This is a genomic window from Sulfurimonas lacustris, from assembly GCF_059705355.1.
In genome coordinates, this window is sequence record NZ_AP046125.1 from 230,687 (window position 1) to 284,429 (window position 53,743).

Genomic DNA, 53,743 nt, shown 5'->3' on the forward strand with positions numbered 1-53,743 from the left:
CAACAAAGTAAAAGAGCAAAAAAAGGCGATGCATGCCATAGAAGTAGGGCAAGCTGGACTTACCATCAGAGGAATCGCTCCGGTGCTCAAAGATGGTGTGTATGTCGGTTCGCTAGAGTTTATGCAAGCTTTTGAGTCAGTTGTCAAGCAGTTTCATGGCGAAAAAGAGAATCTTTTAGTCCTTATGGATCAAAAACTTGTGCATCTTGCAAAGTTGGCAGATACAAGCAAAAGCGTCGGTGGATATATTTTGAGCCAAAAAACAGTCGATGATAAGTTTTTTGCAGGTGCGAAAAATATAGCAGTGGATAAACTTTTGGCACAGGGGTATCTGCTTGATGAGAACTATTTTTACTCGTTTGCGGAGATAAAAGATTTTGAGGGCAAGGCTATCGGTCTTTACCTCTTAGGTGCAAACAGAAGCGAAGTGGACGCTACTATCAACCAAGCAAGCAGTATGATAAACAGCGCACTCGCTCTTATCGTTATGTTGATTGTTGTTCTGACTGCTTCTATCCTTTTGGCCATGAAAAAAGTGCTTCTTACCCCTTTAGAAACATTTGAAAAAGGGCTTTTAGAGTTCTTCAGATACCTGAACAAAGAGACATCACAAGCAAAACTTATCGACATCAAAGGGGATGACGAGATAGCGCTTATGTCCAAAATAGTAGATGAAAATATCATCAAAACGCGTCAAAATATAGAGAGCGACAAGATGATGATTGAGGGTGTCAAGCGCGTTGTTATCGCTATAGACAAAGGACATCTCAACCAACATGTTGAGTGCAATACAAATAATGAAGCACTTGAAGAACTTAAGATAAATATAAACAGAATGCTTCTCTCTCTACAGCAAAACATCTGCCGTGACTTAAACGAACTTGTAGCAACGATGAGCACTTTTGAAAAGTCAGATTTTACTATAAGAATCTCCAACGATAACGGCAAGGTAGCGCAAGCGCTCAACAGCGTTGGCGATACTATCGCGCATATGCTACGTGAGTCAAGCGGCAATGCAAACCAACTCTCCGAAAAGTCTCTCCTTCTTAAAGAGAAGATGCAGTTTTTAAACAGCGAGTCTGCAAAACAGGCACGAAGACTTCAAGAGCTTACTCGTGTTATGGAAGATACAAACAACGCTATTGTTGAAGTTTCCCAAAAAACAAAGCAAGTTGCCGCACAATCCTCCGATATCAAACATGTTGTCAGTGTCATCTCTGACATCGCTGACCAAACCAATCTCTTAGCACTCAACGCTGCCATCGAAGCAGCACGCGCAGGAGAGCATGGGCGTGGTTTTGCCGTTGTTGCCGATGAGGTGCGCAAACTTGCAGAAAACACGCAAAGAAGTCTTCATGAGATTAATGTCAGCATAGAGACACTCTCACAAGCAGTTCTTGAGATAGGCGAGGATATGCAAGCAAGAGTGAGCGATATCAACAACGCAACAGACGCTATCGTCGAAATCGACAAAACAACATCAAGCAATGCACGCTATGTCAACGAGATAGAGGTTATCGCAGTAGAACTAGATACAATGTCACAACAAACACTCCAAGAGGTCAACTCGAAGAAGTTTTAGTCAAAGAGCCCTTTTTCAAGGGCTTTGACTTTATAGCTTTTTCTATGCACTTCGCAGTAGCCGTGCTTCTTTATCATCTGCACATGAAGCGCGGTTCCATACCCCTTATGTTTTTCAAACCCATACTCTGGGTATCTTTTGGCAAGTTCCATGATATCTCTATCATGCGTTACCTTAGCAAGAATGGAAGCAGCACTTACCTCTGGCACTTTTCCATCAGCCTTTATCATCGTCGTAAGCCCACGTACACCAAAGTTGGAATTCCCATCAAAAAGATACTCCACAGAGGGAAGATTTTTCATAATCTCTTCAAGCCCTCTTTTAAGACAAAGCGATATCCCATCCTCATCTATCTCTTTGGCAGAAAACTTCACTATATGGTAGGTCGCATTTTGAACTATTTGCCCATAGAGAAGCTCTCTTTTTTTAGGCGTGAGCTTTTTGGAGTCATCAAGCCCCTCTACATGTTTGTGCAAAACACACCCAGCCATCACCAAATCCCCTGCAAGCGGTCCACGCCCAGCTTCATCTATGCCGCAAAATTTATACATCGGATAAAATTTTTAACTCCTTTGGAAGAGAGACTTCAAAAAGTGCGCCGCCGTCTTTGTTGTACGCTCGGATTTCTCCTCTATGCTCTTCAACTATTTTATGAGCCACATTGAGACCTATTCCTATGCCACCCTCTGATTTGGAACTTTGAAAAGGCTCGAAAATGTAAGGGAGTAGTGTTTCTTGTATGCCGCCGCCGTTATCGTGAAAGCTTATCACAATATGATTGGTAGTTTCATGAAGTGTGATGTTTAGGAGTTTTTGTTCTATATTATCTTTTGTCTTGAGTGCATCAATGGCATTGTTTATTATAATGATAAAAACCTGTTCGATTCGCTGTTTTTGGATATCTGCTAAAAAAGAGTATTTTTGCTTCTCCATTCCAATGGTAAAAGGCTCGTTTTGGAGCGAGATACTTGCAGTTTTGTTTGCGCTAAGAGTAAGTGCCGTGATAAGAGAAGCATAAATGTTGCTTTTGATGGGCAACTCTTTAGCGTGTGAAGCCATCTCCCGCATAGATTCGATAATGCTTGCTATCCTGTTAATCCCATCCAAAATGGTCTTGCTATCTTTTTGGAGGTAATTTTTGAGGCTTATGGTATCATCCAAAGAGTTGATATCATCTTGCATTAGTTCCATGTTTACTTTGATGTAGGTAAGAGGAGTGTTGATTTCATGAGTGATGCCTGCCGCCATTTTACCGATGATAAGAAACTTCTCTTTAAGGAGCTTCTCTTTTTCTTTCTCTTTACGCAACTTTTTATTTTTTTCCAGCTCCTCTTCAATTCGTTTTTGAAGCAGTTTCTCTTGTGCTTTTCTTTTTCTCTCAACCTCTCTTTGAAGTAAAATGCGCTCTTTATAACGGATAAGGATTTTTGCAACTCTATCAAGCGAGAGCGGTTTAAAAAGATAACCGTCGATTCCTATATCAACAGCCGCTTCCGTAATCTCTTTTTCAAAATGAGAAGTGATAAGTAAAATTGGGATTTTTTCATCGATTTGCTTGATTTTTTTGGACATCTCTAAACCATCCATAAGCGGCATCGTCAAGTCCGTTATAATGATATCCGGTTTGTATTTTTGATATTTGAGAAAACCTTTATAGCCGTTTTTTGCTATATAAGTGTTTTTAAAGATACCCGAATGTAAAAAATCGCCAATTTCATGTCGCACCTCTTTATCGTCTTCGACAAAAAGTATGGAGATATCTTGTTTACTTTTCAAGCAAAGCTTTTATCTTGCTTCCAAGTATGTCAAGCGAAGGAAACGGTTTCATAATATAGTCGGTTGCACCATGTTTATGGGCATTGAGTACTTTATCGAGCGTGGAGTAGGCTGTCATCATAAGCACTTTGCTTTTTGGATTTTTTTCCAAAAGTTTTGGCAAAAGATCTAAACCGCTCATTTGAGGCATCATGATATCAAGTAAAATCAAGTTTGTATCTTTTGGAAGAGAGTCAAAAGCAGTAATAGGGTTACTAAAAATGCTCACTTTATAGTTATTGCGTGAAAGATATCGTTCTAACGCAGAGAGTATCTCGGTTTCATCATCAATAATAACGATGTGCTTTGGCTTTGTCTCTTTTATCATTTTTTGCTCCCTTGTGTAAATAGCTCTTTTGCGGCAACATGCATCACTTGTTCTGCTTTTTCGTTAACGAGATTTTCAAGATACTTAAAAACTTCATGGCTTGCATTTTCTATATTATGGATACGCTTTTGGATAATATCTTTTGAACAGAGGGCTTTTTCGGTACCGCACTCTTTCGCAAGGAGATTGGCTTGTTCGTGGATGATGGCATGAGGAGCATCAAGTTTTGCATAAGATGGCATCTGTGCAAAGTTCTCTTTGCCTATCCCGCTACTATACCATTTGCCTAAACGGCACTCCGTATGCGTTGTGTTTTTAAACTCATTCTTCTCTCCAAAGATAAGCGCATAGACGTTGTGTTTGTAGATAACATGGTCTATTTTTGCTAAAGCGGCAAATATTTTGTCGCTGATATGCTCTACTTCAAATTGGCTTCTGGACGCATTGGCCTCAAACTGCTTTATTTTAAAATGCAGTGCTTCTATTTTTTTCTTTGTCTCTATGGCGATTTTATCGACAGCATGAGTGTTTTCTTGCGCATCACTTGTCTCTTGGAGCATGCTTTTAACGACAATAGAGATATCTTTTGTAGCAGCTTGCGTTTTTTCGGCAAGTTTTCTTACCTCGTCCGCAACAACAGCAAATCCACGCCCATGCTCACCTGCACGAGCAGCCTCAATGGCAGCATTGAGTGCAAGCAGATTTGTCTGGTCGGCAATATCTTCAATGAGTGTGATAACACTTGAAATCTCATTGCTGCGCCCATGAAGCAAATCCATTCCTGTAATATTGTCTTGTGTATTTTGGCTTAGTATATCCATGGCATGTGTAGATTCTTGGACCAAAAGAAGTCCCTCTTTTGACTCTTGTGCAGTTTGAATGGACTCTTTTTTCATATTTTGGAGCTCTTCAAGCATCTGGGAAAATGTTTTTTGTGTGTCCACTAAAGCTTCAGAAATCGAGTTTTGATGCATAGAGAGAACATCGCTTTCTCGTGTATCACGCATATCTGTTTTTGTGATTCTATAAAGAGTAGCAGGAAAAATTTTAGATTTTTGGTAAGAGACTTTGGCACTACAACTGTTGAGTGTGATGGAGTGAGTGTTTTTTTGCAGTTCTGTATAGAGTTCATGCGGAGATTTTACTTGTGATATGGCACGTTCATTTTGAAAAAGAGGAGAGCCTTTTGTATCTAGTACGATAAGCATCTCATCTTGCGAAAAAGATGCTATCTCCTTGTAAAATGCAACTTCATCTCGAAGTGTAGCAATTTGGCTCTCAAGTTCTTTAATTTTGTCTGTATCTGCTTTTTTTGAGAAAAACATATTTTTACACTCCTTGATGATTCTTTGATACAATTATCCGACACTATAATTACACAACAGTTACATCAATCCCCCAGCGCCCAAATATCAAAAGGAACCATCTCTACATGCGAGAGCGGATGGCTCATGCTTCCCTCTGTACTCATTGTAACAACAGTCACTTTTTTTATCTGGTAGGTAAACAAAAACGCTTCGATGTTTTCCATCTTTTTAAAGAGTGTTCTCTCATCCGCAAAGGGCATTCCCAAGATAATCTCGTCATGAGAAGGCAGATAAAAATCAATCCCATCATCATAAAACGCCTCTTTGCCTGATTTTAAAAGCTCCAGATAGATCATATTTTCAAAGAGTTTGCTAAATTGCTTCTCTATAGTAAGTGCAGATTTTAAAGAGATGTCACAAAGATAGACCTTTCTTACAGCCTTTGGGTGGTTCACTTTAAGAAGCTGATGGATATACCCTTTTGCGCTGAGTGCATCAAAAGCAGCGTAGAGTTTATCTTTGGAGATTTTTTGTGTCTGTTTGAGCCGCTCATAGATAGAGTAGGGCGATATTTTTTGCGCCATCATTTTTGTGCAGAAGATGAGAATGTCAAGTTCGATGCCACTTAGCGCATTTTTGAGCATTTTTTGCAGGTAGAGCGCACGCTCATCGGCACTGATTTTATGCATAGAGGGAAACCCTCCAAGCTTGAAAAAGTGGTTGAGTGCAGTGGAGTCGTATTTGTGCTCATATGACAAAAACTCCTCATAATCCAGCGGATAGAGCTTGAGTGTTGTCAAAAAGTCCAGTTCATAATGCGTTTCACAACAGAGGATAAGTTGCGCGACATGGATGCTCTTTATCTCTGGGGTGTAATTATCAAGAACAACTGTCTGGATGGCATTTTTTGTGCAAAAATGGGTAAGTGCTTCACTTAGCCCCTCTTTGTTTATGCGCAAATCATTACAGTCCACATAGAGGTAACTGCTTTTTTTGAGACCCAAAAGGTAGTTTTTAACAACTTTTGTCTTTCCGCTTTGCGTGATACCATTGATTTGATAGCTTTTCTCATCTAAAAAGAGTTTTCTAAAGTGGAACTTCTCCAAACTGATATCGGTTTTATATAACTCTTCAAGTAAAATTTCCATGTGGTAATTTTATCATTTCCTTATTAAAAGGAAATAAATTTAGATAAATTTCAAATTTAATCCCCTAAATCCTTGAATAATGAAGTGAGTTTGGATACAATTCCGCTCCCTTAATATAGTTAGGCTTGACCTGACGAGTTCTTTAGAAGGAAAAACATGGAAAAAATTCGTTTAAAATTGAAAGCTTACGATCATCGCGTTCTTGATAGATCTGTAGCGTCAATCGTAGAGGCTGTTAAGCGTACAGGTGCTGCAATTCGTGGTCCGATACCTTTACCAACAAAGATTCGTAAATATACAGTTATCAAATCTCCACACGTTAACAAAAGTTCTCGTGAGCAGTTTGAGATCCGTATGCATGCTAGAGTTATCGACATCGTATCGGCTACGCCTGAGACTGTTGACTCTTTAATGAAGCTCGATCTTGCACCAGAAGTGGACGTTGAAGTTCGCTCTATGGATAAGTAGGAGGTCATCGTGGAATATATTGTTGAAAAAATCGGTATGAGCCGTACTATCACAGTACCAAGTAAACCAGTTACTCTTTTAAGAGTTCTTGATGCGAAAGTATGTGAAGTGAACGAAGGTGTCGCAATTGTAGCTTACAATAGCGGTAAGAAAATGAATAAATCAATTGAAGGTCAGCAAAAGAAATATAGTATTTCTTCTGAATTCAACAAATTTGTTACATTAGAAGTAGCAAACACTGAAGCTGGCGATTTGGATTTCACTCCACTTGCAGAAGCTAAAGTTGTTAAAGCTACGTTCAATACAAAAGGTCGCGGTTTTACTGGTGCAATGAAGCGCTGGAATTTCGGTGGCGGTCCTGCAGAACACGGTCACAGATTTGGTCGTAGAACAGGTTCAATTGGTCAAAAAGAGTGGCCAGGTCGTGTTATGAAGGGCAAGAAAATGCCTGGACAATATGGAAATACACAAAATAGCGTGAAGAATGAGATTTTATCTTTTGATGCTGAAAACAAAATCGTTGCGGTTGTTGGTTCGGTATCTGGAGCAAATGGTTCTTTGGGTCGTATAAAGGTAGCTAAATAATGAGCGCAATAGTTCTAAATGAAAAAATGGAAAAAGCTTCTGAGTTAGCTTTACCAGAGAGTTTTTCTGGTATTAATCCTCATAACCTATATCTCTATGTAAAGTCTGCGCAAGCAGCTATGAGAGCAAACACTGCAACTGCAAAAACGCGTGCAGAGGTAAGAGGAGGCGGTAGAAAGCCTTGGGCTCAAAAAGGTGGCGGTCGTGGTCGTGCTGGTTCAAGACGTGATCCGTCATTCGTTGGTGGTGGTAAAGCGTGGGGTCCAAAAAACAACCGTAACTATGACCTGAAAGTAAATAAGAAGCAAAAGAAACTTGCTCTTAACTTTGCTTTAAATGAGCATGCACAAAATGGTAGTCTATTCATCGTTGATAGCATTGAAATCGCATCTGGTAAAACAAAAGATGCTGCAGCAATGTTTAAAGCACTTAACCAAAGAGATACTCTTTTTGTTAAGACTGTTTTAGATGAACAAACTTATTTAGCATTTCAAAACATCGCAAGCACTTACGTGATTGAAGAGAATGAATTGAATGCTTACCTAGCTGCAAACTATCGTTCACTTGTGATCGAAAAAGCGGTATGGGAAAATCTTGTAGGGGAGGCTAAGTAAATGGCAGATATTACAGATATCAAATCTATACTCTATACAGAGAAAACTTTAGGTATGCAAGAGGATGGAATCATCGTTGTGCAAACTTCTCCTCGTATGAGTAAAACTGGTCTCAAAGAGGTTTTTCGTGAGTATTTTGGAATTATTCCAACAAGAATTAACTCACTAAATCAAGACGGAAAAATTAAAAAATTCCGTGGTGTTGCTGGTAAGCAAAATGACTTCAAAAAGTTTTATGTGAAGCTACCAGAAGGCGCACAAATAGAAAGTTTGGCGGTATAATATGGCAATAAAATCTTATAAACCTACAAGCCCATCTCGTCGTTTTTATACAAACGTAGAAAACAATGACATTACTGCAAAGCCAAGTGTTCGTTCACTTCTTGTAAAACTTCCCGCAGCAGCAGGAAGAAACAACAACGGACGTATCACATCTCGTCATAAAGAGGCAGGAGCGAAAAAGCTCTACCGTATTATTGACTTTAAAAGAGATAAGTTTGGTGTTGCAGGAAAAGTAAGCACAGTTGAGTATGATCCATACCGTAACTGCCGTATCGCACTTGTAACTTATGTTGATGGTGACAAGAGATACATCCTTTTACCAAAAGGGTTAAATGTTGGAGATACTGTAATCGCTGATGCGACTGGTGTTGACATTAAACCAGGTAATGCAATGAAACTTATGAATATCCCTGTGGGTACATCTGTTCATAACGTTGAGCTTAAAATTGGCAAAGGCGGACAACTCGTTCGTTCAGCTGGCACAAGCGCTCAAATTATGGGTCGTGATGGCAAGTATGTTTCACTTCGTATGCCTTCATCTGAGATGCGTTTAGTACTAGGTGAGTGTATGGCTACTGTAGGAACTGTTGGAAACGAAGAGTATATCAATATCGTTCTTGGTAAAGCAGGTCGTACTCGTCATATGGGTATCCGTCCTCAAACTCGTGGTTCTGCGATGAACCCAATCGATCACCCGCACGGTGGTGGTGAAGGTAAAACGAACTCAGGTCGTCATCCAGTTACTCCATGGGGTAAACCAACGAAGGGTTCTAAAACTCGTCGTAAAAAAGCAAGTGATAAACTTATTATTACTCGCCGTAAATCTAATCCGAAGAGGTAGTTAAATGGCAAGAAGTGTAAAAAAAGGTCCATTTGTTGATGATCATTTAATGAAAAAAGTAGTTGCGGCTAAGGCTGAGGGTTCTAAAAAACCTATCAAAACTTGGTCACGCAGAAGTATGGTTTTACCAGATATGGTTGGACTTACTCTTAATGTTCATGATGGTCGCAAATTTGTTCCAGTATTTGTAACAGAGAACCATATTGGTTATAAATTAGGTGAATTCGCACCAACTCGTACATTCAAGGGCCATAAGGGCTCTGTACAGAAGAAAGGTTAATCATGGCTAGAGCATTATTGAAATTTACCCGTGTTTCACCAACAAAATCTCGTCTTATCGCAAGAGAGATTCAAGGTATGAACGCTGAGCAAGCATTAGCAGCTCTTGAGTTTACACCAAACAAAGCAGCAAGAATCATCGCAAAAGTAGTTGCATCAGCAGTTGCAAACAGCGGTAGTGAGGCTAGCGAGTGTGTTGTAACATCATGCCGTGTTGACAACGGTCCGGTACTTAAGAGATTCCGTCCACGTGCTCGTGGTATGGCTTCAGGTATTAGAAAACCGACAGCGCATATTTTAGTAGAAGTAGAGGGTAAATAGTATGGGACAAAAAGTTAATCCTATTGGTTTACGTCTTGGTATCAACCGCAATTGGGAGAGCCGTTGGTTCCCTAATTTTAAGACTGCTGCAGTCTCATTAGGCGAAGATTACAAGATTCGTACATATTTGAAAAAAGAGCTTTACTATGCTGGTGTTTCTAACATCGTTATAGAAAGAACTGCAAAAAGACTTCGTGTAACTATCATTGCTGCACGCCCTGGTATTATTATTGGTAAAAAAGGTTCAGATATCGAGAAGCTTAAAGATACACTTCAAGCGCTTGTTGGAAAACCATTATCAGTAAATATCAAAGAAGAGAAAAAAGCTCAAATTTCTGCACAACTTGTTGCTGAAAACGTTGCTACACAGCTAGAGCGCCGTGTTGCATTTAGACGTGCGATGAAAAAAGTGATGCAAAATGCACAAAGAGGCGGAGCTAAAGGTATCAAGATATCTGTAAGCGGTCGTCTTGGTGGAGCAGAAATGGCTCGTACTGAATGGTATTTAGAGGGACGTGTTCCACTTCATACACTTCGTGCAAAGATAGATTACGGTTTTGCTGAAGCACATACTACTTATGGTTGTATTGGTGTCAAAGTTTGGATATTCAAAGGTGAAGTTCTCACAAAAGGTATTCCAGCAGAAGCAAAAGAGGAAAAACAAGAGACACGTCGTCCAAAACGTGCTCCAAAACGCGAAAATAGCGGAAAGGCTGAATAATCATGTTGATGCCTAAGAGAACTAAATATCGTAAAATGATGAAGGGTCGTAACCGTGGTTACGCTCGTTCGGGTTATACACTTGCATTTGGTGATATTGCTTTAAAAGCAGTTGAAGCAGGTCGTATCAACTCTCGCCAAATCGAGTCGGCTCGTATTTCAGCTACTCGTCATATTAAAAGAAATGGTAAAATCTGGATTCGTGTATTCCCTGCTAAGCCATTAACTGCTAAGCCTTTAGAAACTCGTATGGGTAAAGGTAAAGGTTCAGTTGATCAGTGGGTTATGAACATTAAACCAGGTCGTATCATATTTGAAATGGCTGGTGTTCCAGAAGAGCTTGCTCGTGAAGCATTAACTCTTGCACTACACAAGCTTCCTTTCAAAACGAAAATTATAACTGCGGAGATGAGCAATGAAATATTCTGATTTAGCAGATAAAACTGTAGCAGAGCTTCAGGCAATGCTAAAAGAGAAAAAGACACAGCTCTTTACTCTCAAAATTAAAAGACAGATGATGCAACTACAAAATACGAGCGAGCTTCGTATCGCTAAAAAAGATGTTGCTAGAATCAACACTGCACTTAGTGCAGCGAAATAGGGGCTGGCAATGACACATAAACGTGAAATTCAAGGTAGTGTGGTAAAAATTTCAGGTGACAAAACAGCGAGTATCGTTGTTGAGCGCCGTGTAATGCACCCTCGTTACCATAAAGTTGTAAAGCGCTTCAAAAAGTACCTAGTACATGATGAGCGTAATGAGTTAAAAGTAGGTGATGAGATTGTTGCAATCGAGTGTCGCCCACTTTCTAAGACTAAATCATATAGACTTAAAACAGTAATACTAGGAGCTAAATAATGATCCAAGCGTTTACTCGTCTCAATGTAGCTGATAATACAGGTGCAAAAGAAGTTATGTGTATTAAGGTACTTGGCGGTTCAAAGCGTCGTTATGCACAGGTCGGTGATGTTATCATCGCTTCTGTAAAAAAAGCGACACCAACTGCTAAAGTTAAAAAAGGTAAAGTTGTAAAAGCTGTTGTTGTTAGAACAAGTAAAGAGATTCACCGTGAAAACGGCTCTTTAATCCGTTTTGATGACAATGCAGCTGTTATACTTGATGACAAGAGAGAGCCAGTTGGCACTCGTATTTTCGGACCAATCGCTCGTGAAGTACGTTACGGTGGTTTCATGAAAATCGTATCTCTTGCGCCGGAGGTTGTGTGATGGCAAAATTTAATTTCAAAAAAGGCGATACTGTAGAAATTATCGCTGGTGATGATCGCGGAACAAAAGCTACTGTACTTGCAGTGTTACCAAAGAAAAACAAGGTAATCGTTGAAGGGTGCAAAATAGCAAAGAAAGCTATCAAACCAACAGAAGAGAACACTAAAGGTGGACACCTCAATAAAGAGATGCCAATCGATGTTTCAAATGTTCGTAAAGTGGAGGCATAGTAGATGGCTCGTTTAAAAGAAAAATATTTAAGCTTAAAGCCTGAGCTTCAAGCAGAATTAGGTATCAAAAATCCTATGCAAATTCCTGGATTAGATAAAGTTATTATCTCTGTAGGTGCAGGTTTTGCAATGAAAGATAACAAGCTTATCCAAAATATTGAAGATACTATTACTACTATTGCTGGTCAAAAAGCAAGTACTGTAATAGCAAAAAAATCAGTAGCTGGATTTAAAGTTCGTGAGGGTATGCCAGTTGGTATTCGCGTAACTTTACGTGGTGAAAAGATGTATAACTTCTTTGACCGTCTTGTTTCTATCGCACTTCCACGTGTAAAAGACTTCCGTGGTGTTCCTAGAAATGGCTTTGATGGTCGTGGAAACTATAACTTTGGACTTCAAGAACAGTTGATTTTCCCAGAGGTAAGTTATGATTCAATTATGCAGATTCACGGTATGAACATTACAGTTGTAACAACTGCTGATTCAGACAAGGCAGCATTTCTTCTTTTAGAGAAATTAGGTATGCCTTTTAGTAAAGGGAGCAACTAATGGCTAAGAAATCGATGATTGCTAAAGCAGCAAGAGAGCCTAAATTCAAAGTTCGTGGTTATACAAGATGTCAAGTTTGTGGTCGTCCACACTCTGTCATCCGTGACTTTGGAATCTGTCGTGTATGTTTTAGAAAAATGGCAAATGAGGGATTAATCCCAGGCGTTAGAAAGTCAAGCTGGTAAGCATTACGCTTTCCTCTTGAAACTTCTAGTGATTAGCAAAGGAAAAAAATGATTAATGATTTAGTATCGGATGCGCTAACACGTATTCGTAATGCTGGTATGAGAAGACTGGATACTACTACGCTTGTACACTCTAAGAGTATTGAAGCTATGGCAAATATCCTGGTTGAAAAAGGTTATATTGAGAGCTGTAACGTTGTTGAAGACGGCGTTAAAAAAACTATCAATGTTGTATTAAAGTATAGTGACAATGGTAAAAGCGTTATTAATGAAATGAAGAGAATCTCTAAGCCGGGACGTCGTGTCTATAAAGGTAAAGAAGAGATTAAGCGTTTCAAAAATGGTTACGGAACTATTATTGTAAGTACATCACATGGCATTCTACCAAACGACAAAGCTTATGCTCTTGGTGTTGGTGGCGAAGTTATGTGTACGATTTGGTAGGGAGATAACATGTCAAGAATTGGTAAATTACCTGTACAATTTGCATCTGATATAACTGTTAGTGCAAACGGAAATGTTATAACTTTTGCTAAAGGCAAAAATAGTGTTGATTTAGATACAAAAGGCAATGTTGCTTTCGATATTGATGGAAATGTTGTAACTTTTGCTACTCTTTCAGATGCTCGTACGCATAGAGCGTTTTGGGGAACATACCGTGCATTAGCGGCTAACATTGTAACTGGTTTAACAACTGGATATACAAAAGCTTTAGAAATCAATGGTGTTGGTTACCGTGCTGCAGTAAATGGTAGAGTGCTTAACCTCCAACTAGGTTATTCTCACGATATCAACTACGAATTGCCAGAAGGTATCGAAGCGACTGTTGAGAAAAATGTTATTACTCTTAAGAGCCATGATAAGCAATCGCTTGGTCAAGTTGCTGCCGAGATTAGAGCATTCCGCCCACCAGAGCCTTATAAAGGTAAAGGTGTAAAATATGCTGAAGAGACTATCGCGCGTAAAGCCGGTAAAACTTCTAAAAAATAGGAAAGGGGTATAGATGAAAGCAAAAGTATTAAAAAGCAAAATCGCTAATCGCCTAAAGCGTAAGCGCCGTATTCGTGCAAAAATATCTGGTTGTGCTTCACTTCCTCGTGTTTCTGTGTTTCGTTCAAATCGCTATTTGAGTGTTCAAGCTATCGATGATGCAGCTTCTGTAACATTAGCTTCTTTAAACTCAAAAGCTATCGGTCAGAGTGCAAACAAAGATGGAGCTACTGCTTTAGGTGCTGCATTTGCTGCAAAACTTAAAGAAGCTGGTATTTCTGAGATTGTATTTGATCGTAATGGTTACCAATACCACGGTGTTATTGCTGCATTTGGTGACTCACTTCGTGCAAACGAAATTAAGTTCTAGGGGCTGTTATGTTAGAAATCAATAGAGAAGATTTTGAAGAATCAATCGTTAATATAGGCCGTGTTACAAAAGTTGTAAAAGGTGGACGCCGTTTCCGCTTTACAGCACTTGTAGTAGTTGGTGATAAAAAAGGTACTATAGGTTTTGGCGCTGGAAAAGCAAAAGAGGTTCCAGATGCTATCAAAAAAGCTGTAGATAATGCGTTTAAAAACTTAAGCAAAGTAAGTATCAAAGGTACTACAATTGCACATGATATTGAACACAAATATAATGCAAGCCACGTTATTTTGAAGCCAGCATCAGAGGGTACAGGGGTAATCGCGGGTGGTGCTACTCGTCCTGTTCTTGAGCTTGCAGGTATCAAAGACGTACTTACAAAGTCAATCGGTTCAAACAATCCAGGTACACTAGTGCGCGCAACAGTTGAAGCACTAGGTCGCTTAAAAGGATAGAAAATGGGTATTGAAAATTTAACACCTGCTGAGGGTTCTACTTCAGGACGTAAAAGAGTTGGACGTGGATGTGGTTCAGGTATGGGTAAGACTTCTACACGTGGTGGAAAAGGTCAGACTGCAAGAAGTGGTAGCTCAAGAAAGAGAAACTTCGAAGGTGGACAAACACCACTTGCAAGAAGATTACCTAAAATCGGATTTACATCTCGCGTTATCAAACCGTATGTTATCAATGTAGATAAAATCAAAGCAGTTGCAGAGCTAGCAGAGATAACTATGGAGAGCATCCGTGGTGTTCATAAAATGGTTGCATCTGTAACGAAAGTAAAATTAGTTGGTGCATCTGCAATAGAATTAGCATCAAAAATTAAAGACGACAACGTTACTACAACAGGTAAATAGTCGTGAATAAAAATCTAGTAAATAAGATATTTATTACTATCGGGTTTTTATTTATTTATCGCTTGCTGGCATACGTGCCAGTACCAGGCGTTGACACTGCTGTTATAGCTTCATTCTTCGATTCACACCAATCAGACGCACTCGGTTTATTCAATATGTTTAGCGGTAACGCCGTAGAGAGAATGTCTATCATTGCTCTTGGTATTATGCCTTACATCACTGCATCTATCATCATGGAGCTTCTTGCTGCAACATTTCCAAACCTTGGACAGATGAAAAAAGAACGCGATGGTATGGTGAAGTATATGCAGATTATCCGTTATGCGACTATCGCAATTACTATCGTTCAGGCAATTGGTATAAGTGTGGGACTTCAAAGTTTAACTGGACCAAATGGAAACAGTGCGATTTTAGTAGATCACAACACATTTATCATGGTTTCAGCGGTTTCGATGTTAGCAGGAACGATGCTTCTAATGTGGATTGGAGAACAAATTACACAAAGTGGTATTGGTAATGGTATCTCACTTATTATCTTTGCTGGAATCGTCTCAGCAATCCCGAGTGCTATTGGTCAAACAATTACAATGGTAAATACAGGTGCAATGAGCTTTTTAACGGTACTAGCAATTCTTGCTCTTATCTTTGGAACAGTTGCAGTTATTATTTACGTTGAACTTGGTGAGCGCCGTATCCCAGTAACCTATGCTAAAAAAGTTATTATTCAGAACCAAAATAAGAGAGTTATGAACTATATTCCTATCAAGGTAAACTTAGCGGGTGTTATTCCTGTTATTTTTGCAAGTGCGATATTGATGTTTCCAATGACTGTTTTATCAAGTAGTACGAATCCGACTGTTTTAGCAATTGCAGATTATCTCAACCCAAATAGTTACTTTTTTAACTTTTTGACCTTTGTATTTGTTGTTTTCTTCGCATTTTTCTATGCATCGATTACTTTCAACTCAAAAGATATCTCTGAAAACTTGAAAAAGCAGGGTGGATTTATCCCAGGAATCCGTACTGGAAATGCGACTGCCGAGTTTTTAAATGCTACGGCAAGTAACTTGACATTTACAGGGGCACTTTACCTTGGTCTTGTCGCTACGCTTCCTTTTATGATTATCAAGGGAATGGGAGTTCCATTTTTCTTTGGTGGAACGGCAGTTCTTATCGTAGTACAGGTTGCCCTTGATACAATGAGAAAAATCGAAGCTCAGATTTACATGAGTAAATATGAGACACTTAGCGCGGTTGGTCTTTAACTAATGGCCATAGCGCTAAGACAACCAAAAGAGATTGAAAAACTTCGTGCTGCCAATAAAATTGTTGGTAGCACTCTTGAACTACTACGTCAAAACACAAAAGTAGGGGCTTCACTTAAAGAGCTTGATGCTATGGCAGAGGATTATATCCGCTCTCATAATGCAAGACCATCTTTCAAGGGTCTCTACGGTTTTCCTAGCGCCGTCTGCTGCTCACTCAATCAAGTTATCATCCATGGAATCCCATCAGAATACAAACTTCAAGAGGGTGATATTATCGGTTATGATATTGGTGTAGAGCTTGATGGATGGTTTGGTGATGCGGCGATTACAGTGCCTGTGGGCGTCGTAAGTGCGAGAGATGAAGAGCTCATAGCATGTGCAAAAGATACTCTTTATGAAGCAATCGCTGCGATTAAAGTAGGGATGCGATTTAAAGAGCTTTCTTTGATTTTGGAAAATTCGATTCGCTCAAGAGGTTTTGTGCCATTATACAGTTTTTGTGGACATGGTATTGGTAGAAAACCCCATGAAGAGCCAGAGATTCTAAACTATTTAGAGGGCAAAGATGCAAAGGGCGGACCAAAGATTAAAAATGGAATGGTTTTTTGTATTGAGCCTATGATTTGTCAAAAAGATTCAAAACCTCTTATTTTAGAAAATAAGTGGGATGTTGTCAGTGCCGATGGTTTACGCGGTTCACACTATGAGCATACTGTTGCAATTGTCAATGGTAAAGCTGAAATTTTATCTATTGCTTAAAAAAGGATTAAAATGGCTAAATCAGATGTTATCGAAGTTGATGGCAAGATTATAGAGGCTTTGCCAAATGCAACATTTCGTGTTGAGTTAGAAAATGGACATATCATATTGTGTCATATTGCAGGAAAGATGCGTATGCACTATATCAAGATACTACCGGGTGATAAAGTGAAACTTGAGTTAACTCCATACTCACTGGATAAAGGGCGTATCACTTACCGATACAAATAAGAAGAGGTTTTTTTACCTCTTTCTCTCAAGCTTATTTTAAACTCTCTGCATCCATTTTTATATTTTTCAAATCAAATAATTTATATAAAATATACCAATTTGCATAGAGTGAAAAAGAGTTCACACCATAAAGAGTAACATCTGCATCTCCATGACGAATCTCACTACTCAATACTTCCTTGAGAGCTTCTGTACTCTTGAGTGTAAAATCATCGAAGAAAATCTCTTTGACCTCTTTACTTGGCAATAGCACTAAGGCGTCCTCTGTTTTACTCGTCTCTACCAAAATTTTTGGATTGTAAATTGCTTCAAAGTTTCCTTTATGGAGTGGTTTTGATTTTATCGAAGAGACATCATTATAATTTTCAAAAACCCAAGCAAGATAACCGCCATCAAGAACAGAAACATTTTCAAAACCATGTTGTATAAAAATAAAAGCAAGATGGAAGGCGTTTGCATAAGCATCACTATTTGTTCGTGAGTAGATAACAACATGCGAATCTCTGTTGATACCAAGATTTTGCATCGCAGTTGCAACTTTTTTGCTAAAAGATGCAGCAAGCCTCGGGTTTTGACTCTTTGTAAACTCAGAGATAGAAACATGATACGCTCCCCTAATATGACCATTTTCATAAGAGGAGAGAGAACTTACGTCCAAAAGGATAATAGCATCACTTTGAAGTAGATTTTTAAGCTCGTTAGGCTTTAAAAATGCATCATAAGCAAAAAGATTAAGAGAAAAAAGTAAAGCTATAAAATATCTCATGCGATGATTTAGAACGTTTGTGTATTTCTAAATTCTGATATCTCTGTTTCAACCATTTCATTAATCATGATTTTAAAAAGATCAGAAATCATATTTGGAGAGACATCTGCTTGAATAGCAGCGTGGCGAACTTTTTGCAATATAAAATCGACTCTATCCTCCGCCTTAACCTCTTCTATGCTGTTTTTAAAAGAGGCAGCTTGGCGTACAAGATGACTTCTTTGCGATATAAGCGTTACTATCAAATCATCAATCTTGTCTATCTCACTTCTTACCTCTTCAAGGGATGTGCATTTTTTAACTTCAGCCATAGTTGTTTTCTCCAATTTTTAGTAGGGTATAGTAACAAAAAAGAGATAATAGTTCTATTATCGCTAGTTTGGTTTGATAATTTTTTTTATCTCTTTTGGCAGATGTGCAAAGGGGAACATTTTTATCTCCTCTTTGGTGCCATTTTCATAAATCATAACATCTACTGTCATCTTTGCAGGATGAAAACGTAGAACTTTAAAAGTGCTTTTTTGCACAACAAAAGAGATGTTGAGTGCACTTAAATCAATACTTTTTTTCTCTTTTGCCATTTTATTTTAGGTAAATACCCGTCTCTTTTACTTCGATAGTACCGCTCTCTTGAAGTGCCGTTAGTGAGCGCTTGAACTCTTTTTTGCTGAGTGCAAAAACATCTTGAAGCAACTCCGCATCGCTTTTGTAGTTATAGGGCATATTTCCCCCACTTTGCTCCAATAAAGCGAGAACTTTTTCAACGGAGGCATCTTTTCTTTTCTCTTTATCTGCATGCAGAGTGAGGTCGATGCAGCCATCTTTTCTCACTGTCTTAACAAAGGCTCTCTTTTGCATGCCGAGTTCGATTTTTTCAAATATCTCACTATGGTAAATCAACCCCTCATAGCGCTCATTGACGATACATTTAAAGCCAAGGGGAGTTTTTGCTATGATAAGGATAGTGACTTCTTTGCGCGGAGCAAGACCTTTTGGTCGTTTATCAAAAAAGTTTCCTAGCTTTTCACTCCCAACAAGACGATGAGTTTTTTCATCATAAACAACTTTGAGAAATCTCTTCTCTCCTACCTGAAAAGGTGTTTTTTGAAACATATTTGGAACAAAGAGATCTTTTGCAAGTCCCCAGTCCACAAATGCGCCAAAAGGAGCAGTATCAACTACTTCAAAAAGTGCATAGCCATCCAGTAATGCTTTTGGTTGCAGGGTAGTAGCCACAAGCCTATCTTCTGAGTCTGTATATAAAAAAACATCCACTAAATCATCGATGTGCATATCAGGGGTAACGTAAGCTTTTGGAAGAAGAACATCTTTGTCATCAAGGGCTTTTAAAAAAAGTCCATGTGGTGTATCGCGGTCGATTTGAAGAGTATTGATATATCCTAACTCTAGGTGTTTGTTCTGTGTCACTGTAAATCCTTGGTAATTCCGTAAAATAAAAAATATTATATCTCTTTTTACCTTTGGTATAAAAATCAAAGAAAAATATGACATTTTGCAATATTTTTTATAGTGACAAATCAAAAAGAGTACTATTTTCAAAATTAAAGAGGAGAAGATTCTCATGACTTTAGGAAAGTGCCCATACTGCAATGACGGAGCAATTGAGGTGAGAGACAAAGAGATTCAAGGCAAAAAAGTAAAGCTCTATGCATGTACAAATGCACATTGGAAAACAGAAGACGGGGAGCTGTTTGAGCTAAGAGAGGATGCAACGTGTGGCTTTAGAATCTGGCAAAATACACTTTCGCGGTATGGAAAATGGCTCTCCTTTAAAGAGGTTAGAGAACTTTTGGAAAATCAAACGCTTGAAGTCGAACTTTTGAGTAAAAAGTATGGCAAAAAAAATCACTATAGCAAATATATTGTTTTGCATCCTGAGTATGGAGTGAGCGTAATGTGGGAATAGGTGTAAAAAAGAGCGAATAAAAAAATATAATGAGTCAAATAGAGTAATTTAATAAATATTTTACATTTATTTGTGTATAATCCTCTTCCGCTTTGCTGTTTTAACAAAAAATGAGAGTGTTTTTATCTCTATCATAGAAGTAGAGACAAAAGTATTGGTAGATACAAAAGAAAGATTTACCTAAAAATAGCAAAGAGGATGGATTTATGAGGTTTCATTGATTCTTGCACATAAGTGTGGCTTTAGTGAAGAGATAAAACTGGATTTTTCCAGATTTTATAAGAATTTATTGTAAGGACTTTCGATGAAAGTAAGAGCTTCAGTTAAGAAGATGTGTGATGACTGTAAAGTTATCAAAAGAAAAGGCATTGTAAGAGTAATCTGCAAAGTTAAAAAACATAAACAGAGACAAGGATAACCATGGCTCGTATATCAGGTGTTGATTTACCAAAGAAAAAAAGAATAGAGTATGGTCTAACGTACGTCTATGGAATTGGTCTTTATGCTTCTCGTCAAATTCTTGACGCTACGGGTATTGACTATAACAAGAGAGTTTACGAACTTAGCGAAGATGATGTTGCGGCTATCACAAAAGAGATCCGTGCAAATCACGTAGTTGAGGGTGATCTTCGTAAACAAGTTGCAATGGACATTAAAGCACTTATGGACTTAGGTTCATATAGAGGTCTTCGTCACCGTCGTGGTCTTCCATGCCGTGGTCAAAAAACTAAGACAAATGCGCGTACTCGTAAGGGCAAGCGTAAAACTGTCGGCGCAGCGTAAGGAATAGCAGATGGCAAAAAGAAAAGCTGTTAGAAAAAAAGTAGTAAAGAAAAATATTGCACGTGGTATCTGCCACATCTCTGCATCATTTAACAATACTCTTGTAACTATTACAGATGAGATGGGTAACATGATTGCTTGGAGTTCAGCTGGTAGCCTTGGATTTAAAGGTAGCAAAAAATCTACTCCCTTTGCAGCACAAGCAGCAGTAGAAGATGCAGTAGCAAAAGCTCAAGTACATGGTATAAAAGAACTTGGTATTAAAGTTCAAGGTCCTGGTTCAGGAAGAGAAACTGCAACTAAAGCAGTAGGTTCTATTGAAGGTATCCGCGTAACATTTATGAAAGATGTTACTCCACTACCACACAATGGTTGTCGCGCGCCTAAGCGCCGTAGAGTTTAAGGAGATTACTGATGGCAAGATATAGAGGTCCAGTAGAAAAGATCGAAAGAAGATTCGGAGTTAGCCTTAACCTAAAAGGAGAGCGCCGTTTAGCAGGTAAATCTGCATTAGAAAAACGCCCGTACGCTCCAGGTCAGCATGGTCAGCGCCGTAAAAAGCCTTCAGAATATGGTTTACAGCTTAACGAAAAGCAAAAAGCGAAGTTTATGTATGGTATCTCTGAAAAGCAGTTCCGTGCGTTATTCGTTGAAGCAAAAAGAAGAGAAGGCAACACAGGTACAAACCTTGTTACTTTGATTGAGCAGAGACTTGACAATGTTGTTTACAGAATGGGATTTGCAACGACACGTCGTTTTGCACGTCAGCTTGTAACACATGGCCATATTTTGGTAGATGGAAAGAAACTAGATATCCCTTCTTACCGTGTAAGACCGGGGCAAAAAGTTGAAATTCGTGAGAGCAGCAAAAATAACTCTCAAATCGTTCGTGCTTTAGAGCTTACAAACCAGACTGGTCTAGCTCCATGGGTTGATATCGATGCTGATAAAAAATTCGGTATCTTTACTCGTTTACCTGAGCGTGAAGAAGTTGTTATCCCTGTAGAAGAGCGTCTAATCGTTGAGCTTTACTCGAAATAATAGTTAAAATAAAAGGCGTAAGAGATATGAAAAAGATTAAAACTACTCCACTTGCTCCTCAAGAATTTGAGGTAGAGCAGATTAGTGAGAATGAAGCCAACATTGTGGCATATCCGTTTGAAACGGGATATGCTATCTCTTTAGCTCATCCACTTCGCCGTTTTTTGTTAAGTAGCTCAGTTGGTTATGCACCAATAGCTATTAAGATTGAAGGTGCTAAGCATGAGTTTGACTCTGTGCGTGGTATGCTTGAAGATATTTCAGATTTTATTTTAAATCTTAAAGAGATTCGTTTTAAGCTACTTGGTGGTGCAACTGAAGCAGAGATTACTTATAACTTTGCTGGTCCATGTACCATTAAAGGCGGTGATCTTACAAATAATGAAGTGGAAATAGTAACTCCAAATACTCATCTCGCTACATTAAATGAAGATTCTACGCTTAACTTTAGCATTAAAATCGCTCAAGGTATTGGTTATGTTGCAAGTGAAGATACATATGATGAGCTAGGAGAGGGTTATATAGCACTGGATGCTTATTTTACACCTGTTCGCAGTGCAACATATAAAATTGAAAACGTACTTGTTGAAGATAACCCTAACTTTGAGAGAGTGATTTTAAACATCAGAACTGATGGGCAAATCTCTCCAGTTGATGCATTTAGAAACTCATTAGAGGTTATGTATGCACAATTGGCAGTATTTAACAGTGAAATTAGCGTAAAAGCTCCAGCAACAATCGAAAGAAGTGAAGAAAATCCAGACCTTAAGAGATTGAGTGCACATATTGATAGTTTAGGTTTGAGTGCAAGAAGTTTTAACTGTCTTGACCGCTCAAACATTAAACTTATAGGTGAAATAGCATTGATGAGTACAAATGATCTCAAAAATGTTAAAAATCTAGGTAAAAAATCATATGACGAGATCGTTGAAAAACTTCAAGAGTTCGGTTATGAAGTTGGTGGCGACTTGGCAGATGATGTTGTAAGCGCATTAAAAAAGAAAATAGAAGCTTTATAAGCTCAACAGAGGAATTATAGATGAGACATCGTCATGGATACCGTAAACTAGGTCGTACAAGTGCACACCGTGCTGCTTTACTTAAAAACCTTAGTATTTCGTTAATTGAACATGGTAAAATTGAAACTACTGTAGAAAAAGCAAAAGAGTTACGCTCTTATGTTGAAAAACTTATTACCGTTGCTGGTAAGGGTGATTCAAATGCTCATAAAGCAGTATTTGCGGCGCTTCAAAGTAAAGAAGCAACAAAAACTCTAGTAAATGAGATAGCTCCTAAGTATGTTGATCGTGCTGGTGGTTATACAAGAATTATTAGAACACGTATTCGCCGTGGTGACGCTACAACTATGGCATTTATAGAATTAGTATAATCTGATTCTATTAGCAGCAGGGACTATCCTGCTGTTATCCCCACATTTCCACATTCCAAACTACTTAAGAGAGAAAGCATGAGTACTTTTGCATTTGGAACTTACAGAATAAGCGACTCCAATTTACAACATATCGAAGCACTCAAAGAAGCGATACGCTCCGGTGTAAAAATAATTGACACTTCTTCAAATTATATGGATGGTGGAGCAGAGCGCGCTATTGCTATCGCGCTTCATGAGTTTGACGAAGATGTGCAAGAAGAGATTGAAGTTATAAGCAAGTACGGCTATATACAAGGTACGCTTCTTCAAGAGTATCTTCAAAATCCTTCTACCATACCAAATTCTCATGAGATAGTTAAGTATTCACAAGAGTGTTATCACTCAATATCTAGCTCTTTTATGCATGAACAGCTAACGCTCTCATTAAAGAGACTTGAGAGAGATAGGCTAGAGTGCTACTTGATTCATAACCCAGAGTACTATCTCTTAAATGCCATCAACAGAGGCGTTAGTAAAGATGAGAGACTAGATGGCATGTATGCAAGACTGCAAGAGGCTTTCGTCGGATTAGAAGAGGAGATAAAAGCAGGAAGAATCAACTCTTATGGTATCAGCTCAAATAGCTTTGCGCTCAGAGAGACCGATGAAGAGTTTTTACCTTATGAAGATTTGCTTACATTAGCGCAAAACGCGGCAATCATAGCAGGCAACAGCAAACATAGTTTTACTACTATTGAACTTCCGATTAATATTTTAGAGAGAGATGGGCTCAAATGTGCCGCATGGGCGAAAAATAATGGGCTTCGTGTGTTGGCAAATAGACCTCTAAATGCAAAATACAATAACAAAATGTACCGTTTGGCTGACTATGAAGAGAGTAGGGAGTACTACCACCACTTTAACGAGCTCTTAGAGTATTGTGATAATGAAAAGTTAAGGGCACTTTACAACCTTATAGAACAGCTTGATACAAGTATGCATAAGTTTGACTGGATTGGTAGTTATGATATTTTTCTCTACACACAAATTGTGCCGCATATTCGCAAAGTATTAGAGCAAATGGATATACAAGAGAGCCAAGAGATGGTCAATTTTTTAGATATGTATCTTTTGGAGTACAAAAAAATGGTGGCGTATGAGTGTTCAAAAAAGACACGAGCAGAACTTCAAGATTTTTTTAAAGAGTGCTTTTTTACGATTCAGGAGTGTGCGATACGCTTTTTGATGCAGGCTCAAAATGTCGATGTTATACTCGTGGGGATGCGCAAGCCATCCTATGTGCATCAAATCCTTTCTCTGGGAGAATAAGTCATATTTTTTATCGCATGTTAAGCGATTTTGTCATATCTTATGAAGCTAATAGAGCAGATAAATTTTAAAGGATGGGCATGATACCATTTACAGACGAAGAGCTGATGAGTCCAGTAAAAACAGTTATTGACAAAGTTCGTCCATCATTAGCACTTGATGGCGGAGACATTACATTCATAACAGTTAAAAATTCAAAAGTATATATACAACTACGTGGTGCGTGCATAGGGTGCGCTAGCAGTGGAACAACTCTTAAGTATGGAGTTGAGAGACAACTTAAGATGGATATTCACCCAGAGTTAACAGTTATAAATGTTCCTCTTGGTATGGAAAACGATATAGATAATTTATAAACAGGCGTAAAAAAAATGGCGATGAGTAAATATAAGACATTAACACAAGCAAAAGAGAGTTTCTCCAGATCAGATTATAAGAATGCATTGGAAAAATTTGCCGCTGTTTTACAAAATTTTCCTAACTCTCAAGAAGCCTACAATGGTGTTATCTTAGCAGAGATGGCACTGAGCGGAGAGGGCGGTGCAGAGGCTCTTTTTGACTACTATGAGGTGCTCAAGGAAGAGGACAAAGAGCAGGCGGACATCATCATGAGCGAGATACTCAAAAACATGGATGGTTCGCTAGAGAAGCTTCGAGAAGTTTTTGCAGAACCTCTGCGTGATAGAGTTGAGTTTGAAGATGGGATTTTATATAAAGATTTTAAAACTCTTATAGACGATGGTGGAGATTTTAAAGAAATTTTTGAAAATATTATGTTTTCAACGCGTGTTATCATCACACAGAAAGAGGATTTTGTTGATTTTTTAGATAACCTGATAGAGCATGATTTTGCAGAGATGGCACTTACCTATCTTGAAAATGCTTTGAGTGTTTACCCAAGTGACAAACTTCTTAGAAAACTTCTCAAAAAATTAGCACAAGGCAAAAAAGTTGAAAATTGAACTTCCAGAAGAAGCATTTAGATATATAACGGAAGATTCCAAAGAGTGTGACGCAGAGACAGCGTTTGTTTTAACGCCGCAAAATGAGAAGTATCTTGAAGATGCAAAAGCTAACGGAGCGCACTCTATCATCAACATCAAAGAGGTTGCAAAACTTTTTGGTATCGATAAGATAAAGATTGTCGGTATTACAGGGACAAACGGTAAGACAACAACCGCAAGTGCTATCTACTCATTTCTTTTGGATTTAGGTTATAAAGCTGCACTTCAAGGAACACGCGGCTTCTTTATGAACGACAGAACAATTGAGGGAAAAACACTCACGACACCGTCACTACTCAATACATATAAACATATCTATCAAGCAGTAAGTGAGGGGTGCGATTTTTTTATTATGGAAGTAAGTTCTCATGCAATAGCGCAAAAGAGAGTTGAGGGACTCAATTTTGAACTCAAAATTTTAACAAATATTACGCAAGACCATCTTGATTTTCATAAAACAATAGGCGAGTACATCGCTACAAAAAATAGCTTTTTTCAAGATGAGGGAAGAAAGCTTATAAACAAAGATGAGCCAAAAGCCTCTTTTACTATCAAAAATACTTTTACCTATGGGATTGAAAATTCAGCAACGTATAGATTGATAGCCTATTCGCTAAACAACGCATCCAGCGGTATCATACAGCACTTTAGTGAAGTTGTTCCCTTTACATCTGCGCTTCATGGCTTTTTCAATCTCTATAACCTTATGGCGGCAATCGCTGCAACACATCTTTTAAGCGGAAAAAAACTTGAAGAGGTGTGTGAGGTTGTCGATAACTTTGCAGGTGTGAGCGGACGCATGGAGCAGGTAAGTGAAGTTCCAAATGTTATTGTTGATTTTGCCCATACGCCCGATGGGATGGCGCAAGTGCTTAATGCACTAAAAGAGAAAGAACTTCTAGTGGTTTTTGGTGCAGGCGGAGATCGAGACATAACAAAAAGACCTTTGATGGGCAGAGTTGCGGCAAGCTTGGCAAAAAAAGTTTATATAACAAGCGACAACCCTAGAAACGAAGAACCTCAAGATATAGTAAACGATATTTTAGAGGGTATAGAAGATAAGAGCATCGTAACTGTTGAGTTAAACAGAAGAAAAGCTATCGAAATGGCACTTAATGAGCAAAAAGAGGATGAAGTTGTTGTTATTCTTGGAAAAGGGGATGAGACTTATCAGATAATATATGACCAAATGTTTCCTTTTGACGATAGAGAAGTGGTGCGAGAGATACTTGCCGAGAAGTAACGTTAATAGGTGTCCTAACCTTAAATAAATAAACTTCTTTAGGGTTATTATCATTTTAGGGTTACTTTTTTGTTACAATTGCAAAATTTTTTAAAAGGAAGGTTTTTATGGGGATTCCTCAGCCGGCATTTTATATCTTTAAGTGTGAACAATCATCTCCTCCGGGGATGCCAAAACCATCATGTGTCAATCCGCAAACGCAGGACCTGTTTCAACATTTGGCACAAAAGTTGATGAAAGAGGGGATTATGGGTACTGTGCAGCCGATTCGCACTTCATGTCTTAGTCGTTGTCTCGCAGGTCCTGTTATGCTTGTGGAGCCAGGACATTTTATGTATGCAGCACTTACAAAAGAGAAGATTGATAGAATAATAGAAGAGCACCTTATCGGTGGAAACGTTGTCAAAGAGTATTTGATTAGCGAAGATATGTGGGGTGAGCCAATCTCTCCATGTGAGATGAAAAAACAGATGGGAATGTAAAAATGACAATAGAGATGTTGTACAGCAAAATTCATCGTGCTACCGTAACAGATGCTAACCTCAATTATGTCGGTTCTATTACTGTAGATGAGGAGCTTTTAGAGGCTTCAAAGATGAGAGTTGGACAAAAAGTTGAGATTTTAAACATCAATAACGGTGAGAGATTTTCAACATATATTATTTTAGGTGAGCGTGGCAAGAGAGATATCTGTCTTAACGGCGCTGCTGCTAGAAAAGTTCATAAGGGCGATAAAATCATTATCGTTGCGTATGCAACCTTTGATGAGAGTGAACTTGCAGCATATAAACCAAGAGTTGTTTTAGTCAATGAAGACAACGATATCGAAGAAATTTTAGAAGAGATTTAATCGATGTTTGGAAATTTGGGCGAGATGGGTAAAATGCTTGAGAGCATGCAAGAGAACGCTAAAAAACTCCAAACAGAATTAGAGTCTAAAAATTTTACGGTAAAGAGCGGCGGTGGCATGGTTGAGGTGACCATAAACGGCAAAGGTGAGGTGACGGACATCAATATTGACGACTCGCTTCTTACAGATAAAGACTCTTTACAGATTTTGCTTATCGGTGCTATTAACGATGCCAATAAGATGGTGGAAAACAATAGACAAAATAGTGCTTTGGGTATGCTAGGCGGTATTAACCCTTTTGGGAGCAAGTAGGTGCTTAGGCTATTAGTAGCGCTGCACCTACTTTTTTTCAACCTTTACGCATGCAAGGATGGGCTAGACTCTTGCAGACAAAAAGTTATAGACTCTGAGTCTATTGTAGAACAAACAATTCAAGTTCCTCTTAAAAACAACCAAAGATTAATTTTTTCCACAACACCGCCCAAAGCAAAAATCATCAAACATGACCCATATCTTTCTCTTTATCTTATAGAGGATGAAAAAAAGTTCAAGTACCCATTTCTTATAAACATAAATATGCCTCTTGGTCTGATTGGTGTCGATAATAAACGGGTTGTAGAGGGTAAAATCGTAAAAAAGCAGGTGGGTTTAAATACTCTCGCAACCTTTAGTGAGCCACTCTCTGCGCCGAGCCTTATTCTCAATAGCTGCTGTGCGTTAGAGGGGATTGTAACCCCACGTGGTATCATCGAAAAAGAGTATATTGAAAGATTTTTAAAGACAAAAGAGGTCTCCTACGGTGATATTGGCATCCGAGTAAAAGATGAAAATGGAACTGTTATTGTGACAAGCTCTAATCCTTTTATACAAGGCAATCTTGTCCAAGAAGGGGATATTATATTGGAATTTAATGGCAAAAAAGTCAAAGATAGTGCGCAATTGATGCGAGATATACTTTTTAGCCCTATCGGTTCTAAACATACACTAAAGATTAAAAGAGCTGATAAAGTGGCTATGCATAAGGTGGCTACACAAAAAAGGGCTGGCGGTGGATACAGAGCTGATATCTTTTTAGAGTTTTTAGGGCTCTCTTTTGATAAAAACCTACGAATTTTGCATATTGATAAGCAAGCAATGCACTATGGTTTAAAAGTGGGCGATAAATTGATGCAGATAAATAAAAAAGGCATAAGAACTCAAGAAGATATCTTTTCGCAGATAAACAAGCCAAAAAATGAGGTTAATCTTCTGTTTGAAAGAGAAAATTTTCAGTTTTTTGTGAAAGTAAATTAGATACAATTTCGCATGCAAAACTTTGAGAATTTTTTACTAAATCACTTACCGACCTCTAAGAGTATTCATCCAACTTACGAAAAAGCACTCCAAAAGATGCTTGTTGCAGGTGGAAAGAGATTTCGTCCTGCACTCCTACTTAGCGTTGTCAATGCATATAATCCTCTTTTAGTTGGCGGAGCGTACCATGGAGCATACGCTATAGAGCTTTTGCACACCTACTCCTTAATTCATGATGATTTGCCAGCTATGGATAATTCGCCGCTTCGGCGTGGAGAACCGACACTTCATGTTGCCTTTGATGAGGTAACTGCCATTTTGGCAGGTGATGCACTCAATACCTACTCCTTTGAAGTTTTATGCAACGCCCCTTTTTCGGATGCTACGAGAGTGGCGCTCATAAGAGAACTCGCCGTTAATGGCGGTTTGAACGGCATGGTACTTGGTCAAGCGATAGATTGTTATTTTGAAAATAAACCGCTTGACATAGAGGATGTAAAAGTTTTGCATATTAACAAAACTGCAAAATTGATTGCCGCATCACTGAAGATGGGAGCGATTATCGTTGGTGATGAAAAGCTGGGAGAGAGGCTTTATGAGTTTGGGATAAAACTCGGGCTGCTTTTTCAGATTCAAGACGATATTTTGGATGTAACACAAAGTAGTGAAATAGCTGGAAAACTCACAAATAACGATGAAGCAAAAAATAGTTTTGTAACGCTTCTTGGTCTTGGCGGGGCTATGAATGAAGCAAACGAGTTGGCGCAAAAAGTCACTCAGGAGCTGGAGAGTTTTGATGTAAAGCTCAAAGATGAGCTCTCGCCACTTTTAACACACTATATCAACAGACACAGATAAATTAAACAAAGGTAATAAGTATGAACAACAATACAATGCGCCAAAAGATGGCAGATACGATTAGATTTTTAGCGGCAGATATGGTTCAAGCTGCAAATTCAGGACACCCAGGTGCACCAATGGGTCTCTCAGATATAGCAGTTGTTTTAAGCGAACATCTAAACCATAATCCTAAAAATCCCTCTTGGCTAAACCGTGACAGACTTGTTTTTTCAGGCGGGCATGCGACGGGGCTTATCTATTCTCTTTACTATCTTTGGGGGTATGGTCTAAGCGTTGAAGACTTAGAAAACTTTCGCCAACTTGACTCAAAAACTCCAGGGCATCCAGAGTTTGGGCACACTGCAGGTGTTGAGATAACAACAGGTCCATTAGGGCAGGGTGTGGCAAATGCCGTCGGTTTCGCAATGGCTTCAAAGTTTGTCGGTGCACAGGTTAATTCTGAAACGGCAAAAGTGATTGATCATAAAGTTTACTGTTTATGCGGTGACGGAGATTTGGAAGAGGGCGTGAGTTATGAGGCGTGTTCTATCGCAGGACACAATAAACTTGACAATCTCGTACTAATTTACGACTCTAACCGTATTACGATTGAGGGTTCAACGAGTTTAAGTATCAGTGAAAATATTCGTCTTCGTTTTGAGTCGCAAGGATGGGATGTTTTAGAGTGCGACGGTCATGATTTTGATGCAATTGACAGTGCGATTACTACTGCAAAATCCAACTCTAAGCCTACGATCATCATTGCAAATACAACTATCGCAAAGGGTGCGGGTAAGCTAGAAGGCTCTCACCACTCTCATGGTGCACCTCTTGGCAGCGATGTTATTGCAGAGGCAAAAAGTGCTTGCGGATTTGATACACAGAGACATTTCCATGTAGATGAAGATGTAATGGCTCGCTTTAGATGCGCAGTAGAAAAGGGCGATTTGTTAGAGAGAGAGTGGACTCACAGCCTTAAAACTCTTCCGCTAATGGAGCAAAATGAAGCTTTGTCAGCTCTGCAAAATCCTGATTTTTCCCGTATCCAGTGGCCTGTTTTTGAAAAAGCCGATGCGACAAGAAACACAAACGGCAAAATCTTAAACGCAATCGCAAGAGCAATTCCTTGCTTTTTAGGCGGCTCAGCAGATCTAAGCCCGTCAAACAAAACTGAACTTGTTGACATGGGTGTTTATCCAAAGGGCAGAAATATCTACTTTGGAATCCGTGAACATGCGATGGCGTCTATTACAAATGCGATAGCGTTGTATGGAAACTTGATGCCATTTTCAGCTACTTTCTTTGTCTTTTCTGACTATCTTAAGCCGGCGGCTAGAATTGCGGCTTTGACTGGGATTCAGCACTTTTTTGTATGGACGCATGACAGCATAGGTGTTGGCGAAGACGGACCGACACATCAGCCGATTGAGCATCTAAGCCAGTTCAGAGCATTGCCAAACTTCTATGTTTGGAGACCTGCGGATGGTGCAGAAAATATTGAGGCATGGAAAGTAGCCTTAGAGATGAAAAAATCTCCGTCTGCCTTTGTCTGCTCAAGACAAAATCTCTCAGTGCTTCCGAGTGCGGTTAAAGGTAGTGCGGCTCAGGGCGGATACCTGCTTGCAAGTGATGCAGATGCGACTATAACTCTTATGGCAAGCGGCAGTGAAGTGGAACTCTCTCTTAAAGTAAAAGAGGCGTTAAATGCAAAAGGTGTCAAAGCAAATGTTGTCTCTGTTCCATGTTATGACCTTTTTATAGAGCAAGATAAATCTTATATAGATTCAATCATAAATCCTGCGACTAAAAAAGTGGCTATTGAAGCAGCTCGCGGTTTAGAGTGGTATCGCCTTGCCGATGAAGTAATCGGTATGGATACATTTGGTGCATCTGCTCCTGCTGATAAACTTTTTGTAAAATTCGGTTTTACAGTTGAGGCTGTTTTAGCAAAAATCATCTAAATATCAAGAGAGGCAAAACGCCTCTCAACCTTTCATTGTTTATCCCTCATTCGTACTCTTTACCCATTATTATCCCTCTTCTAGAAGATAAATATGTTACGAAACTGACCAGTTGTTGCTTTTTTTGATTTATTTAGTTAAAAATAGATACGTATTCTTATTTTAACTATAAAATAAAACATTTAAAATTAAAAGGAGTGAAATATGAAATGGTTGTCCTTGTTGCTTTTAGGAGTTACGTTTAGTTTTGGTGCAGTAGATATTAACAAAGCAGATAAAGCTGAGTTAATGACGCTCAATGGTATTGGAGAGGCAAAAGCAAATGCAATTTTAGAGTATAGAAAAAAGCATAACTGCTTTAGTAAAGTGGATGAGGTTAAAGAAGTTAAGGGGCTTGGAGAGAAATTTTTAGAAAAAAATCGCTCTAATATGGCAGCAAGTGGCTGTAAAAAGTAAAGACTAAGGGGACCGTTCAGAATTCTGTGTCAATCGGGTAAAATAACAAATACCCAAGGACGCAGATATGAAGATAGAAATAGATGTAGAGCAATTTGCTCGTGATATAAAAGCCGGCAAAAGCATTGGCGGTTCAGATGGAGCATTAGGCTCACTTATAAAACAGCTCACCGAAGCTGCACTTGCAGCTGAGATAGACTCTCATCTCTCTGCTGACCTCCAAAGAAACCGAAAAAATGGCTATAGCTCAAAAACTATGAAAAGTGATCATGGAACTTTCGAGCTTGATGTTCCAAGAGACCGCAACGGCAGCTTTGAGCCTGAAATCGTAAAGAAGAATCAAACTAGTATGACGAGTGAAATCGAAGAGAAGATTCTTTCACTGTTTGCACTTGGCAACAGCTATTCTCAGATAGCCAAACATATTGAAGATTTTTACTGCGTAGGCTTCTCTAAAGCCACCATAAGTGCGGTAACCGACAAGATTATTCCTATGCTTCAAGAATGGAAAACAAGACCCTTGGAGGCTGTTTATCCCTTTATTTTTTTAGATGCCATTCACTACAAAGTCAAAGAAGACGGTCGCTATATCTCAAAAGCATTTTACACAGTGCTAGGCGTCAGAGTTGACGGCAAAAAAGAGGTGCTTGGTTTATATCTCAATGAAAGTGAAGGCGCTAAGTTCTGGCTACAGGTACTTACCGACTTGCAAAACCGAGGAATTAAAGATATTCTTATAGCTTCGGTAGATGGTTTAAAAGGCTTTCCAGAAGCCATAAACTCGGTATTTCCAGATACACAAGTGCAACTCTGCATCGTCCATCAAATACGTAACAGCCTCAAGTATGTTGGTTCTGCCAATCAAAAACAATTCGCAAAAGAACTCAAAGACGTTTATCAAGCTTTTACAAAAGAAGAAGCAGAATTTGAGCTTGATAAATTGGAAGAAAAATGGGGTAAAAAATACCCTATCGTTTTTCAATCTTGGAGAAATAAATGGGAGAATTTATCTGTGTACTTTCAGTACCCAGAGGATATACGCAGAGTTATTTACACAACCAATATCATTGAGTCAGTCCATCGTCAATTCAGAACGCTTACAAAAACTAAAGGCGCTTTTCCCAATGATGATAGCTTACTCAAGCTGCTTTATATGGGGATTCAAAATGCCCAAAAAAAGTGGACTATGCCCATTAGAAACTGGAGCTTGACAATCTCTCAATTAGCCATCCACTTTGAGGGACGGCTTGATAACGCTTTAAACTTATGATACAATTTTAGGAATTACTCGATGCTGACACAGAATCTTGAACACTACCAGACTAAGAGAACTCTTTTTTTAAAAAGCACCCCACACCATAAGGTTTTTTAGAGTAGAAGTTCTTGCCATGCTCTACCAAAAGAGCATGGAACTCCTGATAGACTTTAAGTAGCTCTTTTTCATCGCTTATGCACTCTTTTAACGAACTCTCCATAAGCATCTTAACCTCGCTATAACTACTTTTTTGTTCTATAATCCCAAGCGCAAGTAGGATGCGTTTTGTGTAAGCATCAACTTTAAACTCCAGTTGATTGTAGCCATATAAAAGCATAGAATCAGCCGTTTCTTGCCCAACTCCTATAACATTTAAAAGTGTATCTCGCTCTGGAACTTTGCCATCAAGAGTGTTGTAAAATTTGATAAACTCTAAAATATATCTTGCTTTTTGGTTAAAGTATCCTGATGGTCGTATCGCCTCTTTGAGTTCGTCGCACTCCATGGATGCGATTGAAGAGGCGCTAATGGCGTTTTTTGCATGTAAATTATTTAAAGATTTTACCACAGAAGTAAATGTCGTATTTTGTGTCAAAATAGAGCCTATGCAGACTTCAAATATTTCATTCTCACTCCGTGGAAAGTTATAGTCTGCTTTATGATATCCATATCCAGTTATAGGCCACCATCCCTGAACCCCGTATGTTTTGTAGAGTATTTTATAGAGAGCATATATGGTATTCATAGGTAAGAGAGGAGTTTAACGCCGATAAAGATAATGCCTAAAAAGAGCAGGGAAGAGATAAAAACAAGCGCGGTGACGATTTTTGGTTTACACTCATAGAGTGATGCAAAATTGACATTTGCAATGGCAAGAGGAACTAAAATCTCTATAAATATAATCCCTTTTATCATGGAATCAAGTGTGATAAAAGAGAGAACGACAAATGCAACAGCGGGTAAAAAAAGAAACTTTACACCCATAACCCATAGCGTGAGAGTCTTGCTAATCTCGCTTATTTTTGTGCCGTAAAGATAGATACCAAACAAAACAAGCTGCATAACGATAGAAGCATAAGCCCCCATCATCAGTGTTTTCATTATCTCATCACTTGGTTTATATCCATAAACACTAAGCACAATCGCCACCATTGCCGCCCACAGAATGGGAAGTTTGATGATGTTTGTAAGTGATGTTTTTACATCAAAATTTCCTCTTGAGTAGTAGTAAACACCGACGGTATAGACTATAAAGACATTCATGAGATTGATAACAGTTGTGTAGGGAATCGACTCTTCTCCAAAGATAGCGATGTTCAGAGGAATACCGAGATTTCCTGTATTGCCTATGATGGCGGCAACTGTTGCGATGGAGTACTCTTTTTGGTCTTGAAACAACTTTTTTGCAAAGAGTGCCACAAGCAGCAAAACCAAAAGAGTGATAAAGAGATAGATGGATGGAGCAAAAAGAAGCGTTACATCGACAGGGCGGATAAGAAGCCCCCAAAAGGTGAGAAAAACCTGTAAAAAATAGACATTGAGGAGCGTGATAGTTTTGTCGTCAATCTTCTCTTTGAAGCTCATTTTCGCAACAAAACCGATGACAATAAAGATGTAAATAGCCAGAATAGAAAATAGTATCGAACTCATCGGGGGATTATAGCAAATAGAGTATAATTTCACACCAAAAAAGGGACGAGCTTATGCAAACCATAGAAGTGATAAACAAGAGTATAAAAGAGAATCCAGCAGTAATGCTCTACTTTTCAGCCCCAACATGCAACGTTTGCCATGCACTCAAACCAAAACTTTTAGAAGCGATAGAAAATAATTTTAAAGAGTTTAAGATAGTTAGTATCGATACCTCTTTAGAACAAGAAGTGGCGGCTTATTTTAGCGTTTTTGCCATTCCTACTGTTTTGGTTTTTTTAGACGGACGGGAGTTCCTTCGAAAATCTCGCCATATGAGTGTGGATGAGGTTGTACGAGAGATAGAGCGTCCTTATAGAATGATGATGAGTTAACAACTATCTCATAAAAGCGATAAGTGACGCAGTAACTGCAACATTAAGCGACTCAACACCTCTGTTCATGGGAATTGTGATAGAGTCGTTACAAAGTTTTTCAATCTCTTTTGAAACACCATCACTCTCATTTCCAAGTACAAAGATTGATTTCTCGCTTTTTTGTACATCATAGATGCTCTGTTTTGCATGCGAAGAGAGGAGATAGATTTTTGTGTCACTTAGCTCCCTCAAAATGGCATCAAGCGTATCGCAGTAGTAGATAGGAACTCGAAAGAGCGTTCCTGCACTCGCTTTTATGACAAGCGGAGAGATTTTCGCACTGTTCTTTTTAGGAAGAATGATTCCATCGACATGTCCCGCCGCACATGAACGGATGATCATACCAAGATTTTGAGGATTTTGGATGCCATCGAGTGCGAGAAGTTTAAAGCTTTTGAAGCTTTTTATCTCATTTGCATTTTGATAAGAGTTTGCGATAATGTCAATCGCCACGCCTTGATCTTGTTTGGCATTTTTGCTGATTCTACTTAGCGCAGCTTTATCATGATAAGAAACCTCAATATTTCTCTCTTTTGCAAGCTTGAGAATCGTTTCAATCACACCCTCAGGCTTGTTAGAGTTTGCCATATGCACTTTATGTATCTCTACCCCGCGCTCTTGCAAAACCTCCATGACGACATTTCTGCCATAAAGCGTTATGATTTTTTCAAAATATGCTTTTTTCTTTTTGTACTCTTGTGAATCTTCCAAAAATAAATCCTCTTTTTTAGCACCATTTTACACTATTTTTTCTATCCATAAAGAGATTCTGCTATAATCTGACAAAAAAGAGAAGAGATTATGGACAATAGAATAGAAGAGATAGCCGCGCAGATAAAAATTCTTGAAGATGAGCTTATGTTAGAGCTTAGAAAAAAGCAGGACGAATTTTTCTATACGCTTGAAGACAAAAAGGTTAAATTTCAAGAGAACGTCATAAAAGAGGGAAGAAGCAAAATCATAAGCTCGATTAGATATCTCTCCTCTTTCCCAGTGCTCGCTGTTTTTACCATCCCTTTTATCTGGTCTATGATGTTGCCTGCTCTTCTTGTGGACATCTTTGTAACCATCTATCAGAGTGTCTGTTTTCCTATCTACAAAATCCCAAAAGTAAAAAGAAGCGATTATGTCATTATGGATAGATACAACCTTTTTTATCTTGATAGAGTGGAGAAGATAAACTGTTGGTATTGTGAGTATTTTAACGGTGTTATTGCTTACACCAGAGAGATAGCCGCTAGGACAGAGCAGTTTTGGTGTCCCATTAAACACTCACGAACACAAAAAGAGATGCACTCAAGATATGAGAAATTTTTTGATTTTGGTGATTATGCGAGCTACCGAAGAGAGCTTGAAAAAAGAAGAGCCGACTTCAAAGATTTAGAGGAACAGACAACAGAGGTCATCTGATATCATAGACAACCTCTGTTCGTAACCCTTTTTTGAGAATCTCTTTGACATAAAGCGTCTCTATCTCCATGCGCATAAACGCATCCAAGGAGCTTATGTTGTTCAAAGCCACTGCCCTTAAAACCAAGCCTCTATATGCCTTTGCCCAGTGGCTGACAACTTTGCCATCTTTTAAAAACTTCAGTGTAGTGTGCGGTTTTTTTAGATCATAAAATTTGTCATAGTACCCAGCGCGTAGATCTAAAATATCACTATTGGCAAGATAGAGGTCAAGTTGGTATGAAAATCTCTCTTTATAAAACTTCTCTGGAGCATATCTGCCGATACTGTTACCCTGCTTTACTTTATAGTTCACAATGGTGTCGCCTCCCAAGAGCGGTCCATAAAGATTTGAAAAGATAAGGGTGTTTTTTCTGAGATACTCTTTTGCCTCTTTGCCTAGTGAGGCAAAATCAAGCGAGTCATACGCTACGCCATCATAACGCTCGATAGCAGACATAAGCGGTGTATCGAAAATATCGACGATGTAAGGAGCGCAGTCACTCTCTTTTTTAAGTCCAAAAAGTTCTTTTATCTTTTGCATATCGGCACATTGGATGATAGAGTTGTACTCATTTAAAATAACTTCTCGTGAATTATGCGCACCAAAGAGCTCTTTTTTCTCCTCATTGCCACCATTTTTTTTATTCTCTGCTGGAGAAAATAGTATTTTTAACATTCAAATGCCTTTAAAAAGAGAGTAAATTTACTCAAATCGTACCCTTTTTTACATAAAGAGTGCAATATGATAAATATTTAGAGTAAAACTCTTGACATTGAAAAAAGATTGCACTATAATTCTGGCTCAAATTCAACGCCGGCATAGCTCAGTTGGCTAGAGCAGCTGATTTGTAATCAGCAGGCCCGGGGTTCAAATCCTCGTGCCGGCACCATTGAATGAGAGAATATTAGAAACAGTGTTAGACCAGATAAAAACATAATAAGTTATGGTGAGTTAGTCAAGTGGCCAACGACGGCGGACTGTAAATCCGCTCCCTCCGGGTTCGGTGGTTCGAATCCACCACTCACCACCACTCAATGGCAGATGCGGGCGTAGCTCAGTTGGCTAGAGCGTCAGCCTTCCAAGCTGAGGGTCGAGGGTTCGAGTCCCTTCACCCGCTCCATTGAGATTCTGGAAGCTGAAGTACAATTTCAACCTACTTCATAAACCTATTGTTTTAAAACAGTAGCGTCTATACATAGCTATATCTACACAAAAAAACTAATATAATATTTATAAAATTATGCAATTATTGCTTGCTATTTTACTGTAACTTTTACTCTGCTCTCGTGGCTCAGGGGTAGAGCACTTCCTTGGTAAGGAAGAGGTCGGCGGTTCAAATCCGCTCGTGAGCTCCATTTGATAAAGTACAGATAAAATTTAAGCAATAATTGAATAATTTTTGGGTATAATTCCATTTCTATTCACAAATTAAGTCGGAGGACACTATGGCAAAAGAAAAGTTTTCGCGTAATAAACCGCACGTAAACATTGGTACTATTGGTCACGTAGACCATGGTAAGACAACACTAACAGCTGCAATTACTGCGGTTCTTGCAGTAACAAACGGTGCAAAAATGATGGATTACGATCAAATCGACAATGCTCCTGAAGAGCGTGAGCGTGGTATTACGATTGCTACATCACACGTAGAGTATGAAACAGATAAGCGCCACTATGCACACGTTGACTGTCCAGGTCACGCGGACTATGTTAAAAACATGATTACTGGTGCTGCACAAATGGATGGAGCTATCTTGGTTGTTTCTGCTGCTGATGGTCCGATGCCACAAACTCGTGAGCATATCCTTCTTTCTAAGCAAGTAGGCGTTCCTTATATCGTTGTTTTCATGAACAAAGAAGATATGGTTGACGATGAAGAACTTTTAGAGTTGGTTGAAATGGAAATCCGTGAACTTCTTGATATGTACGACTTCCCAGGTGACGATACTCCAATCGTAGCTGGCTCTGCAAAAGAAGCTCTTGAAGAAGCAAAAACTGGTACACTTGGACCATGGTCTGCAAAAATCCAAAAGCTTATGGCTGCTGTAGATGAGTATATCCCTGAGCCAACTCGTGAAGTTGATAGAGATTTCTTAATGCCGGTTGAAGACGTTTTCTCAATCTCTGGTCGTGGAACAGTTGTAACTGGTCGTATCGAGCGTGGTCTTGTTAAGATTGGTGATACTATCGAAATCGTTGGTATCCGCGATACACAAACAACTACTGTAACAGGTATCGAGATGTTCCGTAAAGAGATGGATCAAGGTCTTGCAGGTGATAACTGTGGTCTCTTGCTTCGTGGTATCACAAAAGATGGTGTTGAGCGTGGTCAAGTTCTTTGTAAGCCAAAGAGTATCACTCCTCACACTAAATTTACAGCTGAGATTTACGTACTAAGTAAAGAGGAAGGTGGTCGCCATACTCCATTCTTTAGTAACTATCGCCCACAATTCTACGTTCGTACAACAGACGTAACAGGTGCAATCACATTACCAGAAGGTACTGAGATGGTTATGCCAGGTGATAACGTAAGCATTACTGTTGAACTAATTCACCCAATCGCTATGGAAAAAGGTACTAAGTTTGCTATCCGTGAGGGTGGAAGAACTGTTGGTGCTGGTGTTGTAGCTGAGATTCTTGCATAATTCGCTTTGTGCGAATATGTAAAATCCTTTAAAAGGTTAATAGCATGAGAGAAGCAATACATTTAGGTTGTGAGAAGTGCACACGTCGTAACTACCACACAACTAAAAACAAAAAAACTCATACTGAAAAATTTTCAGTAAAAAAATATTGTAAGTTTTGTCGTGAGCATACTGTTCACAAAGAGATGAAACTCTAATATAGTTGCAAATAGAAGCTTAAGTCTTTGGACTGAGCTTTTTTTGTTCAAAATAGGCGTGTAGCTCCAACGGTTAGAGCACCGGATTCCAAATCCGGGTGTTGGGGGTTCGAATCCCTCTACGCCTGCCACACATTTATTATTTGTAGAGCTTATGAGCTTTATATATAATTAATGACTATTAGGGAAGTTCAATGAATTTAGGTACACATATTAAAAATGCGAGACTAGAATTAAGCAAAGTCATTTTTCCTACAAAAGGTCAAGTAAAACAAGCTTACATCTCAGTTATGATTGTTGTTGCTGTTATAACTGCTTTTTTAGCGCTTGTAGATTTGATTATGTCATCTGTAGTTTCGGCAATTTTAGGATAAAGGGTGTCAATGGAGAAGAAAAAAAACAATCATCAGTGGTACTCTATCCAAACATATGGAAATGAGAGAACAGTCCGCTTAGCGATTTTAAATATGATTGAAGAGATGAGACTTCAAGATGCTATAACAGATGTTATCGTGCCTACAGAAGATGTAATTGAAGTAAAAGATGGTAAGAAAAAAATCACTGAGAGATCACTCTATTCAGGGTATGTTTTTGCAAGAATAGATCTTAGCACAGAGATTCAACATCTTATTCAGACAGTACCAAAAGTTTCTGGATTTATTGGGGAGGGAAATACTCCTACTCCACTTAGTGAGCATGATATTAATGTTATTTTAGATCGTGTTTCTAACCGTGCGGCACCTAAGCCAAGAGTATTTTTCGATAGTGGTGAGACAGTCCGTATTACAGAAGGTCCTTTTGCAAACTTCACGGCAACTGTAGATGAGTATGATTTAGAGCATGGAACTCTAAAACTAAATGTTTCAATTTTCGGAAGAGCAACTCCAGTAGATATTGCTTATACGCAAGTTGAAAAAATAATTTAAATTTTACAAAGGAAAAAAGATGGCAAAAAAAATTATGGGCTATATCAAGCTACAAATTGAAGCTGGCAAAGCAACACCTGCTCCTCCAGTAGGACCTGCACTCGGTCAACGTGGTGTTAACATTATGGAGTTTACAAAAAACTTCAATGAAAAAACAAAAGATAAGATGGGATTTAAAGTTCCTGTAGTTATCACTGTTTATACAGACAAGAGCTTTACATTTATTGTAAAACAACCACCTGCAACTGCACTTATTTTACATGCAGCAGGTTTAAAAGGCGGTTCTAGTAATCCACTTAAGAACAAAGTTGGAAAACTTACTCGTGCACAAGTGATGGAAATCGTCAATAGAAAAATTGAAGATATGAACACTGATGATAAAGAAGCAGCGGCAAACACTATCGCAGGTTCAGCACGTTCAATGGGTATTGAAATCGTAGACTAAGCAGTTCTCTTTAAAGGTTTTCACCTTTAGAGTTCTTATCACCGACCACAGTGATGTAAAAATTTGTGGCAGAATTTATAGGAGATTTGAAAATGAGCAAAAGATATAAACAATTAATTGAAAAAATTGACGTTACAAAAGCATACGGTGTAGATGAAGCATCAGTACTTGTAAAAGATTTAGTAAGTGCAAAATTTGACGAGACTGTCGAAGTAGCATTTAACCTAAACGTAGACCCAAGACATGCGGATCAGATGATTCGTGGTGCTATCGTTCTTCCTCACGGAACTGGAAAAACAGTTCGTGTTGCAGTTTTTGCAAAAGGCGTTAAAGCTGATGAAGCTAAAGCTGCTGGTGCTGATATCGTTGGAACAGATGATTTAGTGCAGCAGATTAAAGATGGTATCTTTAACTTTGATATCGTTGTAGCTGCACCTGATTGTATGGGACTTGTTGGTCAAATTGGTCGTATTCTAGGGCCAAAAGGTATGATGCCTAACCCTAAAACAGGTACTGTAACTCCAGATGTTGCAACTGCTGTTAAAAATGTTAAGGGTGGTCAGGTTAATTTCCGCGTTGATAAAAAAGGAAATATCCATGCAGGTATCGGTAAAGCAAGTTTTGCAGCAGATAAAATTGCTGAAAATCTTCTTACATTTGTTAAGGCAATTAACAGACATAAGCCAGCATCTGCAAAGGGTCGCTATATTAAAAACTGTGCACTTAGCTTAACTATGAGTCCAGCTCTTAAACTTGATGTTATGCAATTGGCAGAATTGAAATAATCTAGTAATTTTTAGTGCTTTATTCGTAAAGCACTATCAAGTTACTACTTTGGTAACTGCATTTTATGGACTGAAGATATAGGAGCGAAAGCTTAATATGCTGATTTTTATCGGTGTTCCTGTTGAAGTGTTGTCTGGAAAGGAGATATTCTATGACAAAAACACAAAAAGCTGAAATTATTGAAGTACTTTCAAATGAATTCAAAGATGCTCAGGGTGTAATCTTTTGTGATTACAAAGGTTTGAGTGTTTCTAAACTTGAAACATTGAGAAAAATGGCTCGTGCTAAAGATACAAAAGTTCAAGTTGTTAAAAATACTTTAGCAACTATCGCATTATCAAATGCTGAACTTACTGGTGTTACTTTAAAAGACACTAACATCTTAGTATGGGGTGCAGATTCTATTGCTACTTCAAAAATTGCTGCAGATTTTGCTAAAGATAATGATAAATTCATTATCAAATCTGCTTATATTGACCGTGAGCCTGCTGATGCTGCTAAAGTTGAAGCGTTTGCTAAACTTCCAGGACGTGAAGAACTACTTGGTATGCTTGCATCTGTTTGGATGGGACCGATCAGAAACTTTACGATTGGTTTGGACGCATTGAGACAAAAAAGAGAAGAGGCTTAATCGCCTTCAACAATAACAATGAGCAATCATTGAAAATTTCATAATGGAGAATTATTATGGCAATAACAAAAGAAGATGTATTAGAGTTTATTTCAGGACTTTCTGTATTAGAACTTTCTGAATTGGTAAAAGAGTTCGAAGAGAAATTCGGAGTTTCTGCACAGCCTGTTGCTGTTGCTGGTGGTGCTGTTGCTGCAGTAGCTGTAGAAGAGCAAACTGAATTCAACGTTGTTATCCTTGATGCTGGTGACAAAAAGATTAACGTAATTAAAGTTGTTCGTGCATTGACTGGTCTTGGACTAAAAGAAGCAAAAGATGCAACTGAAAACGTACCTTCAACAATCAAAGAGGGTGTTGATAAAGAAACTGCTATGAACGCTAAGAAAGAGCTTGAAGAAGCTGGCGCAAAAGTAGAAGTTAAATAATTTTACTACCTACGCGTAATGGAGGGGGATTTTCCCCTGAAGTTACGCACTTTTGGGCGCTTTTACGAGAAGATGGAAATCTTTTCATAAAAGTGCCCTTATGTCGTTTATAAGCACTGTAAAAAAAGCTCTTACTTTTTGAGCTAAAAATCATCTAGGGACGCCTAGATACGATAACTTAATCTTTAGGATTAGGTCTTAATAACAACTCACCGAGGTAGCCAATGTTAAATACTTTATATTCCGGAAATCGTCTTCGTGTAGACTTCTCAAAAACCCCTCAACAAATAGAAGTACCAAACTTATTACAACTACAACAGAGCTCATACAACAAGTTTTTAATGCTTGATGAAAAAGACAGATCGCAAAGTGGTGTTGAAACAGTATTTCAATCAGTCTTTCCTATCCATGATACACAAAACAGATTGACTGTTGAGTATATTGATAGCGAAGTAGGTAAGCCTAAATATACTGTGAGAGAGTGTATGGAGCGTGGACTTACTTATGCAGTAAGTTTGCGAATGAAAACGCGTCTTGTTCTTTGGGACAGAGACGAAAATACAAAAGAGAAGCTTGGTGTAAAAGATATCAAAGAGCAGAGTATTTTTGTTCGTGATATTCCACTTATGACTGATAGAACTTCATTTATCATCAATGGTGTAGAGAGAGTTGTCGTAAATCAGCTTCACCGCTCCCCAGGTGTTATTTTTAAAGAAGAGGAGTCAACGACTTCTGGAAATAAACTTATCTATACGGGTCAGATTATTCCAGACCGTGGTTCTTGGCTCTATTTTGAGTATGACCCTAAAGATATTCTTTATATGAGAATCAACAAGCGTCGTAAAGTTCCTGTTACGATTATGTTCCGTGCGCTTGGTTACTCAAAGCAAGATATTTTAAAACTATTCTATCCGATTCAAAAAATCAGTATCGTTGACAATAAGTTTTTAATGCCGTTTAATCCGCATGATTACTCTTCAAGATTAACATATGATTTGATTGACAAAGATGGAAAAGTACTTTTAACCTCTGGAAAAAGACTCTCTTTAAAGAAAGCACAAAAGTTTATTGAAGATGGTTTGAGTGATGTAGAGTACCCGCTTGAGATTCTTCTTGATCGTTATTTGGCAAAACCGATTGTTGACCCTGAGACTGGGGAGATACTTTTTGATGCAATGACTCGCATCGATGAGACAAAACTCAAAAAGATGAGTGAAATCGGTATTAAAAACTTTAGTATAGCAAATGACTTGGCAGAGGGTGTTGATAGCTCTGTTATCAACGCGTTTAATGCAGATGCAGATTCACTCAAGCTTTTAAAGCAGACTGAAGATATCGAAGATGAAAATGCACTTGCTGCAATTCGTATCTATAAAGTTATGAGACCTGGTGAACCTGTAACAAAAGAGGCTGCAAAGGTTTTCGTAAATCAACTCTTCTTTGACCCTGAGAGATATGATCTCACTAAAGTTGGTCGTATGAAGATGAACCATAAATTAGGACTTGATATTCCTGAGTATGTGACAGTTTTGACGCATGAAGATATTATCGAATCAGTTAAATATGTCATTAAAGTTAAAAACGGTCAAGGTCATATTGACGATAGAGATCACTTAGGAAACCGTCGTATCCGTTCTATCGGTGAACTTTTGGGTAATGAGCTTCATAATGGCTTGATAAAAATGCAAAAAGCCATCCGTGACAAACTCTCAACGATGAGTGGTCCAATGAATGAGCTTATGCCTCACGACCTTATCAACTCAAAGATGATAACTTCGACAATTATGGAGTTTTTCTCAGGCGGACAACTTTCACAGTTTATGGATCAGACAAACCCACTTTCAGAAGTGACACATAAACGCCGTTTATCGGCTCTTGGAGAGGGCGGTCTTATCAAAGAGCGTGCAGGCTTTGAAGTACGTGACGTTCACCCGACACACTATGGAAGAATCTGTCCAATTGAGACTCCAGAGGGTCAAAACATCGGTCTTATCAACACACTTGCTACATACTCAAAAGTAAATGAGCATGGATTTATTGAAGCACCTTATAAAGTGATGCAAGATGGAAAGATTACAAATGAGATAGTCTATCTTACAGCGACGCAAGAAGAGGGCAAGAAGATTGCAGCTGCTTCAAACAAGCTCGATAAAGATGGACAGTTTATAGATAAAATGGTTGTAACAAGAGTGGATGGAGAGATTCTTCACCGCCCTATTACAGAGTGTGACTATGCAGACCTCTCCTCTCATATGGTTGTTGGTGTTGCGGCGTCGCTTATTCCATTCTTAGAGCATGACGATGCGAACCGTGCACTTATGGGTTCAAACATGCAACGTCAAGCAGTACCACTTATAAGAAGTGAAGCGCCAATGGTTGGGACTGGTGTTGAAAAGCTTGTAGCACGTGACTCTTGGGAGTGTGTTAAGGCGAAACGCGCGGGTATTATAGAAAAAGTTGACGCTAAACATATCTATGTTATGGGCGAAGATGATGGGGATATCTATATAGATTATTATCCATTACAGAAAAATCTACGTACAAACCAAAACACAGCATTTGGGCAAAAGCCTGTTGTAAAGATTGGTCAAAGGGTAGAAAAAGGGCAAATCATTGCAGATGGTCCAAACATGGATCAAGGCGAGTTGGCACTTGGTGTCAATGCAATGGTAGCTTTCATGCCATGGAATGGTTATAACTTTGAGGATGCTATTGTTATCTCTGAGAGATTGATTCGTAAAGATGCTTTTACATCTGTTCATATCTATGAAAAAGAGGTAGAAGCTAGAGAGCTTAAGCACGGTGTTGAAGAGATTACACGTGATATTCCAAACGTAAGAGATGATGAGCTTTCTCACTTAGATGAGAGCGGTATCGTTAAAATCGGTACGACTGTTACAGGCGGAATGATTCTTGTTGGAAAAGTTTCTCCAAAAGGCGAGGTAAAACCAACACCAGAAGAGAGACTTCTTCGTGCTATCTTTGGCGAAAAAGCTGGACACGTTATCAACAAATCACTCTACTGCCCACCGAGTATGGAAGGTGTTGTTGTTGATGTTAAAATCTTCACTAAAAAAGGGTATGACAAAGATTCTCGTACACTTGAACTTGAAAAAGAGGAGCGTGACTATTTAGAGCGTGAGCACTACGATAGACTTCTTATGATAGATAAAGAGGAGATGTTAAGAGTTACAAAACTTCTCACAAAAGAGGCTCTTACTTCTGATATAAAAATCGGAAATACAAACTATAAAGCGGGTGATATGATCAATCCGCAAGATTTGGTAGAGGTAAATCGTTTTGCGATGAATGCAATTATCAAATCTTTTAGTGAAGAGATTCAGTCTGAGTACAACAAAACAAAGAACTATTTTCAAAAAGAGAAGAGACTTTTCCGTGATGAGCATGAAGAGAAGTTAAATATCTTAGAAAAAGATGACATTCTTCCAAATGGCGTTGTCAAATATGTAAAAGTTTACATTGCTACAAAACGTCAGCTAAAAGTCGGTGACAAGATGGCAGGACGCCACGGAAACAAGGGTATCGTCTCCACAATCGTTCCTGAGGTTGATATGCCATACATGGAAGATGGAAGAAGCGTGGATGTCTGTCTTAACCCACTGGGAGTTCCATCTCGTATGAATATCGGTCAGATTTTAGAGATGCACTTAGGTATGGCAGGACGTGAGATAGGTCACCAAATCCAAGCACAGTTTGATGCAAATCAGAAAGATTTTATCGCAAATATTCGTGCAAAGATGATAGAAGTTGCTGATGTTGCAGGTATGATGCAAGCAAAAAAAGTTCTCGGTGCGATGAGCGATGAAGAGCTTTTACATCATGCACGCGACTGGTCAAGAGGTGTGAAGTTTGCCTCTCCAATATTTGAAGGTGTGAATGCTGTAGAGTTTGAGAAGCTTTTTGCCCTTGCAAAGATGAATATGGATGGTAAAACAGTACTTTTCAATGGTCTCACTGGTGAGAAGATGAAAGAGCGTGTTAACGTGGGTTACATGTATATCCTCAAGCTACACCACTTGGTTGATGAGAAGATTCACGCACGTTCAACTGGACCTTACTCTCTTGTTACGCAACAGCCAGTTGGCGGTAAAGCACTCTTTGGTGGTCAAAGATTTGGAGAGATGGAAGTTTGGGCGTTGGAGGCGTACGGAGCAAGTGCGGTTCTTAAAGAGATGTTAACTATCAAATCAGATGATGTTGATGGACGTGTGCGTGCTTATAAAGCAATTACAAAAGGGGAGTTGGTACCAGAGTCTGGTATTCCAGAAACTCTCTTTGTATTAACAAAAGAGCTTCAATCTTTAGCTCTAGATGTAGAAATATTTGACGAGGTAGAAGACAATGAGTAAACTAGTACCTATTGAAGTAAGTGAAGAAAAAAGACCAACAGATATAAAACAGATACAGTTTCGCCTAGCTGCTCCAGATAAAATTTTATCTTGGAGTCACGGTGAAGTTAAAAAACCTGAAACTATCAACTACCGTACGCTCAAACCTGAGCGTGATGGTCTCTTTTGTGCAAAGATTTTTGGTCCTGTAAGGGATTATGAGTGTCTGTGTGGCAAATATAAAAAGATGCGCTACAAAGGTGTTGTATGTGAGAAGTGTGGCGTTGAAGTAACAAGTACAAAAGTACGTCGTACGCGTATGGGTCACATCGAACTTGTTACTCCGGTTGCACATATTTGGTATGTAAGTTCATTGCCTTCTCGTATCGGTACACTTTTGGGTATCAAGATGAAAGATTTAGAGCGCGTACTTTACTATGAAGCATATATCGTAGAGAGTGGCGGTGAAGCGTACTATGATGCAGAGGCAAAAACTCCTGTTCTTAAGTATGATGTTTTAAATGAAGAGCAGTACCGTACACTTGTTTCTAGATTTGGAGAACTTGGCTTTAAAGCACGCATGGGTGGTGAAGTTGTTCGTGACTTACTTGACTCTATCGACCTTGTTGATCTCTTTACGCAGTTAAAAGAGGAGATAGAGCAGACAAAGAGTGAAGCAAAAACAAAAACTATCGCAAAAAGACTCAAAGTTATTGAATCCTTCTTAAATTCAGGAAATAATCCTGCTTGGATGATGCTCACAATCTTGCCAGTTCTTCCACCAGACTTAAGACCGCTTGTTTCACTTGATGGCGGAAAATTTGCGGTCTCAGACGTCAACGACCTTTACCGCCGTGTTATCAACCGTAACCAAAGATTAAAGCGTCTTGTTGAGCTTGAAGCGCCAGAAATCATCGTTAGAAATGAGAAGCGTATGCTTCAAGAGTCGGTAGATGCTCTTTTTGATAATGGTCGTCGTGCAAATGCCGTAAAAGGTGCTAACAAGCGCCCACTGAAATCTTTAAGTGAAATCATTAAAGGAAAGCAGGGGCGTTTTAGACAAAACCTTCTTGGAAAGCGTGTTGACTTCTCTGGACGTTCAGTTATCGTTGTCGGACCTTCATTGTCAATGGATGAGTGTGGACTTCCTAAAAAGATGGCGTTAGAGCTCTTCAAACCGCATTTGATTGCAAAACTTGAAGAAAAAGGGTACGCAACAACAGTCAAATCTGCAAAGAAGATGATTGAAGATAAGACAAATGAAGTATGGGAGTGCCTTGCTGAGATAGTTGATGGGTATCCTGTACTTCTTAACCGTGCACCGACACTTCACAAGCTCTCAATTCAGGCGTTCCATCCTAAGCTTATCGATGGAAAAGCGATTCAGCTTCATCCACTAGTTTGTGCTGCATTTAACGCGGACTTCGACGGTGACCAGATGGCTGTTCACGTTCCACTAAGCTCTGCGGCTATTGCAGAGGCAAAAGTGTTGATGCTTGCATCTATGAACATCCTTCTTCCTGCATCAGGAAAGGCGATAGCAACTCCTTCGCAAGATATGGTTCTTGGTATTTACTATATTACTTTAGAGAAAAACGGAGTAAAAGGTTCAAATAAACTTTTTGCAAATGTGGATGAAGTACGTATCGCTATTGAACATGATGCGCTTGATTTGCATGCAAAAGTAAGAACTAGGGATGAGGGAAGAATTATCCACACAACTGCAGGACGTATGCTCCTTAAAGCTATTTTACCTGATTTTGTTCCAGCAGAGCTTTGGAATAGAGTTATGAAGAAAAAAGCTATCAACGAGATTGTTGACTATGTTCAAAAACATGGCGGTATCGGTATTACTGCAGGATTCCTTGACAGACTTAAAAACTTAGGTTTCAAGCATGCGACAGAAGCTGGTATCTCAATCTCAATCGATGATATCAAGATACCAACGACAAAAGAAGCAAAAATTGCAGAGTCTAAAAATAGAGTTTTTGAGATTCAAAAGCAGTTCGAAGCAGGTCTTTTAACAGAACAAGAGAGATATAACAAAATTATCGACGTTTGGACAGATACAAATAACACACTTGCTACGCAGATGATGAGTTTGGTTCAGACAGATAAAGCAGGATTTAACTCTATCCACATGATGGCAGACTCAGGAGCGCGTGGTTCAGCAGCGCAGATTCGTCAGCTTGCGGGTATGAGGGGGCTTATGGCTAAACCAAGCGGTGAGATTATTGAAACTCCGATTATCTCTAACTTTAAAGAGGGTCTTAACGTTGTTGAGTACTTTATTTCTACTCACGGTGCGAGAAAAGGTCTTGCCGATACAGCACTTAAAACTGCAAATGCTGGTTACCTTACTCGTAAACTTGTTGACGTTGCTCAAAATGTGAAGATTGTAGAGCATGACTGCCATACGCATGAAGGCATCGAGATCTCTGACATCAGCGACCAAAATACACTTATTGAGTCTCTTGAAGATAGACTTAACGGTAGAGTTTTAGCAGATGATGTTATCGACCCAATCAGCAACGAGATTCTTTTTGCTGAGGGAACGCTCATCGATGAAGTAAGTGCAAAAGTTATTGCAGAAGCTGGCATCAAAACCGCATACATCAGAACTCCTACAACATGTAAGAGTGAAAATGGTATCTGTGCTCTTTGTTATGGTGTCAACCTAGCAACAGGACAGATAGTGCGTCGTGGTGAGGCAGTTGGTATTATCGCTGCACAATCCATCGGTGAACCAGGTACGCAGCTTACTCTTAGAACTTTCCACGTCGGTGGAACGGCATCTTCAACTGCTCAAGAGAGACAAGTTGTTGCTGAAAAAGAGGGCTTTATCCGTTACTATAACCTCAAAACATACGCTTCTAAAGAGGGTAGAAATATCGTTGCTAACCGTAGAAATGCAGCTATTCTTTTAGTTGAGCCTAAAATTAAAGCTCCTTTTACAGGTAAATTTGAAGTTCAAACGGTACATGATGAAGTAATCATCAGTGTAGCATCAAAAACAGAGACTGTACGTTACGTACTTCGTAAAAATGAGATAGCAAAACCAAATGAACTAGCGGGTGTTGGTGGTCAAATAGAAGGAAAATACTACTTCCCATACGAGAGTGGCGCTGAAGTTAAAGAGCATGAGTCTATCGTTGAAACTATCAAAGATGGATGGAATGTCCCAAGCCGTATCCCATACGCATCAGAAATATTGGTTGCAAATGGCGCGCCTGTAACGCAAAAAATTCTTGCAAAAGAGGATGGTGTTGTGAAATACTTCCTCCTCAGAGGGGACTATTTACAGAGATTTGAAGGTCTTAAGGCTGGTTATGAAGTCGTTGAAAAAGGACTTTTTGCAACTGTTGTTGATGCAAATAACCGTGAAGCAGTGCGCCACTATATAGCGCGTGGTTCGCTTATCGTTGCAGAGGATGATGCAGTTGTAGATCCAAAAACTCTTATCGCAAAGCCAAAAAGTGATGAGTCAGTAGTCATAGCAGAGTGGGATCCATACTCTAACCCTGTTATCTCTGAGACAAATGGTGTTGTGAAGTTTGAAGATATTATCATTGGAACAACGGCGACAGAGCAGTACGATGAGTTAAGCGGTAAGACACGTCTTATGATTAGCGACCACGTTCCGGTTGAGTATAAGCCTACAATCGTTCTTGCAAGCGAAGATGGCGAGTTGTTAAGATACCAAATGCAGCCTAAAACATCTATTTATGTTGAAGATGGTGCAAAAGTAAAAGTTGCCGATATCATTGCAAAAACGCCAAAAGCACTTCAAAAGTCAAGCGATATTACAGGGGGTCTTCCTCGTGTAAGTGAGCTTTTTGAGGGTCGTCGTCCAAAAGCAACAGCTCTTATTTCTGAGATTGATGGAACGGTGACGTTTGGAAAATCACTCCGTGGCAAGATTAGAATTCTTGTTGCATCCGAGAGTGGTTTGATAAAAGAGTATTTTGTTGACAAGTCACATACTCCGGTTGTAAACACAGGTGATTTTGTACACGCTGGCGAGAGACTTACTTCAGGTATCATCTCTTCTCATGAGTTGTTACGCATTATGGGTGTAAAAACACTCTATAACTATCTAGTGAGCGAAGTACAACAAGTTTACCGCTCTCAAGGGGTTAATATCTCTGATAAGCATATCGAGGTTATCTTTACTCAGATGCTAAGACAGGTAAAAATTATCAAATCTGGCGATACGAAGTTTATCGAAGGCGATTTGATTTCTAAAACGAAGTTTGCGCAAGAGAACGAGAAGATTATCAAGCTTGGTGGACGTCCTGCGATTGCAGAGCCATTCCTTGTTGGTATCACGAGAGCTGCCGTTTCAGCTGATAGTATTATCTCTGCTGCATCATTCCAAGATACGACAAAAGTATTGACAGAAGCAGCAGTAAGTGCAAAAATAGATGACCTAAACGATCTTAAAGAAAACGTAATCATCGGTCGCACTATTCCTGTTGGAACAGGTATTTACAAAAATCAAGAGATGATTTTTTCAAAAAATTAAAAAATAGGGTTTTCCCTATTTTTTAAATCCTCTCTAAAAATTCTACTATTTTCTACACATAAATACTCATTTATTAATTTACACTTAAAATAAGCTCTTTTTTATTATAGTTCTACTATAATCACGCGTCTATAACTCCCTAGAAAATAGTGAGTTAAATTCTACTGGAAAAATTAAGTAAAGGAATTGTATGCCTACAATTAATCAATTGATTAGAAAAGAGCGTCAAAAAGTGGTTAAGAAATCAAAATCACCTGCTCTTGTATCATGTCCACAGCGTCGTGGTGTTTGTACTCGTGTTTACACAACTACACCAAAAAAACCTAACTCGGCTTTAAGAAAAGTTGCGAAGGTTCGTTTAACTTCTGGTTTTGAAGTTATTTCTTATATTATGGGTGAGGGACACAACCTTCAAGAGCACTCTATCGTTCTTGTTCGTGGCGGTCGTATCAAAGACTTACCGGGTGTTAAGTACCATATCGTTCGTGGTGCGTTAGATACTGCGGGTGTTGCTAACCGTAAAGTTTCTCGTTCTAAATACGGAACTAAGAGACCTAAAGTAAAAAAGTAACCACTTAAGTTGGCTCTGCCTATTTTAAGAGGCAAAGCAAAAGAACAAAAGAGCACAGGATATGCCTTGAGTGGTATATTTTGAGTAAATTTAAAAAATTGAAGTAAGGAAAATTACAAATGAGAAGAAGAAAAGCTCCCGTTCGTGAAATCATGCCAGACCCTATCCATGGAAGCAAGGTTTTAACAAAGTTTATCAATAAAGTAATGTACGATGGCAAAAAAAGCACAGCTGAAAAGATTATCTACAGCGCTTTAGATATCATCAGTTCTCGTGGAGACAATGTTGGTATCGATACATTTAACAATGCTATTGAAAACATTAAGCCTATCATCGAAGTAAAAAGTCGCCGTGTTGGTGGTGCTACTTATCAAGTTCCAGTAGAAGTACGCCCAGTGCGTCAGCTGTCTTTAGCAATTAGATGGTTAATCGATGCTTCTCGTAAAAGAAACGAGAGAACAATGGCTGAGAGATTGGCAAATGAGTTAATGGATGCAGCATCTGATAAAGGAAATGCATTCAAGAAAAAAGAGGATACCTACCGTATGGCTGAAGCAAATAAAGCATTTGCTCACTATCGCTGGTAATAGGAAAATATTATGGCAAGAACACATAAGCTAGAAGACGTAAGAAATATTGGTATTGCTGCGCATATCGATGCGGGTAAAACGACAACGACTGAGAGAATTTTATTCTATACAGGTCGTGAACATAAAATCGGCGAAGTTCATGATGGTGCTGCTACTATGGACTGGATGGAACAAGAGCAAGAGCGTGGTATTACGATTACTTCAGCTGCAACAACTTGTGAATGGGCAGGAAAGCAAATCAACATCATCGACACTCCGGGCCACGTTGACTTTACTATCGAAGTTGAGCGTTCTATGCGTGTTCTTGATGGTGCTGTATCAGTTTTCTGTGCAGTTGGTGGTGTTCAACCTCAATCTGAGACTGTTTGGAGACAGAGAAATCGTTATGGCGTACCATCGATTGTATTTGTTAACAAAATGGACAGAACGGGTGCGAACTTCTACCAAGTTGAAGAGCAAATCCGTACTCGTCTTAAAGGTAATCCGGTTCCTATCCAACTTCCAATCGGCGAAGAGGAGCGTTTTGCAGGTGTTATTGACCTTGTAAAGATGAAAGCTATCGTTTGGGATCAAGATGCTGCAATGGGTTCAAACTACCATGTTGAAGAGATTCCGGCAAATATGGCTGATAAAGCTGCAGAGTACCGTGAAAAAATGATTGAGTCAATCTCTGAAGTTGATGGCAATGAGCATCTTGCTGAGAAGTATTTAGATGGCGAAGAGCTAACGGAAGAGGAGATTGTTGCAGGTATCAAAGCTGCTACAATCGGTATGCACATTGTTCCAATGACAGCAGGTACTGCGTTTAAAAACAAAGGTGTTCAAACTCTTCTTGATGCTGTTGTTGCTTATCTTCCAGCTCCAACTGAGTGTGCGGCGATTCGTGGAACTATGATGGATGATGAAGAGCAAGAAGTTGTTGTTGCATCAACAGATAATGGACCATTTGCTTCTCTTGCATTTAAGATTATGACAGACCCATTTGTTGGAACATTGACATTTATCCGTGTTTATCGTGGTTCACTAGAGGCTGGTTCATTTGTTCACAACTCTACAAAAGA

Annotated in this window: 70 protein-coding genes, 5 tRNA genes and 3 pseudogenes (2 of these 78 cut by a window edge); 64 read left to right on the plus strand and 14 right to left on the minus strand. The window is 38.9% G+C overall.

The window, feature by feature from the left end; translation table 11 throughout:
* Nucleotides 1-148: pseudogene (locus AC6H4V_RS01205) on the plus strand (cache domain-containing protein) (its annotated part extends 410 nt beyond the left edge of the window); the annotation flags it as partial.
* A 1,023-nt stretch (nucleotides 149-1,171) separates the two neighbouring features.
* Nucleotides 1,172-1,582, plus strand: a pseudogene (locus AC6H4V_RS01210) (methyl-accepting chemotaxis protein); the annotation flags it as partial.
* Here AC6H4V_RS01210 and rnhB read toward each other — a convergent pair.
* The 6 genes and pseudogenes from rnhB to AC6H4V_RS01240 form a co-directional block, all read right to left on the minus strand.
* Nucleotides 1,579-2,133, minus strand: coding sequence for a ribonuclease HII (gene rnhB / locus AC6H4V_RS01215; RefSeq protein ID WP_497607170.1), 555 nt, complete (start codon nucleotides 2,131-2,133; stop codon nucleotides 1,579-1,581). The pseudogene AC6H4V_RS01210 and the gene rnhB overlap by 4 nt on opposite strands.
* A complete protein-coding gene (locus tag AC6H4V_RS01220) occupies nucleotides 2,126-3,358 on the minus strand; it encodes a response regulator (protein ID WP_497607171.1) in 1,233 nt (410 codons plus the stop codon). Before AC6H4V_RS01220 ends, rnhB begins: the two co-directional genes overlap by 8 nt.
* Nucleotides 3,348-3,725, minus strand: a complete 378-nt coding sequence (locus AC6H4V_RS01225) for a response regulator (RefSeq protein ID WP_497607172.1) — start codon at nucleotides 3,723-3,725, stop codon at nucleotides 3,348-3,350. Before AC6H4V_RS01225 ends, AC6H4V_RS01220 begins: the two co-directional genes overlap by 11 nt.
* A complete protein-coding gene (locus AC6H4V_RS01230; protein WP_497607895.1) occupies nucleotides 3,722-4,210 on the minus strand; it encodes a CZB domain-containing protein in 489 nt (162 codons plus the stop codon). Before AC6H4V_RS01230 ends, AC6H4V_RS01225 begins: the two co-directional genes overlap by 4 nt.
* A pseudogene (locus tag AC6H4V_RS01235) lies at nucleotides 4,193-5,050 on the minus strand (methyl-accepting chemotaxis protein); the annotation flags it as partial. The pseudogene AC6H4V_RS01235 and the gene AC6H4V_RS01230, both read right to left, overlap by 18 nt.
* A gap of 65 nt (nucleotides 5,051-5,115) precedes the next feature.
* Complete coding sequence (locus tag AC6H4V_RS01240) at nucleotides 5,116-6,180, minus strand: ATP-binding protein (protein ID WP_497607173.1); 1,065 nt, start codon at nucleotides 6,178-6,180, stop codon at nucleotides 5,116-5,118.
* A gap of 156 nt (nucleotides 6,181-6,336) precedes the next feature.
* Between AC6H4V_RS01240 and rpsJ the strand changes: the two genes are divergently transcribed.
* The 23 genes from rpsJ to infA are packed head-to-tail and all read left to right on the plus strand — an operon-like array spanning nucleotide 6,337 to nucleotide 16,953.
* Nucleotides 6,337-6,648, plus strand: coding sequence for a 30S ribosomal protein S10 (gene rpsJ / locus AC6H4V_RS01245; protein WP_299858863.1), 312 nt, complete (start codon nucleotides 6,337-6,339; stop codon nucleotides 6,646-6,648).
* 9 nt (nucleotides 6,649-6,657) lie between these two features.
* On the plus strand, nucleotides 6,658-7,233 hold the full coding sequence (rplC, locus tag AC6H4V_RS01250; protein WP_497607174.1) for a 50S ribosomal protein L3: 576 nt from the start codon (nucleotides 6,658-6,660) through the stop codon (nucleotides 7,231-7,233).
* A complete protein-coding gene (gene rplD, locus AC6H4V_RS01255; protein ID WP_497607175.1) occupies nucleotides 7,233-7,847 on the plus strand; it encodes a 50S ribosomal protein L4 in 615 nt (204 codons plus the stop codon). Before rplC ends, rplD begins: the two co-directional genes overlap by 1 nt.
* Nucleotides 7,848-8,129, plus strand: coding sequence for a 50S ribosomal protein L23 (locus tag AC6H4V_RS01260; RefSeq protein WP_299858860.1), 282 nt, complete (start codon nucleotides 7,848-7,850; stop codon nucleotides 8,127-8,129).
* 1 nt (nucleotide 8,130) lies between these two features.
* Nucleotides 8,131-8,970, plus strand: coding sequence for a 50S ribosomal protein L2 (gene rplB, locus AC6H4V_RS01265; protein ID WP_428728866.1), 840 nt, complete (start codon nucleotides 8,131-8,133; stop codon nucleotides 8,968-8,970).
* Between the two features lie 4 nt (nucleotides 8,971-8,974).
* A complete protein-coding gene (gene rpsS, locus AC6H4V_RS01270; protein ID WP_299858858.1) occupies nucleotides 8,975-9,250 on the plus strand; it encodes a 30S ribosomal protein S19 in 276 nt (91 codons plus the stop codon).
* Between the two features lie 2 nt (nucleotides 9,251-9,252).
* A complete protein-coding gene (gene rplV / locus AC6H4V_RS01275) occupies nucleotides 9,253-9,570 on the plus strand; it encodes a 50S ribosomal protein L22 (RefSeq protein ID WP_299858857.1) in 318 nt (105 codons plus the stop codon).
* Between the two features lies 1 nt (nucleotide 9,571).
* A complete protein-coding gene (gene rpsC / locus AC6H4V_RS01280) occupies nucleotides 9,572-10,291 on the plus strand; it encodes a 30S ribosomal protein S3 (RefSeq protein ID WP_428728867.1) in 720 nt (239 codons plus the stop codon).
* Nucleotides 10,292-10,293: 2 nt separating this feature from the next.
* The gene (rplP, locus tag AC6H4V_RS01285; protein WP_011371929.1) at nucleotides 10,294-10,719 is read left to right on the plus strand and encodes a 50S ribosomal protein L16; all 426 of its coding nucleotides are present in this window, start codon (nucleotides 10,294-10,296) and stop codon (nucleotides 10,717-10,719) included.
* Nucleotides 10,706-10,891, plus strand: a complete 186-nt coding sequence (rpmC, locus tag AC6H4V_RS01290) for a 50S ribosomal protein L29 (RefSeq protein WP_299858854.1) — start codon at nucleotides 10,706-10,708, stop codon at nucleotides 10,889-10,891. Before rplP ends, rpmC begins: the two co-directional genes overlap by 14 nt.
* A 9-nt stretch (nucleotides 10,892-10,900) precedes the next feature.
* Nucleotides 10,901-11,149, plus strand: coding sequence for a 30S ribosomal protein S17 (gene rpsQ / locus AC6H4V_RS01295; RefSeq protein WP_497607176.1), 249 nt, complete (start codon nucleotides 10,901-10,903; stop codon nucleotides 11,147-11,149).
* Nucleotides 11,149-11,517: a 50S ribosomal protein L14 gene (rplN, locus tag AC6H4V_RS01300; RefSeq protein ID WP_428728869.1), complete on the plus strand. Its 369-nt coding sequence runs from the start codon at nucleotides 11,149-11,151 to the stop codon at nucleotides 11,515-11,517. Before rpsQ ends, rplN begins: the two co-directional genes overlap by 1 nt.
* Complete coding sequence (gene rplX / locus AC6H4V_RS01305) at nucleotides 11,517-11,747, plus strand: 50S ribosomal protein L24 (protein WP_428728870.1); 231 nt, start codon at nucleotides 11,517-11,519, stop codon at nucleotides 11,745-11,747. The genes rplN and rplX overlap by 1 nt, the downstream gene beginning before the upstream one ends.
* Before the next feature lie 3 nt (nucleotides 11,748-11,750).
* Entirely contained in the window at nucleotides 11,751-12,296 is a 546-nt protein-coding gene (gene rplE / locus AC6H4V_RS01310; RefSeq protein ID WP_428728871.1) for a 50S ribosomal protein L5, read from the plus strand.
* Complete coding sequence (locus AC6H4V_RS01315; RefSeq protein ID WP_299858849.1) at nucleotides 12,296-12,481, plus strand: type Z 30S ribosomal protein S14; 186 nt, start codon at nucleotides 12,296-12,298, stop codon at nucleotides 12,479-12,481. The genes rplE and AC6H4V_RS01315 overlap by 1 nt, the downstream gene beginning before the upstream one ends.
* A 48-nt stretch (nucleotides 12,482-12,529) precedes the next feature.
* Entirely contained in the window at nucleotides 12,530-12,925 is a 396-nt protein-coding gene (rpsH, locus tag AC6H4V_RS01320; RefSeq protein WP_428728872.1) for a 30S ribosomal protein S8, read from the plus strand.
* Between the two features lie 9 nt (nucleotides 12,926-12,934).
* Nucleotides 12,935-13,471, plus strand: coding sequence for a 50S ribosomal protein L6 (gene rplF, locus AC6H4V_RS01325; RefSeq protein ID WP_428728873.1), 537 nt, complete (start codon nucleotides 12,935-12,937; stop codon nucleotides 13,469-13,471).
* 13 nt (nucleotides 13,472-13,484) lie between these two features.
* A complete protein-coding gene (rplR, locus tag AC6H4V_RS01330; protein WP_428728874.1) occupies nucleotides 13,485-13,841 on the plus strand; it encodes a 50S ribosomal protein L18 in 357 nt (118 codons plus the stop codon).
* Between the two features lie 8 nt (nucleotides 13,842-13,849).
* A complete protein-coding gene (rpsE, locus tag AC6H4V_RS01335; protein WP_497607177.1) occupies nucleotides 13,850-14,293 on the plus strand; it encodes a 30S ribosomal protein S5 in 444 nt (147 codons plus the stop codon).
* 3 nt (nucleotides 14,294-14,296) lie between these two features.
* Nucleotides 14,297-14,695 (plus strand): 50S ribosomal protein L15, encoded by a 399-nt coding sequence (rplO, locus tag AC6H4V_RS01340; protein WP_497607178.1) that lies wholly within the window; start codon nucleotides 14,297-14,299, stop codon nucleotides 14,693-14,695.
* 2 nt (nucleotides 14,696-14,697) lie between these two features.
* Nucleotides 14,698-15,960 (plus strand): preprotein translocase subunit SecY, encoded by a 1,263-nt coding sequence (gene secY / locus AC6H4V_RS01345; RefSeq protein WP_428728877.1) that lies wholly within the window; start codon nucleotides 14,698-14,700, stop codon nucleotides 15,958-15,960.
* A gap of 3 nt (nucleotides 15,961-15,963) precedes the next feature.
* Entirely contained in the window at nucleotides 15,964-16,722 is a 759-nt protein-coding gene (gene map / locus AC6H4V_RS01350; RefSeq protein ID WP_497607179.1) for a type I methionyl aminopeptidase, read from the plus strand.
* 12 nt (nucleotides 16,723-16,734) lie between these two features.
* Nucleotides 16,735-16,953 (plus strand): translation initiation factor IF-1, encoded by a 219-nt coding sequence (gene infA / locus AC6H4V_RS01355; protein WP_008338996.1) that lies wholly within the window; start codon nucleotides 16,735-16,737, stop codon nucleotides 16,951-16,953.
* Between the two features lie 31 nt (nucleotides 16,954-16,984).
* Here the strand turns inward: infA and AC6H4V_RS01360 are convergent, their stop codons facing one another.
* The 4 genes from AC6H4V_RS01360 to AC6H4V_RS01375 form a co-directional block, all read right to left on the minus strand.
* Nucleotides 16,985-17,719 (minus strand): sulfurtransferase, encoded by a 735-nt coding sequence (locus AC6H4V_RS01360; protein WP_497607180.1) that lies wholly within the window; start codon nucleotides 17,717-17,719, stop codon nucleotides 16,985-16,987.
* 8 nt (nucleotides 17,720-17,727) lie between these two features.
* On the minus strand, nucleotides 17,728-18,030 hold the full coding sequence (locus AC6H4V_RS01365) for a chorismate mutase (protein ID WP_428728880.1): 303 nt from the start codon (nucleotides 18,028-18,030) through the stop codon (nucleotides 17,728-17,730).
* A gap of 63 nt (nucleotides 18,031-18,093) precedes the next feature.
* Entirely contained in the window at nucleotides 18,094-18,300 is a 207-nt protein-coding gene (locus AC6H4V_RS01370; protein ID WP_428728881.1) for a hypothetical protein, read from the minus strand.
* Between the two features lies 1 nt (nucleotide 18,301).
* Nucleotides 18,302-19,147 carry a CvfB family protein gene (locus AC6H4V_RS01375; protein ID WP_497607181.1) on the minus strand — a complete coding sequence of 282 codons (846 nt, stop codon included), beginning with the start codon at nucleotides 19,145-19,147 and terminating at the stop codon, nucleotides 18,302-18,304.
* Nucleotides 19,148-19,301: 154 nt separating this feature from the next.
* On the opposite strand from AC6H4V_RS01375, the gene AC6H4V_RS01380 reads away from it, so the two are divergent.
* From AC6H4V_RS01380 to AC6H4V_RS01470, 19 genes are all read left to right on the plus strand, one after another.
* Nucleotides 19,302-19,646: a hypothetical protein gene (locus AC6H4V_RS01380; protein WP_497607182.1), complete on the plus strand. Its 345-nt coding sequence runs from the start codon at nucleotides 19,302-19,304 to the stop codon at nucleotides 19,644-19,646.
* 304 nt (nucleotides 19,647-19,950) lie between these two features.
* Nucleotides 19,951-20,064: a 50S ribosomal protein L36 gene (gene rpmJ / locus AC6H4V_RS01385; RefSeq protein WP_008338806.1), complete on the plus strand. Its 114-nt coding sequence runs from the start codon at nucleotides 19,951-19,953 to the stop codon at nucleotides 20,062-20,064.
* A gap of 2 nt (nucleotides 20,065-20,066) precedes the next feature.
* Nucleotides 20,067-20,429: a 30S ribosomal protein S13 gene (gene rpsM / locus AC6H4V_RS01390; RefSeq protein ID WP_299858836.1), complete on the plus strand. Its 363-nt coding sequence runs from the start codon at nucleotides 20,067-20,069 to the stop codon at nucleotides 20,427-20,429.
* 10 nt (nucleotides 20,430-20,439) lie between these two features.
* Entirely contained in the window at nucleotides 20,440-20,832 is a 393-nt protein-coding gene (gene rpsK, locus AC6H4V_RS01395; protein ID WP_299858835.1) for a 30S ribosomal protein S11, read from the plus strand.
* A gap of 11 nt (nucleotides 20,833-20,843) precedes the next feature.
* The gene (gene rpsD / locus AC6H4V_RS01400) at nucleotides 20,844-21,470 is read left to right on the plus strand and encodes a 30S ribosomal protein S4 (RefSeq protein ID WP_497607183.1); all 627 of its coding nucleotides are present in this window, start codon (nucleotides 20,844-20,846) and stop codon (nucleotides 21,468-21,470) included.
* Nucleotides 21,471-21,496: 26 nt separating this feature from the next.
* A complete protein-coding gene (locus AC6H4V_RS01405) occupies nucleotides 21,497-22,489 on the plus strand; it encodes a DNA-directed RNA polymerase subunit alpha (protein WP_428728889.1) in 993 nt (330 codons plus the stop codon).
* A 20-nt stretch (nucleotides 22,490-22,509) separates the two neighbouring features.
* A complete protein-coding gene (rplQ, locus tag AC6H4V_RS01410) occupies nucleotides 22,510-22,860 on the plus strand; it encodes a 50S ribosomal protein L17 (RefSeq protein ID WP_428728890.1) in 351 nt (116 codons plus the stop codon).
* Nucleotides 22,861-22,938: 78 nt separating this feature from the next.
* A complete protein-coding gene (locus tag AC6H4V_RS01415) occupies nucleotides 22,939-24,171 on the plus strand; it encodes an aldo/keto reductase (protein WP_497607184.1) in 1,233 nt (410 codons plus the stop codon).
* A gap of 80 nt (nucleotides 24,172-24,251) precedes the next feature.
* Nucleotides 24,252-24,527: a NifU family protein gene (locus tag AC6H4V_RS01420; RefSeq protein WP_428728893.1), complete on the plus strand. Its 276-nt coding sequence runs from the start codon at nucleotides 24,252-24,254 to the stop codon at nucleotides 24,525-24,527.
* 21 nt (nucleotides 24,528-24,548) lie between these two features.
* Entirely contained in the window at nucleotides 24,549-25,133 is a 585-nt protein-coding gene (locus AC6H4V_RS01425; RefSeq protein ID WP_428730829.1) for a hypothetical protein, read from the plus strand.
* Entirely contained in the window at nucleotides 25,123-26,418 is a 1,296-nt protein-coding gene (locus tag AC6H4V_RS01430; protein ID WP_497607185.1) for a UDP-N-acetylmuramoyl-L-alanyl-D-glutamate--2,6-diaminopimelate ligase, read from the plus strand. The genes AC6H4V_RS01425 and AC6H4V_RS01430 overlap by 11 nt, the downstream gene beginning before the upstream one ends.
* Nucleotides 26,419-26,525: 107 nt before the next feature.
* Nucleotides 26,526-26,900 carry a (2Fe-2S) ferredoxin domain-containing protein gene (locus AC6H4V_RS01435; protein WP_497607186.1) on the plus strand — a complete coding sequence of 125 codons (375 nt, stop codon included), beginning with the start codon at nucleotides 26,526-26,528 and terminating at the stop codon, nucleotides 26,898-26,900.
* Nucleotides 26,901-26,902: 2 nt separating this feature from the next.
* Nucleotides 26,903-27,268, plus strand: coding sequence for an aspartate 1-decarboxylase (gene panD / locus AC6H4V_RS01440; RefSeq protein WP_497607187.1), 366 nt, complete (start codon nucleotides 26,903-26,905; stop codon nucleotides 27,266-27,268).
* 3 nt (nucleotides 27,269-27,271) lie between these two features.
* Complete coding sequence (locus tag AC6H4V_RS01445; protein ID WP_497607188.1) at nucleotides 27,272-27,580, plus strand: YbaB/EbfC family nucleoid-associated protein; 309 nt, start codon at nucleotides 27,272-27,274, stop codon at nucleotides 27,578-27,580.
* Nucleotides 27,581-28,561: a DUF7488 domain-containing protein gene (locus tag AC6H4V_RS01450; protein ID WP_497607189.1), complete on the plus strand. Its 981-nt coding sequence runs from the start codon at nucleotides 27,581-27,583 to the stop codon at nucleotides 28,559-28,561. It begins immediately after the preceding gene.
* 12 nt (nucleotides 28,562-28,573) lie between these two features.
* Nucleotides 28,574-29,419, plus strand: a complete 846-nt coding sequence (locus AC6H4V_RS01455; protein ID WP_497607190.1) for a polyprenyl synthetase family protein — start codon at nucleotides 28,574-28,576, stop codon at nucleotides 29,417-29,419.
* Nucleotides 29,420-29,439: 20 nt separating this feature from the next.
* Nucleotides 29,440-31,362 (plus strand): transketolase, encoded by a 1,923-nt coding sequence (gene tkt / locus AC6H4V_RS01460; protein ID WP_497607191.1) that lies wholly within the window; start codon nucleotides 29,440-29,442, stop codon nucleotides 31,360-31,362.
* A gap of 204 nt (nucleotides 31,363-31,566) precedes the next feature.
* The gene (locus AC6H4V_RS01465; protein ID WP_428728902.1) at nucleotides 31,567-31,818 is read left to right on the plus strand and encodes a ComEA family DNA-binding protein; all 252 of its coding nucleotides are present in this window, start codon (nucleotides 31,567-31,569) and stop codon (nucleotides 31,816-31,818) included.
* 67 nt (nucleotides 31,819-31,885) lie between these two features.
* Nucleotides 31,886-33,088, plus strand: a complete 1,203-nt coding sequence (locus AC6H4V_RS01470; RefSeq protein ID WP_497607026.1) for an IS256 family transposase — start codon at nucleotides 31,886-31,888, stop codon at nucleotides 33,086-33,088.
* A gap of 52 nt (nucleotides 33,089-33,140) precedes the next feature.
* On the opposite strand, the gene AC6H4V_RS01475 is transcribed toward AC6H4V_RS01470, so the two are convergent.
* Together AC6H4V_RS01475 and AC6H4V_RS01480 are read right to left on the minus strand one after the other, a co-directional pair.
* Nucleotides 33,141-33,818: an endonuclease III domain-containing protein gene (locus AC6H4V_RS01475; protein ID WP_428728903.1), complete on the minus strand. Its 678-nt coding sequence runs from the start codon at nucleotides 33,816-33,818 to the stop codon at nucleotides 33,141-33,143.
* A complete protein-coding gene (locus AC6H4V_RS01480; RefSeq protein WP_497607192.1) occupies nucleotides 33,815-34,723 on the minus strand; it encodes an AEC family transporter in 909 nt (302 codons plus the stop codon). Before AC6H4V_RS01480 ends, AC6H4V_RS01475 begins: the two co-directional genes overlap by 4 nt.
* A gap of 53 nt (nucleotides 34,724-34,776) precedes the next feature.
* On the opposite strand from AC6H4V_RS01480, the gene AC6H4V_RS01485 reads away from it, so the two are divergent.
* On the plus strand, nucleotides 34,777-35,097 hold the full coding sequence (locus AC6H4V_RS01485; protein WP_497607193.1) for a thioredoxin family protein: 321 nt from the start codon (nucleotides 34,777-34,779) through the stop codon (nucleotides 35,095-35,097).
* A gap of 3 nt (nucleotides 35,098-35,100) precedes the next feature.
* Here AC6H4V_RS01485 and rlmB read toward each other — a convergent pair whose 3' ends face one another.
* Nucleotides 35,101-35,850 (minus strand): 23S rRNA (guanosine(2251)-2'-O)-methyltransferase RlmB, encoded by a 750-nt coding sequence (gene rlmB / locus AC6H4V_RS01490; RefSeq protein ID WP_497607194.1) that lies wholly within the window; start codon nucleotides 35,848-35,850, stop codon nucleotides 35,101-35,103.
* A gap of 90 nt (nucleotides 35,851-35,940) precedes the next feature.
* Here rlmB and AC6H4V_RS01495 point away from each other — a divergent pair, with 90 nt between their 5' ends.
* The gene (locus tag AC6H4V_RS01495; RefSeq protein ID WP_428728907.1) at nucleotides 35,941-36,549 is read left to right on the plus strand and encodes a hypothetical protein; all 609 of its coding nucleotides are present in this window, start codon (nucleotides 35,941-35,943) and stop codon (nucleotides 36,547-36,549) included.
* Here the strand turns inward: AC6H4V_RS01495 and AC6H4V_RS01500 are convergent.
* Nucleotides 36,542-37,267 (minus strand): YaaA family protein, encoded by a 726-nt coding sequence (locus AC6H4V_RS01500; protein ID WP_428728908.1) that lies wholly within the window; start codon nucleotides 37,265-37,267, stop codon nucleotides 36,542-36,544. The two genes, AC6H4V_RS01495 and AC6H4V_RS01500, sit on opposite strands and share 8 nt — an antisense overlap.
* 137 nt (nucleotides 37,268-37,404) lie before the next feature.
* On the opposite strand from AC6H4V_RS01500, the gene AC6H4V_RS01505 reads away from it, so the two are divergent.
* From AC6H4V_RS01505 to fusA, 18 genes are all read left to right on the plus strand, one after another.
* A tRNA-Thr gene (locus AC6H4V_RS01505) sits at nucleotides 37,405-37,481 on the plus strand.
* 56 nt (nucleotides 37,482-37,537) lie between these two features.
* Nucleotides 37,538-37,622 (plus strand) — tRNA-Tyr (locus AC6H4V_RS01510).
* 13 nt (nucleotides 37,623-37,635) lie between these two features.
* A tRNA-Gly gene (locus AC6H4V_RS01515) sits at nucleotides 37,636-37,712 on the plus strand.
* A 160-nt stretch (nucleotides 37,713-37,872) separates the two neighbouring features.
* A tRNA-Thr gene (locus tag AC6H4V_RS01520) sits at nucleotides 37,873-37,947 on the plus strand.
* A 90-nt stretch (nucleotides 37,948-38,037) separates the two neighbouring features.
* On the plus strand, nucleotides 38,038-39,237 hold the full coding sequence (gene tuf, locus AC6H4V_RS01525; protein ID WP_497607195.1) for an elongation factor Tu: 1,200 nt from the start codon (nucleotides 38,038-38,040) through the stop codon (nucleotides 39,235-39,237).
* Nucleotides 39,238-39,281: 44 nt separating this feature from the next.
* The gene (rpmG, locus tag AC6H4V_RS01530) at nucleotides 39,282-39,434 is read left to right on the plus strand and encodes a 50S ribosomal protein L33 (protein ID WP_137011688.1); all 153 of its coding nucleotides are present in this window, start codon (nucleotides 39,282-39,284) and stop codon (nucleotides 39,432-39,434) included.
* A gap of 54 nt (nucleotides 39,435-39,488) precedes the next feature.
* Nucleotides 39,489-39,565, plus strand: a tRNA-Trp gene (locus AC6H4V_RS01535).
* Nucleotides 39,566-39,628: 63 nt separating this feature from the next.
* Nucleotides 39,629-39,808 (plus strand): preprotein translocase subunit SecE, encoded by a 180-nt coding sequence (secE, locus tag AC6H4V_RS01540; protein WP_428728910.1) that lies wholly within the window; start codon nucleotides 39,629-39,631, stop codon nucleotides 39,806-39,808.
* 9 nt (nucleotides 39,809-39,817) lie between these two features.
* Nucleotides 39,818-40,360 (plus strand): transcription termination/antitermination protein NusG, encoded by a 543-nt coding sequence (gene nusG / locus AC6H4V_RS01545; RefSeq protein WP_428728911.1) that lies wholly within the window; start codon nucleotides 39,818-39,820, stop codon nucleotides 40,358-40,360.
* A gap of 19 nt (nucleotides 40,361-40,379) precedes the next feature.
* Nucleotides 40,380-40,805: a 50S ribosomal protein L11 gene (rplK, locus tag AC6H4V_RS01550; protein ID WP_428728912.1), complete on the plus strand. Its 426-nt coding sequence runs from the start codon at nucleotides 40,380-40,382 to the stop codon at nucleotides 40,803-40,805.
* 92 nt (nucleotides 40,806-40,897) lie between these two features.
* Nucleotides 40,898-41,590, plus strand: a complete 693-nt coding sequence (rplA, locus tag AC6H4V_RS01555; protein ID WP_497607896.1) for a 50S ribosomal protein L1 — start codon at nucleotides 40,898-40,900, stop codon at nucleotides 41,588-41,590.
* A gap of 152 nt (nucleotides 41,591-41,742) precedes the next feature.
* Nucleotides 41,743-42,222 carry a 50S ribosomal protein L10 gene (gene rplJ / locus AC6H4V_RS01560; RefSeq protein WP_497607196.1) on the plus strand — a complete coding sequence of 160 codons (480 nt, stop codon included), beginning with the start codon at nucleotides 41,743-41,745 and terminating at the stop codon, nucleotides 42,220-42,222.
* A gap of 56 nt (nucleotides 42,223-42,278) precedes the next feature.
* Nucleotides 42,279-42,647 (plus strand): 50S ribosomal protein L7/L12, encoded by a 369-nt coding sequence (gene rplL, locus AC6H4V_RS01565; RefSeq protein WP_428728915.1) that lies wholly within the window; start codon nucleotides 42,279-42,281, stop codon nucleotides 42,645-42,647.
* Between the two features lie 224 nt (nucleotides 42,648-42,871).
* Entirely contained in the window at nucleotides 42,872-47,017 is a 4,146-nt protein-coding gene (rpoB, locus tag AC6H4V_RS01570) for a DNA-directed RNA polymerase subunit beta (RefSeq protein WP_497607197.1), read from the plus strand.
* Nucleotides 47,010-51,521 carry a DNA-directed RNA polymerase subunit beta' gene (gene rpoC / locus AC6H4V_RS01575; RefSeq protein ID WP_497607198.1) on the plus strand — a complete coding sequence of 1,504 codons (4,512 nt, stop codon included), beginning with the start codon at nucleotides 47,010-47,012 and terminating at the stop codon, nucleotides 51,519-51,521. The genes rpoB and rpoC overlap by 8 nt, the downstream gene beginning before the upstream one ends.
* 190 nt (nucleotides 51,522-51,711) lie before the next feature.
* A complete protein-coding gene (gene rpsL / locus AC6H4V_RS01580; protein ID WP_300694307.1) occupies nucleotides 51,712-52,092 on the plus strand; it encodes a 30S ribosomal protein S12 in 381 nt (126 codons plus the stop codon).
* Between the two features lie 119 nt (nucleotides 52,093-52,211).
* Nucleotides 52,212-52,679: a 30S ribosomal protein S7 gene (rpsG, locus tag AC6H4V_RS01585; RefSeq protein ID WP_300694305.1), complete on the plus strand. Its 468-nt coding sequence runs from the start codon at nucleotides 52,212-52,214 to the stop codon at nucleotides 52,677-52,679.
* A 12-nt stretch (nucleotides 52,680-52,691) separates the two neighbouring features.
* Nucleotides 52,692-53,743 carry the 5' portion of an elongation factor G gene (fusA, locus tag AC6H4V_RS01590; protein WP_497607199.1) on the plus strand. Its footprint extends 1,039 nt past the window's final position, so the window shows 1,052 of its 2,091 coding nt (coding positions 1-1,052); the start codon lies at nucleotides 52,692-52,694; its stop codon lies beyond the right edge, outside the window.

What these genes read in the sequence shown, in the direction of transcription:
- rplN (WP_428728869.1), top strand. Translation starts at nt 11,149, where the DNA reads ATGATCCAAGCGTTTACTCGTCTCAATGTAGCTGATAATACAGGTGCA.
- AC6H4V_RS01435 (WP_497607186.1), top strand. Translation starts at nt 26,526, where the DNA reads ATGGGGATTCCTCAGCCGGCATTTTATATCTTTAAGTGTGAACAATCA.
- rplJ (WP_497607196.1), top strand. Translation starts at nt 41,743, where the DNA reads ATGACAAAAACACAAAAAGCTGAAATTATTGAAGTACTTTCAAATGAA.
- rplE (WP_428728871.1), top strand. Translation starts at nt 11,751, where the DNA reads ATGGCTCGTTTAAAAGAAAAATATTTAAGCTTAAAGCCTGAGCTTCAA.
- rpsH (WP_428728872.1), top strand. Translation starts at nt 12,530, where the DNA reads ATGATTAATGATTTAGTATCGGATGCGCTAACACGTATTCGTAATGCT.
- rplA (WP_497607896.1), top strand. Translation starts at nt 40,898, where the DNA reads ATGAGCAAAAGATATAAACAATTAATTGAAAAAATTGACGTTACAAAA.
- tuf (WP_497607195.1), top strand. Translation starts at nt 38,038, where the DNA reads ATGGCAAAAGAAAAGTTTTCGCGTAATAAACCGCACGTAAACATTGGT.
- rpsD (WP_497607183.1), top strand. Translation starts at nt 20,844, where the DNA reads ATGGCAAGATATAGAGGTCCAGTAGAAAAGATCGAAAGAAGATTCGGA.
- rpsM (WP_299858836.1), top strand. Translation starts at nt 20,067, where the DNA reads ATGGCTCGTATATCAGGTGTTGATTTACCAAAGAAAAAAAGAATAGAG.
- tkt (WP_497607191.1), top strand. Translation starts at nt 29,440, where the DNA reads ATGAACAACAATACAATGCGCCAAAAGATGGCAGATACGATTAGATTT.
- AC6H4V_RS01445 (WP_497607188.1), top strand. Translation starts at nt 27,272, where the DNA reads ATGTTTGGAAATTTGGGCGAGATGGGTAAAATGCTTGAGAGCATGCAA.
- rpsS (WP_299858858.1), top strand. Translation starts at nt 8,975, where the DNA reads ATGGCAAGAAGTGTAAAAAAAGGTCCATTTGTTGATGATCATTTAATG.
- AC6H4V_RS01225 (WP_497607172.1), bottom strand. Translation starts at nt 3,725, where the DNA reads ATGATAAAAGAGACAAAGCCAAAGCACATCGTTATTATTGATGATGAA.
- rpsL (WP_300694307.1), top strand. Translation starts at nt 51,712, where the DNA reads ATGCCTACAATTAATCAATTGATTAGAAAAGAGCGTCAAAAAGTGGTT.
- rpmJ (WP_008338806.1), top strand. Translation starts at nt 19,951, where the DNA reads ATGAAAGTAAGAGCTTCAGTTAAGAAGATGTGTGATGACTGTAAAGTT.
- AC6H4V_RS01360 (WP_497607180.1), bottom strand. Translation starts at nt 17,719, where the DNA reads ATGAGATATTTTATAGCTTTACTTTTTTCTCTTAATCTTTTTGCTTAT.
- rnhB (WP_497607170.1), bottom strand. Translation starts at nt 2,133, where the DNA reads ATGTATAAATTTTGCGGCATAGATGAAGCTGGGCGTGGACCGCTTGCA.
- map (WP_497607179.1), top strand. Translation starts at nt 15,964, where the DNA reads ATGGCCATAGCGCTAAGACAACCAAAAGAGATTGAAAAACTTCGTGCT.
- rplB (WP_428728866.1), top strand. Translation starts at nt 8,131, where the DNA reads ATGGCAATAAAATCTTATAAACCTACAAGCCCATCTCGTCGTTTTTAT.
- rpoB (WP_497607197.1), top strand. Translation starts at nt 42,872, where the DNA reads ATGTTAAATACTTTATATTCCGGAAATCGTCTTCGTGTAGACTTCTCA.
- rplO (WP_497607178.1), top strand. Translation starts at nt 14,297, where the DNA reads ATGGGTATTGAAAATTTAACACCTGCTGAGGGTTCTACTTCAGGACGT.
- rpmG (WP_137011688.1), top strand. Translation starts at nt 39,282, where the DNA reads ATGAGAGAAGCAATACATTTAGGTTGTGAGAAGTGCACACGTCGTAAC.
- rplK (WP_428728912.1), top strand. Translation starts at nt 40,380, where the DNA reads ATGGCAAAAAAAATTATGGGCTATATCAAGCTACAAATTGAAGCTGGC.
- AC6H4V_RS01415 (WP_497607184.1), top strand. Translation starts at nt 22,939, where the DNA reads ATGAGTACTTTTGCATTTGGAACTTACAGAATAAGCGACTCCAATTTA.
- infA (WP_008338996.1), top strand. Translation starts at nt 16,735, where the DNA reads ATGGCTAAATCAGATGTTATCGAAGTTGATGGCAAGATTATAGAGGCT.
- AC6H4V_RS01240 (WP_497607173.1), bottom strand. Translation starts at nt 6,180, where the DNA reads ATGGAAATTTTACTTGAAGAGTTATATAAAACCGATATCAGTTTGGAG.
- rpsG (WP_300694305.1), top strand. Translation starts at nt 52,212, where the DNA reads ATGAGAAGAAGAAAAGCTCCCGTTCGTGAAATCATGCCAGACCCTATC.
- secE (WP_428728910.1), top strand. Translation starts at nt 39,629, where the DNA reads ATGAATTTAGGTACACATATTAAAAATGCGAGACTAGAATTAAGCAAA.
- rpoC (WP_497607198.1), top strand. Translation starts at nt 47,010, where the DNA reads ATGAGTAAACTAGTACCTATTGAAGTAAGTGAAGAAAAAAGACCAACA.
- AC6H4V_RS01425 (WP_428730829.1), top strand. Translation starts at nt 24,549, where the DNA reads ATGAGTAAATATAAGACATTAACACAAGCAAAAGAGAGTTTCTCCAGA.
- AC6H4V_RS01420 (WP_428728893.1), top strand. Translation starts at nt 24,252, where the DNA reads ATGATACCATTTACAGACGAAGAGCTGATGAGTCCAGTAAAAACAGTT.
- AC6H4V_RS01470 (WP_497607026.1), top strand. Translation starts at nt 31,886, where the DNA reads ATGAAGATAGAAATAGATGTAGAGCAATTTGCTCGTGATATAAAAGCC.
- AC6H4V_RS01500 (WP_428728908.1), bottom strand. Translation starts at nt 37,267, where the DNA reads ATGTTAAAAATACTATTTTCTCCAGCAGAGAATAAAAAAAATGGTGGC.
- panD (WP_497607187.1), top strand. Translation starts at nt 26,903, where the DNA reads ATGACAATAGAGATGTTGTACAGCAAAATTCATCGTGCTACCGTAACA.
- rplP (WP_011371929.1), top strand. Translation starts at nt 10,294, where the DNA reads ATGTTGATGCCTAAGAGAACTAAATATCGTAAAATGATGAAGGGTCGT.
- AC6H4V_RS01475 (WP_428728903.1), bottom strand. Translation starts at nt 33,818, where the DNA reads ATGAATACCATATATGCTCTCTATAAAATACTCTACAAAACATACGGG.
- rpmC (WP_299858854.1), top strand. Translation starts at nt 10,706, where the DNA reads ATGAAATATTCTGATTTAGCAGATAAAACTGTAGCAGAGCTTCAGGCA.
- AC6H4V_RS01465 (WP_428728902.1), top strand. Translation starts at nt 31,567, where the DNA reads ATGAAATGGTTGTCCTTGTTGCTTTTAGGAGTTACGTTTAGTTTTGGT.
- rpsE (WP_497607177.1), top strand. Translation starts at nt 13,850, where the DNA reads ATGTTAGAAATCAATAGAGAAGATTTTGAAGAATCAATCGTTAATATA.
- rpsJ (WP_299858863.1), top strand. Translation starts at nt 6,337, where the DNA reads ATGGAAAAAATTCGTTTAAAATTGAAAGCTTACGATCATCGCGTTCTT.
- rpsK (WP_299858835.1), top strand. Translation starts at nt 20,440, where the DNA reads ATGGCAAAAAGAAAAGCTGTTAGAAAAAAAGTAGTAAAGAAAAATATT.
- rplL (WP_428728915.1), top strand. Translation starts at nt 42,279, where the DNA reads ATGGCAATAACAAAAGAAGATGTATTAGAGTTTATTTCAGGACTTTCT.
- AC6H4V_RS01315 (WP_299858849.1), top strand. Translation starts at nt 12,296, where the DNA reads ATGGCTAAGAAATCGATGATTGCTAAAGCAGCAAGAGAGCCTAAATTC.
- rplF (WP_428728873.1), top strand. Translation starts at nt 12,935, where the DNA reads ATGTCAAGAATTGGTAAATTACCTGTACAATTTGCATCTGATATAACT.
- AC6H4V_RS01455 (WP_497607190.1), top strand. Translation starts at nt 28,574, where the DNA reads ATGCAAAACTTTGAGAATTTTTTACTAAATCACTTACCGACCTCTAAG.
- rpsQ (WP_497607176.1), top strand. Translation starts at nt 10,901, where the DNA reads ATGACACATAAACGTGAAATTCAAGGTAGTGTGGTAAAAATTTCAGGT.
- AC6H4V_RS01370 (WP_428728881.1), bottom strand. Translation starts at nt 18,300, where the DNA reads ATGGCAAAAGAGAAAAAAAGTATTGATTTAAGTGCACTCAACATCTCT.
- AC6H4V_RS01495 (WP_428728907.1), top strand. Translation starts at nt 35,941, where the DNA reads ATGGACAATAGAATAGAAGAGATAGCCGCGCAGATAAAAATTCTTGAA.
- rplR (WP_428728874.1), top strand. Translation starts at nt 13,485, where the DNA reads ATGAAAGCAAAAGTATTAAAAAGCAAAATCGCTAATCGCCTAAAGCGT.
- rpsC (WP_428728867.1), top strand. Translation starts at nt 9,572, where the DNA reads ATGGGACAAAAAGTTAATCCTATTGGTTTACGTCTTGGTATCAACCGC.
- AC6H4V_RS01405 (WP_428728889.1), top strand. Translation starts at nt 21,497, where the DNA reads ATGAAAAAGATTAAAACTACTCCACTTGCTCCTCAAGAATTTGAGGTA.
- rplQ (WP_428728890.1), top strand. Translation starts at nt 22,510, where the DNA reads ATGAGACATCGTCATGGATACCGTAAACTAGGTCGTACAAGTGCACAC.
- AC6H4V_RS01485 (WP_497607193.1), top strand. Translation starts at nt 34,777, where the DNA reads ATGCAAACCATAGAAGTGATAAACAAGAGTATAAAAGAGAATCCAGCA.
- rplD (WP_497607175.1), top strand. Translation starts at nt 7,233, where the DNA reads ATGAGCGCAATAGTTCTAAATGAAAAAATGGAAAAAGCTTCTGAGTTA.
- rplX (WP_428728870.1), top strand. Translation starts at nt 11,517, where the DNA reads ATGGCAAAATTTAATTTCAAAAAAGGCGATACTGTAGAAATTATCGCT.
- nusG (WP_428728911.1), top strand. Translation starts at nt 39,818, where the DNA reads ATGGAGAAGAAAAAAAACAATCATCAGTGGTACTCTATCCAAACATAT.
- AC6H4V_RS01480 (WP_497607192.1), bottom strand. Translation starts at nt 34,723, where the DNA reads ATGAGTTCGATACTATTTTCTATTCTGGCTATTTACATCTTTATTGTC.
- AC6H4V_RS01365 (WP_428728880.1), bottom strand. Translation starts at nt 18,030, where the DNA reads ATGGCTGAAGTTAAAAAATGCACATCCCTTGAAGAGGTAAGAAGTGAG.
- rplV (WP_299858857.1), top strand. Translation starts at nt 9,253, where the DNA reads ATGGCTAGAGCATTATTGAAATTTACCCGTGTTTCACCAACAAAATCT.
- AC6H4V_RS01380 (WP_497607182.1), top strand. Translation starts at nt 19,302, where the DNA reads ATGACTTTAGGAAAGTGCCCATACTGCAATGACGGAGCAATTGAGGTG.
- AC6H4V_RS01260 (WP_299858860.1), top strand. Translation starts at nt 7,848, where the DNA reads ATGGCAGATATTACAGATATCAAATCTATACTCTATACAGAGAAAACT.